The 57671-nt window shown below is 48.3% G+C and carries 48 protein-coding genes, 1 tRNA gene and 5 pseudogenes (2 of these 54 running past the window's edge); 25 read left to right on the forward strand and 29 right to left on the reverse strand.

Annotated features, from left to right (window positions below; genetic code table 11):
- From rplV to JCM12259_RS01390, 11 genes and pseudogenes are all read right to left on the reverse strand, one after another.
- Window positions 1-137: the beginning of a 50S ribosomal protein L22 gene (gene rplV / locus JCM12259_RS01335; protein ID WP_025065136.1), read on the reverse strand. It extends 271 nt beyond the left edge of the window; only the first 137 of its 408 coding nucleotides appear in the window; its start codon is at window positions 135-137; its stop codon lies beyond the left edge, outside the window.
- A 33-nt stretch (window positions 138-170) separates the two neighbouring features.
- Complete coding sequence (gene rpsS, locus JCM12259_RS01340) at window positions 171-437, reverse strand: 30S ribosomal protein S19 (protein ID WP_021582854.1); 267 nt, start codon at window positions 435-437, stop codon at window positions 171-173.
- An 18-nt stretch (window positions 438-455) separates the two neighbouring features.
- A pseudogene (gene rplB, locus JCM12259_RS13105) lies at window positions 456-1278 on the reverse strand (50S ribosomal protein L2).
- An 8-nt stretch (window positions 1279-1286) separates the two neighbouring features.
- Window positions 1287-1727: a 50S ribosomal protein L23 gene (gene rplW / locus JCM12259_RS01350; protein ID WP_025065137.1), complete on the reverse strand. Its 441-nt coding sequence runs from the start codon at window positions 1725-1727 to the stop codon at window positions 1287-1289.
- A gap of 19 nt (window positions 1728-1746) precedes the next feature.
- The gene (gene rplD, locus JCM12259_RS01355) at window positions 1747-2376 is read right to left on the reverse strand and encodes a 50S ribosomal protein L4 (RefSeq protein WP_025065138.1); all 630 of its coding nucleotides are present in this window, start codon (window positions 2374-2376) and stop codon (window positions 1747-1749) included.
- Entirely contained in the window at window positions 2376-2990 is a 615-nt protein-coding gene (rplC, locus tag JCM12259_RS01360) for a 50S ribosomal protein L3 (protein WP_025065139.1), read from the reverse strand. The genes rplD and rplC overlap by 1 nt, the downstream gene beginning before the upstream one ends.
- 178 nt (window positions 2991-3168) lie before the next feature.
- Window positions 3169-3474 (reverse strand): 30S ribosomal protein S10, encoded by a 306-nt coding sequence (gene rpsJ / locus JCM12259_RS01365; protein WP_021582852.1) that lies wholly within the window; start codon window positions 3472-3474, stop codon window positions 3169-3171.
- A 94-nt stretch (window positions 3475-3568) separates the two neighbouring features.
- Window positions 3569-5683, reverse strand: coding sequence for an elongation factor G (fusA, locus tag JCM12259_RS01370; protein ID WP_025065140.1), 2115 nt, complete (start codon window positions 5681-5683; stop codon window positions 3569-3571).
- A 24-nt stretch (window positions 5684-5707) separates the two neighbouring features.
- The gene (gene rpsG, locus JCM12259_RS01375; protein ID WP_025065141.1) at window positions 5708-6184 is read right to left on the reverse strand and encodes a 30S ribosomal protein S7; all 477 of its coding nucleotides are present in this window, start codon (window positions 6182-6184) and stop codon (window positions 5708-5710) included.
- A 299-nt stretch (window positions 6185-6483) separates the two neighbouring features.
- Entirely contained in the window at window positions 6484-6867 is a 384-nt protein-coding gene (rpsL, locus tag JCM12259_RS01380) for a 30S ribosomal protein S12 (protein ID WP_021582876.1), read from the reverse strand.
- A 1163-nt stretch (window positions 6868-8030) separates the two neighbouring features.
- Window positions 8031-8354, reverse strand: coding sequence for a DUF3467 domain-containing protein (locus JCM12259_RS01390; protein ID WP_025065143.1), 324 nt, complete (start codon window positions 8352-8354; stop codon window positions 8031-8033).
- Between the two features lie 189 nt (window positions 8355-8543).
- Between JCM12259_RS01390 and JCM12259_RS01395 the strand changes: the two genes are divergently transcribed.
- Window positions 8544-9773: a BaiN/RdsA family NAD(P)/FAD-dependent oxidoreductase gene (locus JCM12259_RS01395; RefSeq protein ID WP_025065144.1), complete on the forward strand. Its 1230-nt coding sequence runs from the start codon at window positions 8544-8546 to the stop codon at window positions 9771-9773.
- 74 nt (window positions 9774-9847) lie between these two features.
- On the opposite strand, the gene JCM12259_RS13110 is transcribed toward JCM12259_RS01395, so the two are convergent.
- The 4 genes from JCM12259_RS13110 to JCM12259_RS17580 all read right to left on the reverse strand — a co-directional run bounded on the left by JCM12259_RS13110 (window position 9848) and on the right by JCM12259_RS17580 (window position 14528).
- The gene (locus JCM12259_RS13110) at window positions 9848-11068 is read right to left on the reverse strand and encodes an anaerobic sulfatase-maturation protein (protein WP_036888348.1); all 1221 of its coding nucleotides are present in this window, start codon (window positions 11066-11068) and stop codon (window positions 9848-9850) included.
- 15 nt (window positions 11069-11083) lie between these two features.
- Window positions 11084-11551, reverse strand: coding sequence for a nucleoside deaminase (locus JCM12259_RS01405; protein ID WP_025065145.1), 468 nt, complete (start codon window positions 11549-11551; stop codon window positions 11084-11086).
- A 152-nt stretch (window positions 11552-11703) separates the two neighbouring features.
- Window positions 11704-13056 carry a hybrid sensor histidine kinase/response regulator transcription factor gene (locus JCM12259_RS17575; protein ID WP_309546390.1) on the reverse strand — a complete coding sequence of 451 codons (1353 nt, stop codon included), beginning with the start codon at window positions 13054-13056 and terminating at the stop codon, window positions 11704-11706.
- An 8-nt stretch (window positions 13057-13064) separates the two neighbouring features.
- Entirely contained in the window at window positions 13065-14528 is a 1464-nt protein-coding gene (locus tag JCM12259_RS17580; protein WP_309546391.1) for a tetratricopeptide repeat protein, read from the reverse strand.
- Window positions 14529-14878: 350 nt separating this feature from the next.
- Here JCM12259_RS17580 and JCM12259_RS13120 point away from each other — a divergent pair, with 350 nt between their 5' ends.
- The 5 genes from JCM12259_RS13120 to JCM12259_RS01445 all read left to right on the forward strand — a co-directional run bounded on the left by JCM12259_RS13120 (window position 14879) and on the right by JCM12259_RS01445 (window position 20858).
- Window positions 14879-15124, forward strand: coding sequence for a hypothetical protein (locus JCM12259_RS13120; RefSeq protein ID WP_025065146.1), 246 nt, complete (start codon window positions 14879-14881; stop codon window positions 15122-15124).
- Between the two features lie 366 nt (window positions 15125-15490).
- Entirely contained in the window at window positions 15491-16834 is a 1344-nt protein-coding gene (locus JCM12259_RS01425) for an OmpA family protein (protein ID WP_025065147.1), read from the forward strand.
- Window positions 16835-16947: 113 nt separating this feature from the next.
- Window positions 16948-18297 carry a coiled-coil domain-containing protein gene (locus JCM12259_RS16870; protein WP_025065148.1) on the forward strand — a complete coding sequence of 450 codons (1350 nt, stop codon included), beginning with the start codon at window positions 16948-16950 and terminating at the stop codon, window positions 18295-18297.
- Window positions 18298-18695: 398 nt separating this feature from the next.
- Window positions 18696-20195 (forward strand): hypothetical protein, encoded by a 1500-nt coding sequence (locus JCM12259_RS17005; protein WP_234396502.1) that lies wholly within the window; start codon window positions 18696-18698, stop codon window positions 20193-20195.
- Between the two features lie 156 nt (window positions 20196-20351).
- Entirely contained in the window at window positions 20352-20858 is a 507-nt protein-coding gene (locus tag JCM12259_RS01445; protein WP_234396503.1) for a hypothetical protein, read from the forward strand.
- Window positions 20859-21898: 1040 nt separating this feature from the next.
- Here JCM12259_RS01445 and rsmD read toward each other — a convergent pair.
- Genes rsmD through JCM12259_RS01460 form a run of 3 tightly spaced genes read right to left on the reverse strand, consistent with a single transcriptional unit; the run spans window position 21899 to window position 23710 of the window.
- Window positions 21899-22432, reverse strand: coding sequence for a 16S rRNA (guanine(966)-N(2))-methyltransferase RsmD (gene rsmD / locus JCM12259_RS01450; RefSeq protein WP_025065150.1), 534 nt, complete (start codon window positions 22430-22432; stop codon window positions 21899-21901).
- Entirely contained in the window at window positions 22429-23247 is an 819-nt protein-coding gene (locus JCM12259_RS01455; RefSeq protein WP_025065151.1) for a DUF3822 family protein, read from the reverse strand. Before JCM12259_RS01455 ends, rsmD begins: the two co-directional genes overlap by 4 nt.
- Window positions 23228-23710: a hypothetical protein gene (locus tag JCM12259_RS01460; RefSeq protein WP_025065152.1), complete on the reverse strand. Its 483-nt coding sequence runs from the start codon at window positions 23708-23710 to the stop codon at window positions 23228-23230. The genes JCM12259_RS01455 and JCM12259_RS01460 overlap by 20 nt, the downstream gene beginning before the upstream one ends.
- Before the next feature lie 99 nt (window positions 23711-23809).
- Here JCM12259_RS01460 and JCM12259_RS13135 point away from each other — a divergent pair, with 99 nt between their 5' ends.
- The 7 genes from JCM12259_RS13135 to JCM12259_RS13150 all read left to right on the forward strand — a co-directional run bounded on the left by JCM12259_RS13135 (window position 23810) and on the right by JCM12259_RS13150 (window position 30420).
- Complete coding sequence (locus tag JCM12259_RS13135) at window positions 23810-25090, forward strand: ATP-dependent DNA helicase (protein ID WP_441294687.1); 1281 nt, start codon at window positions 23810-23812, stop codon at window positions 25088-25090.
- Window positions 25087-25287, forward strand: a complete 201-nt coding sequence (locus tag JCM12259_RS17805; RefSeq protein ID WP_441294688.1) for an ATP-binding domain-containing protein — start codon at window positions 25087-25089, stop codon at window positions 25285-25287. The genes JCM12259_RS13135 and JCM12259_RS17805 overlap by 4 nt, the downstream gene beginning before the upstream one ends.
- A gap of 158 nt (window positions 25288-25445) precedes the next feature.
- Window positions 25446-27536 carry a glycoside hydrolase family 97 protein gene (locus tag JCM12259_RS01470; protein WP_025065153.1) on the forward strand — a complete coding sequence of 697 codons (2091 nt, stop codon included), beginning with the start codon at window positions 25446-25448 and terminating at the stop codon, window positions 27534-27536.
- Between the two features lie 314 nt (window positions 27537-27850).
- Window positions 27851-28639: an alpha-amylase family glycosyl hydrolase gene (locus tag JCM12259_RS17010; RefSeq protein ID WP_234396504.1), complete on the forward strand. Its 789-nt coding sequence runs from the start codon at window positions 27851-27853 to the stop codon at window positions 28637-28639.
- A gap of 439 nt (window positions 28640-29078) precedes the next feature.
- Window positions 29079-29648 (forward strand): starch-binding protein, encoded by a 570-nt coding sequence (locus tag JCM12259_RS17015; protein ID WP_234396507.1) that lies wholly within the window; start codon window positions 29079-29081, stop codon window positions 29646-29648.
- An 86-nt stretch (window positions 29649-29734) separates the two neighbouring features.
- Entirely contained in the window at window positions 29735-30010 is a 276-nt protein-coding gene (locus JCM12259_RS01480) for a hypothetical protein (RefSeq protein ID WP_025065154.1), read from the forward strand.
- A gap of 110 nt (window positions 30011-30120) precedes the next feature.
- Window positions 30121-30420, forward strand: coding sequence for a PIN domain-containing protein (locus tag JCM12259_RS13150; RefSeq protein ID WP_234396505.1), 300 nt, complete (start codon window positions 30121-30123; stop codon window positions 30418-30420).
- A gap of 238 nt (window positions 30421-30658) precedes the next feature.
- Here JCM12259_RS13150 and JCM12259_RS01490 read toward each other — a convergent pair whose 3' ends face one another.
- From JCM12259_RS01490 to JCM12259_RS01505, 4 genes and pseudogenes are all read right to left on the reverse strand, one after another.
- Entirely contained in the window at window positions 30659-31777 is a 1119-nt protein-coding gene (locus JCM12259_RS01490) for an efflux RND transporter periplasmic adaptor subunit (protein WP_025065155.1), read from the reverse strand.
- A gap of 23 nt (window positions 31778-31800) precedes the next feature.
- Window positions 31801-33041: pseudogene (locus JCM12259_RS13155) on the reverse strand (ABC transporter permease).
- Window positions 33042-33067: 26 nt separating this feature from the next.
- Window positions 33068-34326 (reverse strand): annotated as a pseudogene (locus JCM12259_RS13160) (ABC transporter permease).
- Between the two features lie 74 nt (window positions 34327-34400).
- Entirely contained in the window at window positions 34401-35120 is a 720-nt protein-coding gene (locus tag JCM12259_RS01505; protein ID WP_025065156.1) for an ABC transporter ATP-binding protein, read from the reverse strand.
- Between the two features lie 380 nt (window positions 35121-35500).
- Between JCM12259_RS01505 and JCM12259_RS01510 the strand changes: the two genes are divergently transcribed.
- The 12 genes and pseudogenes from JCM12259_RS01510 to JCM12259_RS01570 all read left to right on the forward strand — a co-directional run bounded on the left by JCM12259_RS01510 (window position 35501) and on the right by JCM12259_RS01570 (window position 52948).
- Window positions 35501-36496, forward strand: a complete 996-nt coding sequence (locus JCM12259_RS01510) for an NAD-dependent epimerase/dehydratase family protein (protein WP_025065157.1) — start codon at window positions 35501-35503, stop codon at window positions 36494-36496.
- 1 nt (window position 36497) lies between these two features.
- On the forward strand, window positions 36498-37445 hold the full coding sequence (locus JCM12259_RS01515; RefSeq protein ID WP_025065158.1) for a phosphatase PAP2 family protein: 948 nt from the start codon (window positions 36498-36500) through the stop codon (window positions 37443-37445).
- A gap of 197 nt (window positions 37446-37642) precedes the next feature.
- Window positions 37643-40798, forward strand: a complete 3156-nt coding sequence (locus tag JCM12259_RS01520; RefSeq protein WP_025065159.1) for a SusC/RagA family TonB-linked outer membrane protein — start codon at window positions 37643-37645, stop codon at window positions 40796-40798.
- Window positions 40799-40821: 23 nt separating this feature from the next.
- Entirely contained in the window at window positions 40822-42537 is a 1716-nt protein-coding gene (locus tag JCM12259_RS01525) for a RagB/SusD family nutrient uptake outer membrane protein (RefSeq protein WP_025065160.1), read from the forward strand.
- 27 nt (window positions 42538-42564) lie between these two features.
- On the forward strand, window positions 42565-43476 hold the full coding sequence (locus JCM12259_RS01530) for a hypothetical protein (protein ID WP_025065161.1): 912 nt from the start codon (window positions 42565-42567) through the stop codon (window positions 43474-43476).
- Between the two features lie 62 nt (window positions 43477-43538).
- On the forward strand, window positions 43539-44552 hold the full coding sequence (locus tag JCM12259_RS01535) for a M64 family metallopeptidase (protein WP_036888350.1): 1014 nt from the start codon (window positions 43539-43541) through the stop codon (window positions 44550-44552).
- A 794-nt stretch (window positions 44553-45346) separates the two neighbouring features.
- Window positions 45347-46798, forward strand: a complete 1452-nt coding sequence (locus tag JCM12259_RS13165) for a hypothetical protein (protein ID WP_148299537.1) — start codon at window positions 45347-45349, stop codon at window positions 46796-46798.
- Between the two features lie 20 nt (window positions 46799-46818).
- Window positions 46819-48242 (forward strand): annotated as a pseudogene (cls, locus tag JCM12259_RS13170) (cardiolipin synthase).
- A gap of 314 nt (window positions 48243-48556) precedes the next feature.
- On the forward strand, window positions 48557-49141 hold the full coding sequence (locus JCM12259_RS01550; protein WP_025065163.1) for an isochorismatase family protein: 585 nt from the start codon (window positions 48557-48559) through the stop codon (window positions 49139-49141).
- Between the two features lie 591 nt (window positions 49142-49732).
- A complete protein-coding gene (locus JCM12259_RS01555) occupies window positions 49733-49939 on the forward strand; it encodes a hypothetical protein (RefSeq protein ID WP_025065164.1) in 207 nt (68 codons plus the stop codon).
- 38 nt (window positions 49940-49977) lie between these two features.
- On the forward strand, window positions 49978-51510 hold the full coding sequence (locus JCM12259_RS01560) for a hypothetical protein (RefSeq protein WP_025065165.1): 1533 nt from the start codon (window positions 49978-49980) through the stop codon (window positions 51508-51510).
- Window positions 51511-52027: 517 nt separating this feature from the next.
- Window positions 52028-52948, forward strand: coding sequence for a DUF6261 family protein (locus JCM12259_RS01570; RefSeq protein WP_025065167.1), 921 nt, complete (start codon window positions 52028-52030; stop codon window positions 52946-52948).
- Between the two features lie 114 nt (window positions 52949-53062).
- On the opposite strand, the gene JCM12259_RS16390 is transcribed toward JCM12259_RS01570, so the two are convergent.
- The 7 genes and pseudogenes from JCM12259_RS16390 to JCM12259_RS15975 all read right to left on the reverse strand — a co-directional run.
- Complete coding sequence (locus JCM12259_RS16390) at window positions 53063-53260, reverse strand: hypothetical protein (protein WP_148299539.1); 198 nt, start codon at window positions 53258-53260, stop codon at window positions 53063-53065.
- Between the two features lie 13 nt (window positions 53261-53273).
- A complete protein-coding gene (locus JCM12259_RS15690; protein WP_025065168.1) occupies window positions 53274-54386 on the reverse strand; it encodes a hypothetical protein in 1113 nt (370 codons plus the stop codon).
- 258 nt (window positions 54387-54644) lie between these two features.
- Window positions 54645-54905, reverse strand: coding sequence for a hypothetical protein (locus JCM12259_RS13180; protein WP_234396506.1), 261 nt, complete (start codon window positions 54903-54905; stop codon window positions 54645-54647).
- A 141-nt stretch (window positions 54906-55046) separates the two neighbouring features.
- The gene (locus tag JCM12259_RS01585) at window positions 55047-55823 is read right to left on the reverse strand and encodes a hypothetical protein (protein WP_025065170.1); all 777 of its coding nucleotides are present in this window, start codon (window positions 55821-55823) and stop codon (window positions 55047-55049) included.
- Window positions 55824-56021: 198 nt separating this feature from the next.
- Window positions 56022-56103 (reverse strand) — tRNA-Leu (locus JCM12259_RS01590).
- Window positions 56104-56243: 140 nt separating this feature from the next.
- Window positions 56244-57182, reverse strand: a complete 939-nt coding sequence (locus tag JCM12259_RS01595) for an IS1595 family transposase (protein WP_025065171.1) — start codon at window positions 57180-57182, stop codon at window positions 56244-56246.
- 110 nt (window positions 57183-57292) lie between these two features.
- Window positions 57293-57671, reverse strand: a pseudogene (locus tag JCM12259_RS15975) (IS30 family transposase) (its annotated part continues 99 nt past the right edge of the window); the annotation flags it as partial.

Consider the following 57671-nt stretch of genomic DNA (forward strand, 5'->3'; position numbering starts at 1 on the left):
ACTTCCAAGCCACGAATCATATCTACAACGTAGCGCATTTTGCGTGGAGAAGAAGGAACACCATTGAGCTTTGCAAAATACAAACTCTTTAATGCCTCTTTTCTCTTTTCAGCTGATATATGTTTTCTTGCTCCCATTATTACTCTTTACATTTAAATGGTTACTCCCGATTATTTCTTATTACCGGAGTGTCCGCCAAACCTGCGAGTAAGAGAGAACTCACCCAACTTGTGACCGACCATATTCTCGGTAATGTAAACAGGGATAAATTTGTTTCCGTTATGAACAGCAACGGTATGTCCCACAAAATCCGGGGAAATCATTGATGCTCGAGCCCACGTCTTAACGACACTCTTCTTGCCACTTTCATTCATTGCAAGAATTTTCTTTTCGAGTGAAACGTTGATATATGGACCTTTTTTTAATGAACGACTCATAATTTACTCTTCTTAATGTTATTTACTTGCTCTTTCAATGATATACTTGCTTGAAAGTTTCTTAGGTGCACGTGTTTTGAGACCCTTAGCATACAAGCCCTTACGTGAGCGTGGATGGCCACCGCTCTGACGGCCTTCACCACCACCCATTGGGTGATCAACAGGGTTCATAACAACACCACGGTTGTGAGGACGACGTCCCAACCAACGCGAGCGACCAGCCTTACCCGACTGTTCCAATGCGTGATCAGAGTTACCCACACTCCCAACAGTAGCCTTACAAGCAGAGAGAATCTTACGAGTCTCACCAGAAGGAAGTTTAATTACACAATAACTACTCACGGGAAGTCAACTGAGCAAAGTTACCAGCCGAACGAACGAGCAGAGCACCTTGTCCCGGGCGCAATTCAATGTTGTGAATTACTGTACCCACAGGAATGTTTGCCAAGGGGAGAGCATTGCCGATTTCCGGCGCAGCTTCTGCACCCGACATCAATTTTGTGCCGACTTGCAGTCCATTAGGAGCAATAATGTAGCGTTTCTCACCATCAGCGTAATACAACAAAGCGATACGAGCCGAGCGATTCGGATCGTATTCGATTGTTTTTACCACTGCTGGGACACCATCTTTCTCTCGCTTAAAGTCGATCAGACGGAATTTTCTTTTATGACCACCGCCCATGTAGCGAACAGTCATTTTACCGGTGTTGTTTCGACCGCCGGTAGAGCGCTTCCCGTAAACGAGAGATTTCTCTGGTACGGATGCAGTAATATCCTCGAACGTACCAATAACTTTGTGTCTTTGTCCCGGTGTAACCGGTTTCAATTTACGTACTGCCATTTTTTATTTTAAATATTGCTGTAAAAATCTATTTGATCACCAGCCTTCAACGTAACGATCGCCTTCTTGAATGCAGCCTTTTGTCCCTTCACAAGACCGGCTTTTGTGTAACGGCTCGAACGCTTTCCTGCATAACGCATCGTATTCACATCCACAACCGTAACATTATATAGGCTCTCGATTTCTGCTTTGATTTCAAGCTTGTTTGCCTCCGGTCTAACGATAAAGCCATACTTAGGCAAAGCAGGCTTTTCATAAGTATAAACCGTCTTTTCCTTCGTTACGTCAGGCTTTCCTTTCTTTTTGACAACATAGCTGATCTTTTCCTCTGCTGCATTCTTAGCCTTTGCAGCTTTTTCATTAGCAGCTTTCAGCTTCTTGCTTTCAGAAGACTTGTCTGTAATTTTGGTCATCTTCTCAGTGACCAATGGTTTAATGATAAATGCCATATTTCTACTGTCTCCTTAATTATTTAGCCAAGATCTCATCAATGGTCTTCAACGAATTTTCAGTCACAACAAGCACATCCGCATTCAAAACTTTATAAGTATTGAGTGAAGATGCGGTCATAACCTCAGAACGCTGTAAGTTACGAGCTGACAAATATACATTTTTATTTACTTCCGGCAAAACAAGAAGTGTTTTTTTACCATCAACTTTCAGATTTTTAGCTATATTTACAAAATATTTTGTCTTTGGGGCATCCATTGAGAAGTCTTCGACCACAACGATTGCATTTTCCTGTGCCTTATATGACAAAGCTGAGCGACGAGCCAAGCTCTTCACTTTCTTGTTCAACTTGAAACCATAATCGCGCGGTTTCGGACCAAACACGCGACCACCACCGACAAGCACGGGCGAATTGATATCGCCGCGACGTGCACCGCCGCCGCCTTTCTGACGACCTAATTTTCGAGTGGAACCGCTTACTTCGCTTCTCTCCTTTGTTTTAGCTGTACCCTGACGCTGATTAGCGAGATACTGCTTGACATCCAGATAGATAACGTGATCGTTAGGCTCAATTCCGAAGATCGATTCGTTTAACGTAACCTTTCTTCCGGTCTCCTGACCATTGATATTTAAAACGCTAACTTCCATTATTTCTCAATTAATACGGTTGAACCATTACATCCGGCAAACGAACCCTTAACGATCAAGACATTCTGTTCCGGAATCACTTTTAACACTTTGAGGTTCTGAGTCGTCACGCGGTCGCCGCCCATTTGTCCGGCCATACGCATTCCCTTGAACACCTTGGCGGGATAAGAACAAGCACCGATAGATCCCGGTTTGCGGGCGCGGTCGTCCTGACCGTGTGTGCTCTGACCAACACCACCGAAACCGTGGCGCTTCACTACTCCCTGGAAACCTTTACCCTTAGACGTTCCAACAACATCGACAAACTCTGCGTCGTTGAACAGTTCAACAGTGATTGTATCACCGAGGTTATACTCCTCATCGAATTTGAACTCGGCCAAGTGCTTCTTCGGTGTTGTACCTGCTTTCTTGAAGATTCCCAGCATCGGCTTCGTCGTTCGTTTCTCCTTAGCCTCTGCGAAACCTAATTGAACTGCTTTGTAGCCGTCTTTTTCAACGGTCTTTACTTGGGTAACAACACAAGGACCAGCTTCGATAACAGTGCACGGTATGTTTTTACCGTCGGCACTGAAAACGGATGTCATTCCGATTTTTCTTCCAATTAATCCTGGCATTTCAATTAAATATTTAAATGATTTTCAATTTACCGTCTTTCAGCTTCTAAGTAGATGTTTTTCGTAAGCTCATTAAGCATCAATGAGCACCTAAAAAAGCACATATTGCTATCCTTTGAGGATCAAACACTTGTCCGCTTACAGACAGAATAACCGATAAAAATTTTCTATTGACGAACTACACTTTGATTTCCACCTCGACACCGCTGGGCAATTCGAGTTTCATCAGTGCGTCAACCGTCTTTGCTGTTGAGCTGTAAATGTCGATCAGACGTTTAAAATCCGAGAGCTGGAATTGCTCACGAGCTTTCTTGTTGACGAACGTACTGCGGTTTACAGTGTAAATACGCTTATGTGTTGGCAATGGAATAGGACCGCTCACGATAGCGCCCGTAGCCTTAACTGCCTTCACAATCTTCTCTGCTGACTTGTCAACCAACTTGTGGTCATAAGATTTCAGCTTAATTCTAATTTTCTGACTCATTGTCAATGAAGTTGTTTTATTGTTATTCTTAAATGAAGAACGAGGTGCACCGGATAAGAGTCATTCGCTATCCGGTGCCTCTATTCACCTTATCTTATACTAAGTCTGTACGGCCTTTCACTTCTTCGAGTACAGTCTTGGCAATCGAACTTGAAAGCGGAGCGTGGTGATCATACTCCATCGAGCTTGTTGCACGACCCGAAGTGATGGTACGCAGAGCTGTTACATAGCCGAACATCTCGGCCAACGGAACCATAGCTTTGACGATACGGGCACCGCTGCGAGCCTCATCCATACCTTCGACCTGACCGCGACGCTTGTTCAAGTCACCGATAACATCACCCATATTCTCCTCAGGAGTAACGACTTCCACCTTCATGATCGGCTCCATCAAAACCGGACCGGCTTTCGGGCAAGCGTTTCTGAATGCGTTATGCGCTGCGAGTTCGAATGAGAGCTGATCTGAATCGACTGGATGGAAACTACCATCGGTCAATGTCACCTTCATTCCTGTCATCGGGAAGCCACCAAGCACTCCACTCTTCAAAGAGTCTTGGAATCCTTTTTGCACCGCAGGAATAAATTCCTTGGGCACATTACCACCCTTCACTTCGTTGATAAATTGCAAATCGCCCTCGGTATAGTCATCATCTTTCGGGCCAACTGTAACGATAATATCTGCGAATTTACCGCGACCACCGCTCTGTTTCTTGTAAACTTCACGCAGTGTGACGGGCTGAGTGATAGCCTCTTTATAGTTAACCTGTGGCTTACCTTGATTACATTCCACCTTGAATTCACGCTTCAGACGATCGATAATGATATCGAGGTGAAGCTCACCCATACCTGAAATGATCGTCTGCCCACTCTGCTCGTCTGTGCGAACGGTGAAAGTAGGATCCTCCTCAGCAAGTTTGGCAAGTCCATTATCCAGTTTTGTAATATCGGCTTGGCTCTTCGGCTCAACAGCAATAGAGATCACTGTGTCGGGGAAAGTCATCGACTCCAACACGATTGGATGTCCCTCATCGCAGAGCGTATCACCAGTACGAATATCTTTGAAACCTACTCCGGCTCCGATATCGCCTGCATCGATACTCTCCATAGGGATTTCCTTATTCGAGTTCATTTGGAACAAGCGGCTGATACGTTCTTTCTTGCCCGAACGGGGATTATAAACATAAGAACCAGCAACCACTTTACCCGAGTAAACACGGAAGAAAACCAAGCGTCCCATGAATGGATCTGTAGCTATCTTGAATGCAAGAGCAGCCGTAGGTTCAGCTTCAGACGGTTTACGATCTTCCTCTTCATCAGTCTCAGGATTCGTACCCACGATATTGTCGGTATCGAGTGGCGAAGGCAGGAATGCACAAACATAGTCCAACAGTGGCTGAACACCTTTATTCTTATACGAAGAACCCAACAGCATCGGCGTCAAATCCATTGAGAGTGTACCTTTGCGGATCGCAGCAATCAGTTCTTCTTCGCTGATCTCTTGACCTTCGAGATACTTCTCCATCAATGCATCGTCGAAGTTAGCAGCGCTTTCGATCATTTTCTCGCGCCATTCGTTGGCTTCGTCAACGAGGTCTGCGGGGATTTCTTCAACGTCGTATTCAGCACCCATTGTCTCATCGTGCCAAAGGATTGCCTTCATTTTGATCAGGTCGACAAGTCCTTTGAAATTCTCTTCTGCACCGATAGGAATCTGAACCGGACACGGATTAGCACCCAAAATGTCTTTCATCTGCTGAACAGTCTCGAAGAAATCAGCACCCGAACGGTCCATTTTGTTCACATATCCGATACGGGGAACATTGTATTTATCAGCCTGACGCCACACCGTTTCAGACTGAGGCTGAACGCCATCAGCTGCAGAATACGTTGCAACAGCACCATCGAGCACACGCAGTGAACGCTCAACCTCGGCCGTAAAATCAACGTGTCCCGGAGTATCAATCAAATTGATCTTGTAAGAAGCACCTTTATAATTCCAGTTACAAGTTGTTGCGGCAGACGTAATCGTGATGCCTCGTTCCTGCTCCTGTGCCATCCAGTCCATCGTGGCAGCACCATCGTGCACCTCACCTATCTTGTGAGTCTTACCCGTATAGAACAAAATGCGCTCCGATGTGGTTGTTTTACCAGCATCGATGTGTGCCATAATACCGATGTTACGCGTCAAATGTAAATCGCGATTTGCCATTTTCTTTTTACCTTTCCTATTGATTTAGAATCTGAAATGAGCAAAAGCACGGTTAGCTTCAGCCATTCGGTGCATATCCTCTTTACGTTTGAAGGCGCCACCTTGATTATTATAGGCGTCCATAATCTCTGCTGCAAGCTTCTCAGCCATGCTCTTTCCGCCGCGTTTACGAGCAAAAGCGATCAAATTTTTCATTGAAACGCTTTCCTTACGATCCGGACGAATCTCGGTCGGAACCTGAAACGTTGCACCTCCAATACGTCGACTCTTTACTTCCACTTGCGGAGTGATGTTGTCAAGAGCCTGTTTCCAGATTTCGAGAGGTGTTTTTTCTTCTTTCGACATCTTCTCTTTTACGGTGTCGAGAGCCTTATAAAAAATCTCATAAGATGTATTTTTCTTACCGTCATACATCAAATGATTGACAAACTTGGAGACCTTCTGGTCACCGAAAACGGGATCTGGCAGGATCACACGCTTCTTAGGTTTTGCTTTTCTCATTTTGTTTTGAAAATAAATAAATTCTGCATGGGGCTGTCTCTACTGTTCTTCAACGCCCGCCCTCGGGCATTTACTCAACCTGTTATTAACAAATCTCCAGCAAAACGGGTTATTTGAGTTTGTGAATCTGCGAGTTCTCTTAGCCTGTAAGCTCACATTCACAGTTCTTTTAAAGTTTAAGTTTCTAAGTTTCAGAGTCTTCGCCGTCTTTATAGCCCAGCGTAAAAGTTCCGAAGTTTTGCATCACCTGCAATCTTACCAACTTGCAAACTCATCCGTTTAAAAACTTAACGGCAGTATTATTTCTTAGCTGCCTTAGGACGTTTAGCGCCATACTTCGAACGACGTTGCGTGCGATTAGCCACTCCGGCCGTATCAAGCGTACCGCGAACGATGTGATAACGCACACCAGGAAGGTCTTTCACACGGCCACCACGCACCAAAACGATGCTGTGCTCTTGCAAATTGTGACCCTCTCCCGGGATGTAAGAGTTCACTTCTTTTTGGTTCGTCAAACGAACACGGGCAACTTTACGCATTGCCGAATTAGGCTTTTTAGGAGTCGTTGTATAAACGCGGACACACACACCGCGACGTTGCGGACAGTTGTCCAACGCTGGTGACTTGCTCTTGTCGGCAACGACCGTTCTGCCTTTTCTTACCAATTGTTGAATTGTAGGCATAATGTCAATTTTTAATTTATATATTATTTTGTTTAATATCAACCTTTTATGAAACACCTCGATTGAGACATTTCGGCGTGCAAAGGTACAAACAATTATTGGAAACACCTAATATATAGCATTCCCAAACCAATTATATTATAATCATTTAACATTAAACAACCCTGAAAGAATCGTTTACTACGATTCTTTCAGGGCTGTTCAGTTGGTCTGCCGATCATTTTTGGCACGATCAGCAGCTAAAAACAGCACCCCGGAATGGCTTTCCTACCTAAATCCCCAATCCACTATCACATTCCGAAAAACGACATAGGCCATCAGAATAAAGGCTATCCCTTTATAAATTCGTCCCCAATAGGATCGCCTATTTTCATCGAACAGATAACGAACTCCGCCCCAAGAAAGGAATAAAAACAGACATATCCAAGGTGCAAAAAGCTCATACGTTCGGTTGTTCCACATTAGAACAAAGACGCAGAAGACTGCAATCCACTCTGAACGATCAAGATCATGAAACTCGACGACCCTCTTAAACATCTCTTTCATACGCTTTGATTCTTTCATCTTCCATATAAAATGTACACGATAACATATTAAAAGCAAAGTCTCTCACTCTCAAAATAATCTTCATCAACTCCATAACCCCATTACCTAATTATTATTAAGCGCAACAAACATACATATTTTTTATCAAATCCTCGCCAAAAAACTCGCAAAGTTAACATGATTTAAACATTTGATTATCATAAAAGAATTATTGTTCTATAAACTATCAGACTCAAACTCACATCAAGATGCATGAAAAAATCACGACAAAAGAGTGTTCAGGAAAGCGTGTGATTCAGAGCGGGAAAGTTGTGTTTTGAGAGTGAAAAAGAGTGAGTTGGAAGACAATCGCGCCACTTTCAGAAGCGATTAACAGTGAGTTGAAAGCTGAAAAACGGTTAATGGGCCTGCAAAAGATGATCTTTCACAGGCCCATTAGCAGTCCGTTTACGTGCATTTTGAGTCAAGAATGTTTGTCAAACAAATACAGTCGTCTGGTAATCAACAACTTGCAAATCGTGCATAACTCGCGTATTTCCGCCCGGCAATGACTTCGTTGGAAAATATCGAAGTATTGTCAGGGGTTTTTAATCAAATATCTTGACAAATGGCTATGCCTAATTCGCCTCTCCGTTACCGCTTCCGAAAGGTGCAATCGTGCGTGGCTCCTGAGCTGGGAATTCGATTTTTCCGAACTCACTTTCATATTTATATAAGTTCTCTTGCAACGCTTGGAGGAGCCGTTTGGCATGTTCGGGTGCGAGAATCACCCTGCTGCACACCTCAGGTTTGTCCATTCCGGGGAGGATTCGAGCGAAATCCAGGACGAAATCGCTATGCGAATGCGAGATAAGTGCGAGATTCGAGTACACGCCAGAAGCGATTTCGGGTTTCAGATCGAGTTGAAACTGCATCTGTTCTTGTTGATTGTCGTTTGCCATTATTTATTAGTTTTTAAAAGAATAAACAAATATTTTTATACAAATCAACCCTTAAACGGCAAATCCGAAAGCGTTATTACCGTTAATAGTCAATCACTTTGCAAAGATACAGAAAATACGATGAGATTCAAGTAGATTATTGTTGAAAATGCCGTATCTTCGCAATCGCAAACCATTTCACGACAGAATATGCCCGAAATTGCGATCATCGGTGGCGGCGCAGCCGGCTTTTTCGCTGCCATCAGTGCTAAAAATATACAACCGCAAGCCACGGTCACGATCTTTGAAAAGTCGGATCGGGTGCTCGCCAAAGTACTGATTTCGGGTGGCGGACGCTGCAATCTGACCAACTCTTTTGCTCGGGTGCATGACTTGAAGCAGGCTTATCCGCGCGGAAATCAACTCCTCAAACGTTTGTTCAATATCTTCGATCATCACGACACCTATCGTTGGTTTGAACAACGGGGCGTGCCGCTCACGACGCAAGACGACGAATGCATATTTCCCCGGTCGCAAAACGCGGCGAGCATAACCGATTGTCTGGTGCGAACAGCTGTGCAATCGAGCGTTGAAATACGCACGAGACAAGCCTTGAAACGCCTTAACCCCTTATCCGACGGGCGTATCGAGACGGTGTTCAAAGGTGGGAAAGCAACTGCTTTCGATCGAGTGATCATTGCAACGGGCGGTTCGCCGCGCGCAGAAAGATTTCGTTATTTGGCCGATTTAGGTCATGAAATCATCGATCCGGTGCCTGCGCTGTTCACGTTCGATGTCAGCGAGCCTGAGTTTCGAGCTTTGATGGGCACCGTTATCAATCCTGTTGCCTTGTCGATACCGGCAACCAAACATCGCAGCACTGGTGCGTTGCTTATCACGCATTGGGGAATGAGCGGACCGGCTACACTGAAACTGTCTTCGTATGCTGCCCGATTTGTCAGCCAACAAGACTACCACTTCGATGTTTCCATCAATTGGCTCAACGAGCGCAATGCCGAAACGGTTCGTCAACAGTTGTCGACGATTGCCGAAACACATCCCAAGAAGCAACTTGGTAGTAGCTCGCCCGGCAACCTTTCGGCCCGAGTTTGGCATTATTTACTGCAAAGAGCGTCGATCGAAGCAGACAAACAATGGAACGAATTAGGCCAGAAGGCGTTTCATAAGCTCATCGAAACGCTCACCAACGACATTCATTCAGTGACAGGAAAAGGTAGTTTTCGTGACGAATTTGTCACTTGCGGCGGAGTGAGTATCGGCAGCATTCATCTTCAAACACTTGAAAGCAAAGTTTGTCCGAATCTCTTTTTCGCCGGTGAAGTGCTTGACATTGATGCGATTACGGGTGGTTTCAATTTGCAAGCAGCATGGACTACGGGATTCGTTGCTGGTCAATCAGCCGGCCAATTGAGCAATTGACAAGCTGTCTTAACCCCAACTCTCACCTTGTGGGGAGCTGTTTCGAAGAAGAATCAAGGACTGAGGATTGAGAACTAATGCTTGAACTGACGCATAACATTAGCAGGCGGGCGACCGTTGAGCAGTTCACGCTTCATAAAATCCATGTAAGGAGCTACATGTTTAAAGAATTTGAAATAGCCTTTACATAGATAATTCAAACCTGGTTGACCGTCGGCCGTCATCGCAAAACGATTTTTAGGGCATTCGCCATTGCATGCAAAGAGATACTCACAAGCCTTACACTGATGGGGCAAGGCATCTCGTTTCATTCGTCCGAATGCTTTCTGCTTCTCCCCATACAGCATCTCGACCAGCGTTTGCTGCCGAATATTACCGAGTTTGTATTCCGGAAAGACAAAATGATCGCATGAATAAACATCACCATTGAATTCCATCACCGAGGCATGACCGCATTCCCGCGCATAGACACACACACCGGGCGACTCTCCCACCCAGTTAGCGAGTGTGCTGTCGAATAACTGTATGTAATAATTCCCTACATCGTGGCGCACCCACTCATCGAAAATCGCACAAAGAAAATTGCCCCATTGCTCGGGCGTTACGGAGAAATCTGCCACCAGACAATCGATGCTGTCTTGCCAATGAGCTAAATGTCGACCATCACTATGCGGCATCATACGCTCTACGACGGGCGTAAACTGAATGTAATGACAACCGATTTCTTTAAAGAAATGATAGAAATCGAGCGGATAATCAGCATTGAAATCGCTGACAACAGCCATCGCATTCCATGCCACATCATATCTATTCAAGAGTCGAATACCCTGCATCACTTTCATAAACGAAGGCTTTCCCGACGGCGTTCGTCGATACTCGTCATGAAACTCTTGCGGCCCGTCGATGGAAACGCCCACAAGCCAGTTGTTCTCTTTTAGGAAACGGCACCACTCTTCGGTGAGCAACGTACCGTTAGTTTGTATCGCATTGTCGATCTGCCGACCTCGGGCATATTTCCGTTGCAGTTCCACCGCCCGCCGATAAAACGACAAGGGGCGCATGAATGTCTCTCCCCCGTGCCAGGTGAAGAGCACTTGATTCATTGTTTGAGCCTCGATATATTCGCGGGTGAAACGTTCCAGCATCTCATCCGTCATCACATGACGAGGCGTCTGATCATAGAGCTTGACCTTTTCAAGGTAATAACAATAGGTGCAAGCCATATTGCAATGCGCCCCAATGGGTTTCAACATCACGTAGAGAGGACGAGAAAAGGGAGCGATCGTATTCGTCATAACCGGTGCATACGATCAATAAGCGGTCTTGTCAACTCGCTCTTCCCACATCCGAAAGGCCCGGGCTGCTGCTTCGGGCAGCAGAATCGTCATCTTTTTCTGTCGGTCTTCGGGTTTCAGCGGTATCTCCTGATAGATAAAGTCATCATCAAATCCTATGCGGGCAGCATCTTTACGATCATTGGCATAATAAATTCTGTCAAGTCTCGCCCAGTAAATCGCCCCGAGACACATAGGACACGGCTCACAGGAAGTATAGATCTCACAACCCGAAAGATCGAAAGTATCTAAACGAGCAGCAGCCAACCGGATACAATTCACCTCTGCATGGGCCGTCGGATCGTTGTCGATCGTTACGCGGTTAGAGGCCTCGGCCACGATCTCTCCATCTTTGGCGATAACCGCTCCGAAAGGTCCGCCGCCGCGGTCGACACTCTCTTCCGACAAAGCAATAGCCCTGCGCATCAATTGTTCTTTATTCATCATATTCTCTTTTTCATGTTTTTGGCTTTCAGACCGATCCTCGTTCATACATGTTCCATACACGAACAGAAATCGACCTTCTTGTTATTCCATTGCAAATTTAGACAAAATAATTAGAACAACGGCAGTTTTCGCAGTTAAAGAGGCTACTGTTATTTCACATACTGCGAGGGAGTAACACCGCAAATAGCTTTGAAAGCGCGAATAAATGTAGAATAATCAGAGAATCCGCACAACTCAGACACTTCCTTAAAACTCATCCGTGGGTTCTTATCAAGCAACAACTTGGCTTTCTTAATCTTGATTCGTTGGATGTAGGCAGCAGGAGATTGGCCTGTCAATGCTGTCATCTTGCGATAAAACTGACTGTTGCTCATGCACATCCTCGATGCGAGCTGTGTCACGTCTACGTTTTGTCCGTCGTTTATCAGCAGATAAATATGATCTGTCACGGTCAATAAAAAGCGACGGTTGACATGGTCTTGGGATGTGGTATCCTCTTCATCCCCCGGCTCTTGCGAATATTTCTCACGCAACAGACAACGCTGTTCCATTAACTTCGCTACACGCGTGCGCAGCTCCTCGCTGTTAAACGGCTTGGTGAGATAAGCATCCGCCCCTGCCTTCAACCCCTCCACGCGGTCGACTTCGCTGATCTTCGCCGTGACAATAATGATGGGTACATGATTGATCACGGCATCGCCACGCACTTGTCGGCACACATCCAATCCGCTCATGCCAGGCATCATCAGGTCGGTAATAATCAGGTCGGGCACAAGTTGCTTGGCCTTTTCCAATCCCCCCAGGCCATCCGAAGCATAATAGATAGCATAGCGGTCGGCCAGTTGCGAACCGATATAGGCTGCAACATCACCATTGTCCTCGATAATGAGCAACCGGCGGCTGTCGTTGTCGCTTGCAGCGCTGTCATCCGGCACTGCGGAGTGTTCGGGAAGCAGCGGTGTATTCACGGTCTCGTTCGGTCCGACGTCGGCATACTGCTTTTTGCCATGGCTAACCGGAATGGAGAGTCGGAATGTTGTGCCCTTATCCAATACGCTTTCCACCGTAATAGTTCCGCCCACGGCATCAACGATTTGCTTCACCAAGGCCAAACCCACTCCCGTACCGAGATGAGCTGCTTCGCTCTCAGCCTGGTAAAAGGGTTCGAAGATATGGGCAACACTTTCTGGCAAAATCCCTTTGCCCGTGTCGGCTACATCGAGCAACAGACATCTCCCGTCGCGCCATAGACTGACACTCACCCTACCATACTGAGGTGTAAACTTCAAGGCGTTAGAGAGCAGGTTGTTCAGTATCTTATTGACATAATCGGGCACGAAATCCACCTTCGTGTCGCCTTTTGCTATGAACTGTAAATCAATACCGCGACTGCGGGCATAGTCGCGATAGCTCTCTACGATCATTCCCACCTGCACGGCTATATCGCCATGACACCAATCAGGATCGCCCACGGCCGACTTCACCTTAGAAATATCCAGCAACTGATTGATCAGTTGGAGCAGACTATTGCCTTGGCGCTCAATGGTGCAGGCCCGTTCGCGTATCGGCCTGATGCCTCCTTGTCTTGCGCCATATCGCGACTCAAACCGAGTATCACGCTGAGTGGCGTGCGAAACTCATGGGTAATATTGGTAAAAAAGTTCTCGCGCAGCTGACTCATCTTTTTCAACAAGCGGTGGTTACGTCTTTTCATCCGACCCGAATAATACAAGAAAGCCACGATGAGCAACAACAACACAATCAAGAGTATGCCGGCATAGAGAATACCCAGTTTCGCCGTGCGTTCCGATTCCAGCTCCTGTCGTGCGCGCCCCATTTGCTCCAGCTGTTGCCTACGCTCCACATTCAGACTCACATTCTGTATTCTATTCATCTTCTCCATGCCCACCATGCTATCTCGCAGCGCCGATGCCGCCACATGGTTCTCCAAAGCCTTACGGTAATCGCCTTGTCGCTCATAGAGTCGGTAATACATGTCATGGATACCGGCCAGATGCTCCTTCGACTTGATCTTTCGTGCTGTCATTTCTGCCTGATGCAGATTGTCGAGCGCCCGCACACTGTTGCCCGTAGCATAATCAATATGGGCCAGTGCCATCTGCGACTCCAAGGCGTGCCACTCGTCTTTCGACTCTTTCATCATCGCATAAGCCGTTTGATATTCGGCATAAGCTCTGTCATACTGCCGTGCATCTTCATAGAGCGAACCATAGAAAGTGTGGCAGAGCGCGATGCCGACAACATTACCGGCCTCTGTGTTGAGTGCCATCGAATGACGATAATACACCCATGCCGAGTCGTTCTGCTTGCGATACTTGAAGATAGAACCCAGATTGGCGAAGTCGATGGCCTGCCCCACCACACTGCCCAATGCCTTCTCGCCGGCAAGGGCTAAACGCAATGCGCTGTCGGCCCGCTCATAGTTGCCCAGCGTCAGATAGATATTGCCCAATCCGTTGAGTGATCGCAAACGATTCTTCTTCGCTGTGAAAGAAGTATCCGTACATGCCTCGCTGAGCCTTAGCGCACGATAATGATATTCTTGGGCGGCATCGAGCACTCCCAGCCTACGATACACGGTACCTATATTATTGAGTGCCTGCACCCATTCAAGGGTATCACAGAGTGTTTCAGCCAGTTTCAGTCCTTCACCATGCACCCGCAGTGCCTCATCGAAACGACTTTCATTGCGCAATGCCTTTCCCCATTCCCGCAGAACAACTATGCTACCGAGCTGATTGCCCGTAGCCTCCATCCGCTTGTGCAACAGAGCAAGCGAGTCTACCGAGTGCACGGTTTTCACGATGCTATCGACCACATGCCGTTCATCGGATGTGAAGCCGGATGGTCGATCCGTGCAAGACACGAGCAGCAGCACGATCGGTGTGCATCTTCTGAATACGCTCCATTTCATACAATACCACTTACCCTCCATTTTTAAAGATGAGGACATCAAATGTTATTTCCATAACCTTGTTCTTGATTCTTTTGCTGCAAATATAACAGAATTTCAAGGAATTTCCAACCGTTTCGCTTGCTTTTTTGGAAGCAATGAGCAAATAGTCTCTCACTTTATTATTGCAAATCTCACACCCGTTCCTGCCCTATACAAAGGCTTTCCGAAACATTCATGCACGATTTTGCAAGATCGGCAGAAGTGAAGATTGCATGATTTTGCAAGAATTTTGACCGATTGTGCAAAGCCTCATCCATGGATCGGTCTCTATATTTGCAACAAAATTAAATCAATAGCCAGACATCGGGACAAGAATCGAGACAACGCCCCCAATCGAAATACGCATCATGAAACAAGGACAGACTGATATAACTTCGCAACAGGACAAAAATCTGGATATGGTGGACGAGCACATGCAACTCCTCGACACCATCCAAGAGATGGTAAAGACGGAAGTGAACAAGCGTATCGGAGAATTGATCCGGACCGAAGAAAAAAAAGATCCGCACCCCGAGAATCCACCGCCGCGGAAGCAGCGAGCGCGCCACACGTTCTGGCAATATGCCCGAAACTTCATTCTCGAATTGTTCTGATTCCTCGGAAAACAAAAGCGGTGTCTACCGCACGCGGAGACCGAAGTCTCATCGGTTCGGGAATCCTGACAGACAAGTCTCATCAACAAATTTCATAGGCGTCATTGACAAGTCGTATACCTGTGGGGCACAAGTCGCATACCTGTCATCGACAAGTCGTATATCTCTCAACAACCCATCCGCAGACATAAAATATTCGATCACTCTATTCACCGACAAAGCCGAGCAAGGACGGCAAGGATAAGACGACTGTGCATTCATTCCATCAACAAGCATATTCAAATCCTTAATCATCATCCAAACGCCCGAGCCTCCGACACGGCGTTGCTCCGAAAGGAGTTGCAATAGGGAGGTACCTTAAATAACATGAACAAAAGACGAACGAAACCGCTCATTCCGCCACTCAGCGGCAGATGGGCACGAGTGGGTCTCTGCGTCCTGTTCTCTGCAACCATAGCCGCCGGCGCACAGGCGCAGAACACAGAGGAGGGCAGAACACAGCCACCGCAAGATCAAAACAGCGAGCTACGCACCCGCACTTGGAGTATTTATGCCGAGGGCGGACTGTCGTGGGCTACTGATGTATGGTATCAGAACCTCAATGCCAAACGCAGTTATAAGCAGTCGCCTGCCGTGGGTGGTGGCATTGACTTCACCATCCGCCCATGGGTGCGTGTGGGCGCTGAGTATCTCTGGTCACGCTATCGTCGTGAGCAACGCTTCTCTACGCTTGACACCAAGACGATGCCTGTCAAGGTCTATGGCAACTACCTAATGAACTACCACAACGCCAAACTGGGCTTGGGCTTCAACTTTATGGAGTTGTGGCCGCGACGCTGCACTCTGTGGCTGAACATCTGGTTGAGTACGGGCATAGGCTACACTTTCGCAAGAGACAACGAGTACGCCATCACTTTCAGCAATACCAAGACGCAAGGCGGCAAGACAACGCCCATCGGCGAAGGCGAGAATATTGGCAACGAGTCAAGCGTTACTGTCGTAGGCAATGTGCGCACGACAAATCACCACGAGCACTTCAACAAGCTCTACATTCCTGCCTCACTACACATCGAGGCCGACATAAGCCGACGCTTCACGATCGGTCTGAAAGGCGAGATGGACTGGGTGCTCAACCGCAAGACAACAATGCCCGAGAGTCTCCTCTTCGGTCTGGCCACGCTGCGTTACAACTTTGTGGCGAGCCGCGCCAAGGTGCTGACAAAGTATTACACCGGCGAGATTGACGCGCTGAACGACCGCATCAACACATTGCAGCGGGAGACTGAAACCGAGCAGGCACGAGCTAATCGAGCTGAAGCCGACAAGACAAAACTCCGGCAGAAGTCCGAAGAGCTGCAACGCCGCTTAAATGACTGCCAAAACAGCAAGACCACAAGAGCACAAAGGCCCTCATTCGTTGTGCGGTTCAACAACGACAGCCATGTACTGACGCCCAAGGAAGCGAAGCGCTTGAAACTCTTTGCACAGGTGATGATGGGCCATAAGTTTTCCATCGTAGCCGAAGCCAGCACGCCTGGCACCGAAGAGCACAACCAGCGACTCAGCGAGCGCCGTCTGCAAAGCGTGGTCAACGTGCTACGGGCAGAAGGTATTGTCCCGGCCGACATTGAGCCGCAGACAGCCATTGGCGCACGGAACGGCATTGCAACTGCCGAGGGACGAAAAGTAACCATCAATATAAAAGATTAACAAACGTGAGTAAAGAAAGAGTTGAGTAAAAAGGAAAAAGCAGGGTAGACCATTGCCTTAACTCCTTCAATTCCTTAACTCCATCAATTAAACTCCTAAAAATTTAAATCATCATGAAACGAATTCAATCTATCCTGCTTGCCATCGCTATGCTGTTGGCAGCACCTGCGCTCTTCACCTCCTGTCAGGAAGACGCACCCGAGATTAATTACACAATGAATGTGTCAGTCATCAACGACTTCACCAAGGTGGTGGAAGCCATCAACAACGGTACACTCAAAAATGAGGAAGCTATCAAAAAGCTCACCGAGGCCATCGACAAGATGAACGCCGATCAGGCTGCCAAGTTGCAGACCATCATCGACGTGCTCAACTCCGTCAATGCCACTATCGAGACCAAGCTCGCAGCCATCGAGGCAGCGATGCAGGCGCAGACGCTCATGCTCGAAGCAAAGCTCGACCTCTTGGAGAAGGCCGTGAACAACCAGACCATCAAGATTGACGAGATGGGCACACTAATCGCCACGGCCATCGACAAATCACGTGACGAACTCGCCAAGAAACTTGCGGCTATTTACGACATCATCGAGAGCACAGCCAAGACGCAGGCCGAGAAGCTCGCGGCCATCCAGGGAGCCATCGAGGCCCAGACCCTCTCGCTCGCAGCAAAGCTCGATCTCTTGGAGACAGCTATCAGCAACCAGACTGTTAAGATAGAGGAGATGGGCAAGCTTATCGCCCAAGCCATTGATAATTCGCGCGACGAACTCTCTAATAAACTCGAAGCTATCCGCGACATCATCGAGAGCACAGCCAAGACACAAGCCGAGAAACTCGAAGCTATCAAGGGTGCCATCGAAGCACAGACCCTCTCGCTCGCAACAAAGCTCGATCTCTTGGAGACAGCTATCAGCAACCAGACTGTTAAGATAGAGGAGATGGGCAAGCTTATCGCCCAAGCCATTGATAATTCGCGCGACGAACTCTCTAAGAAGCTCAATGCTATTCGCGTCATCATCAAGAAAACAGCTAAGACACAAGCCGAGAAACTCGAAGCCATCAAGGGCGCCATCGAAGCACAGACCCTTTCGCTCGAAGCGAAGTTGGATCTCTTGGAGACCGCCATCAAGGCTCTTCCCGATTACACCGCGCAGCTCACAGCCATCACGACAGCCATCGAGAACCTACCCAACTACAGCGACAAACTTTCTGCCATCGAGACAGCCATCAACGCACTGCCTAACTACAATGACAAATTCGACGCCGTGGTTGCTGCCTTGGATGCGATGAAGACGCAGATTGAGGCACTCGGCACAGGACAAGGCAATCTCGTTACGGCAATTGATAACACTACTGCTGCCATCAACACTCTGATTGCATCCGTGAACAGTGGCAACACCGCTGCTGCCGCTGCCCTTGCCGATATCGTCAATAAACTCGAAGAGTTGAAAAATAAATTTTAGGTAACAGCGGAGAAGATTCCGGCGATGGCTATAGTGGCGGAAATAAAAAGAATGGCAATCCCTTCAAATCTAACCCTCTCTGCTGCAACGGAGTTACGAGCTATCCAAGCTTTCATCTCGCTCGGTGCCAGCGTTCACCACGCGATACAACCAAGGCCGAGTTGGCCGTGGACAACCCCAAGCACAGGAAGAAAGAAATGGGAAGCCCAAGCCATGAGAAGATGAAGGGATAAAAAAGCCTTTTGTCACTCATCACTCTTCTGAGCGAGATTCCCTCCCCACTGAGAAAGATCAGAGGAGGGGACTCGCTCCTAACTTATATTACACACAAACCCAGACGCCCATGCCCCCGACACGGCGTTCCCTCCTCGGGGGAGGGTCATCAGGGGGGCACCTTTATGATGAACAAACCATTACTCAGAAACATCTACGCCACGATAGCCGCACTCTTCATCACTATGTTTGCACTGCCGCAGCAGGTGCAGGCGCAGAAGTCGGAAATGTCAATGAGGCTTTGCGGAAAGGTGTACTACGCTGACGCCACCATCCCCCTCGGCGGCGGTACGGCAAAGTGGAACCAAGCCACTACCACGCTCACCCTCAACAACGTCAAGGTGAAAAACCAGGACGACAGTTTCCTCCATTGCAACAATATTCCCAAACTCAAGATCGTACTCGTGGGCAAAAACACCGTGAGCACGAAGTGGCAGACACTCTATTGGGAGAATGGCAACGTAGAGATTTCGGGCACAGGCTCGCTCACGGCACGCAGCGAAGCCAATGCTGCCATAACAAATGGAAGCAAGCCCTGCACGCTAACCATCAAAGACTGCACGCTCGATGTGCAGGGAAAGGATTATAGTATCATCGGATATCACAATGGAGAAAATACGGAGATCCTGACCCTTGTGGTGGACAACGCCACGGTCAAGGTGAAAGGCGCCACCGGCGGCTGGGGCTGGAAGTGCTCAGGCATAGGCTATCTCAAACACTACTATCTGAAAAACTGCTATGTCAGCACGCCCGGTGTGAAGTTCGGCAAGACATACGAACACAACTACTACGAGTTCGTCGGCACAGACGGCGACACCTACTATGGCGAAGTAACCATCAAACCCGCAACCACTTACAACCTCTGGATTGCCGGCACGCAGGTAAGCTCGGGCAACTGCGCCGACCTCAGCACCATCCCCGGCATATCGGGTAAGGCAAGATACGACCCCGAGACCAAAACGCTTACGCTTGACAATGCCACCATCAACACGACCGCAGGGGGCAATGGCGGTATCGGGATTGAGAACGGTATCTCCGGCCTGACGCTCCGCCTCATCGGCAAGAACACCATCACGGCCGAAAACAGCGGGGGAATACGAAATGGCCAGGCTGCGGCACTCAACATCACAGGCGAGGGCAAACTCACAGTGAATGGATCAACGACGGCAAGCAATGAATACTACCGTTTCGGCTTTATCAACTATGGCACAGTTACCGTGAGCAATTGCGCCCTGGAAGTCGTCGGAGGAACGGACGGACTCTCGGAAGGCCATTGGAAGTTCGACCACTGCAACATCCGCGCCAAGGGCAGCGGTGCCGGCAGCCTCTGCAATATGTATGATACCCCCGAGTTCACCGGCTGCACAATCACAAGTCCCGCGGGAACATACTGGAAAAAGTACGATACCAATGTAGCCTACTCCCTCTTCGGCACAGACGATAAGATAGTAACTGACTGGGTGGTGATCACCAAGGATGCTACCGGCATCGAAGGCGTGAAAGTCGACGTGCCGCAGAAGAAGCGCGGCATCTATACCCTCGGCGGTGTGCGCCTGTCGGGTGAACTGAAAGATCTGCCCAAGGGCGTGTACATTGTCGATGGTAAAAAAGTGGTGAAAAAGTAAGAACATTTCATAACCCCAAACGCCCACAGCCCCCGACACGGCGTTCTCGCACAAACACAAATCACGCGGGTCATCAGGGGGGCACAAGAATTTATGAGAACAAAAAAGTTTTTTGCAAGCGCAGCGAAAGCAGTTTTCGCCCTTGCAGCAGTGTTAATGATGAGCACCGCATTTACCGCCTGCTCGAGTGACAAATCCGATGACCCAACTCCCGAACCCAAGTTCACTAACACCGTGACCCTCGACGACGTTGGCAAACCCATTATTAGGGCCGAATACGACAACGAGGGCGACGGTAATTACCGTATCTACCTTTCCCTCTCGGATGACGGAAATGAACGAGTGGTGTTACATATTAACGAAGACGTGTTCGGCATCCCCATCAAGCTGACCGAAAAAACAAAGAAAAACGCCGACAACTTTTATTTTAATTGGACGGTAGACTACTATAAGTCCAACGGCGAAGGTGGCTACACCAGGTTCATCGAAGCTTCAGGCAACCCCGAACAGTCCGTACCTGTCTTCAACACCGGTACCCTCGAATTTACAGGTTCGATCAAAGGCATCCTCAACATTCGGCTGAAAAACGGTCGCGTAAAAGACAGAGACGGTAAAGAGCACACCCTAGTTCTGAGCTATAGCGGCAAGATGACACAGGCATAGGTGTCCATGTGCAGGGAAAATGGAAAGATTAGAAAGATAGAATATTATTGAATCAGCAAAGACATTTTTACACTCTCTCGTCGGAGGGCAGCACCAAAAGCAAACCAAGTGTCTGCCCTCCTTTTCTGTTTTTATCCTACCTGCCACTCCTTCTTATCCTCCCCCTTTTCATCTCTTTCTTTTTCACCTTTCCACAAAAAAGGACCCCGTACAGTTTCGCAACTCACGAGGTCCAACCAACCTTTTTACCTATAGGAAACTTACTACCTACGGTTGGCCGAGACATCCGCCCTAAGGCTTCAGTCCCAATCCTTGTTATCCTATTTCATTGATATGAGACGTCCTCTTGGTTCCGCCGAACCGGACATTGTCCATATCTATTCTCTTAATGTCAAAGATTTTACATACAACGGTTATCCCGTCCGAGAGAATCTAATTTAACACCATTTTATTTATTTATATTGGAACAAAACTTATGATCATACTTACGGTTTGCAGTGACAACTCTGTCTGTGCCTGCAAACGTAGATGTGGGGATGTTTACCGTTCTTTGTCATCGGTTAAAGAGGTTAGTATCCAAAATCCTTAGGCTCGTCAATTCAACTCTACGTGCTTATTTGCACCAATCCAAAGCTTTTAATTCGATCACCGTTCTGCTTCGTTTCGTTCAAAAGGTAGCCTCTTCTAATATTTTTAGCAAATATATATAAAAGAAACAAGACCGCCTGATTAATAACATACATTAACTTTACAGGGCGATAGGGCGGCTTTCATAAGCAAGTGCGAAGTGAAGCTATCCTTTCTTGAATCATGTTTTTTGTTCGGAGGTTAATTGATGATATTTCACAATACAATGAATTAATCTTGGGAAGGAGGACGAAAGTCTTTCTCCTTTTTTATATTGCTCAAGCTTTCCGCTAATGTTCTTTGGGACTTCGCGCCTCAGCCGCAAGGCAAACCTCCGCAATGTTTTTCATTCTTGTTTCACCATAGCGATTTTGCACTTCTACTTGAAAAGGGCACCGTATCTTTTGGCTTCTTCACCTTTGAAAGACGCTGAAATTCACGCTGCCATAACTGCGATGCTCAACAAAATGGGGGTGAGCAGAGAAATCATTGTGCTTGCCGTGTTCGAAAACCAGCACACCCGAGGGCTTCAACAGATCGTGTTGGAAAATGAGATCGGGCACTGTCGGCAATTCAGGGAGATCGTATGGCGGATCGGCAAAGATGAAATCGAATTGGGCGCGACATGTTTTCAGGAAACGGAAAACATCACCTCGGATAAGGATATGCCCTTCGGTGCCCACTTTTTTCATACACTGACGGATGAAGTTGGCATGATCACGGTCGGCTTCCACACTGATCACCGAGGCACATCCGCGCGAAAGGAGTTCTAAGGAGATGCTACCCGTACCGGCAAAGAGATCGAGGGCTGCTGCATCTTCAAAATCGATGTAGCGCGTAAGCACATTAAAGATATTCTCCTTAGCAAAATCCGTGGTGGGTCGCGCTTTGAAATTGCGTGGAATATCAAAGTGTCTGCCCTTGTAAATTCCGGTTATAACTCTCATCGTCCTTTGATAAATAGCGTCATAATATCCAATGCCATCCCTTTGATTTGCGTCACGGGAGCACGGTTGAAGTCTGCCGTCGGATTGATGACATAAGCATTTTGCAAGTAATGTCGCAGTGCTTCGGTGAGCCATTCTCGGTCGGGAATGTCGCCGGCAATATGCAGTTCGTCGCGTTTGGGGTCTAAGGCGAGTTGCTTCCAGACATAGAGCAGGAAGTAAACGGCATCGCGCGAATGCGGCGCCGAGAAACTGTTGCTGAACCGAAAACGATTCTTATCGAAGCTGCAAATATCCAACTTACCATTGTGAAAGTATCCGAAGAGTTTCCGCCGCATCCCCGTGAAGCTACGCCGATGCAGATAGGACCACACGGGTTGCATCAAGGCAATAAACCGCACATCACTGAAATGATCGTCGATGACGAGTTTCAAATCTTTATTGATGCTGAAAATAGTCACGGCATTGAGGTTTGCGAGAACGTTATGAAGAATGACATCGCCTTCAAAACCATGGAAAGTGTGATGATAGAGTTGTGCACTTGTTGTCTCGTCAAACTCTTCCAAAGGGATGAGCAACACCGGCGTGTCAAGCAAGACTTGTGCTCTGGACGTGTCGTAGGACAACAATTCGGATGTCTTGAAAGCCTCGCGCAGATTAGCTGCCATCGATATGCCGCTCTTGATGATATATGGTTCGAACACCACTTGTGCATCGACCGACGTATCGACAACGGCAAATGACAAAGCATTCTCCGTGATTCGCAGCGTGATTCGCGGCTGTTTGACGATTCGATTATTCCCAGTTTCCTGCATTGTTGTTGGTTGTTGTGACGTCGCCTATCTTCAAACCGGGGTATCGGCCGGCTGCAATAGCTTCCTGAACAAGTGCATCGACAGAACGTTGATCAAGTCCGTTGAGATAAGATGTGTATTCGGCAGCACATTCCATCAGCGGTATTTGTTTACCCGATTTCATGATTTGGGAAGATGCGGCGAGGTTAAAGCGCTTGCCGCCGGCATAAGGAATGAAAGCGAGCGAGTCTGCCATGCATCCCGAGCGCACGAGAGTAGCAAAATCGCCGGCATAAGTTCCCGTTGCTTTCCGATAGCGTTCTTCGGCCGCCCTGATCTTGATCAGTCGTCGTTTGACGACAGTTTCGCGCTTATCTCGCTCGCGTTTGAATCGGATCGGTGCATAGACGCTGAGAAAGCAGACCGCAACCAGGGCCAACACACACATGACAAGGAGATAATTATGCTTGATTTCAAAACTCATTACGGGATTTATTGCTACTTTTGTACTGCCTATTTGCTGCAAAAGTACAAAATAGTTTTGAATTAATGGAACATTCTTTGAAAACTCTGACGACATCCGATGATTAATGACGAACTGCTTTTCCGAATCCGAGAGCAACTCGGTTTCGAACCCACCGACGACCAATCGAATGCGCTGCATATTCTTGCCGCATTCCTGACAGACCCGAATCCGCAAGCGGCAATGATCCTTCGAGGGAGCGCCGGAACAGGAAAGACCTCTCTGGCAAGTGCCATCGTGCGCACGATGACGATGCTCCGACAAAAGGTTTTGCTCTTAGCACCCACGGGAAGAGCGGCCAAAGTCTTTGCCGTCAACAGCGGACAGGCGGCTTACACCATTCATCACAGGATTTATCGGCAGCGCATTTACACGGGCACTGACAGTCAATTCAATCTGAATGATAATCTTTTCACAGACACCTTATTTATTATAGACGAGGCATCGATGATTGCCAACGAAGGCGTTGGCCATTCGTCATTCGGCAGCGGACGACTGTTGGACGATCTGGTGCAGTTTGTTTACAGCGGGCGCAACTGTCGGATGCTGCTCATCGGCGATCGATCGCAGCTCCCCCCGATAGGAGAGAGCGAGAGTCCGGCTCTCAGCAACGACGTGATCAACGGTTACGGACTGAGCGTTTATGCTGCGGATCTCAACCAAGTGATGCGGCAAGGCGAGACAAGCGGCATCCTGCGGAATGCCGAACACATTCGGAGCACTTTGCTTTCAAGCCTTTTTCACGTTGCAAAAAAGCATGAGTTATCTTCCGATTTACCGTTATTCAGCGTGCAAACAAGCATCAATGGGAAACCGTTTCAGGATATATCCATCGTCCCCGGCGATGAACTCATCGAACAGCTTCATTCGAGTTATGCCGAAGTGGGGCTTGATGAGACCATGATTATCACACGAAGCAATAAGCGCGCAAACATTTACAATCTCGGCATTCGCAATTCCGTGTTGGGCCGCGAAGAAGAACTCACCACGGGAGACATGCTCATGGTGGTGAAAAACAATTATTATTGGACCGAGAAAGAGAAGTCGCCCATCGCCTTTATAGCCAACGGCGATCGAGCCATCGTGCAACGTGTGCGCAATATCCGGGATGTTTACGGATTCCGGTTTGCCGACGTTCTGTTGCTGTTTCCCGATTACAACCGTTATGAAATGCAGGCCACCGTGCTCTTGGACACGCTCCACTCCGAGGCACCTGCATTGACACAGCAACAGAGCGAACGCCTGTTTGATGAAGTGATGGCCGATTATGCGATATTCCCAACAAACAAGAGCGACTCAAAAAACTGCGGCAGGATGACCTTTTCAATGCCATTCAGGTGAAATATGCTTATGCCGTGACTTGTCACAAGGCGCAAGGCGGACAATGGGCACATGTCTATCTCGACCAGGGTTACATCACATCCGAGATGATGACAGCTGATTATGCGCACTGGCTTTACACGGCTTTCACCCGTGCCACAGATCATTTGTATCTCGTCAATTGGCCGAAGGCACAGACAGAACAACCCGACGAGTAGGCCACAAGAACATAAACTTATTGCCAAGCCACACAATATATTTTCAAACCCGCCGTTACATATAAAATATTCACATTGCTACGTGACACTTCCCGACTGACAATCGACAAGCAAACGATTGGCAACGACAAGACAATAAAAACCAAATGACAATAACAATGAAACGATTCCTTTTAACGGCCAGCCTCTTCTTAGGATTGGCTTTCACCTTGAATGCAGCCGAAATGGCCTCCCCAAACGGAGCGATAAAGGTGAATTTTGAACTCAATAACGGTGTGCCGACTTACAGCGTGACCTTTCGTGGCAAGATGATGATTAAGCCCAGCCGACTGGGTTACGAGCTTTCGGGAGCTGAAAACTTGCTCGATGGCTTTACACTTTTGGGTCAGGAGACAGCCCGACAAGATGAAACCTGGAAGCCGGTATGGGGTGAAAACAGCGAGATTCGCAATCATTACACCGAACTCTTGGTGAAACTCGTTCAGCCATCTACCGATCGTTATATGAACATTCGGTTCCGGGTGTACGATGAAGGAGTAGGTTTGCGCTACGAATTCCCGCAAAAAGGCAAGCTCAATCACTTCGTCGTGAAAGACGAACGCACCGAGTTTGCAATGACAGGAGACCATATTGCGTGGTGGATACCGGGCGACTATGACACGCAAGAGTATGAATACACCCGCTCGAAACTGAGTGAGATACGCAGTTTGTTGACTAAAGCCGTGACGGATAACCTCTCACAGACCACCTTTTCAACCACAGGCGTACAGACATCGTTGATGTTGAAGACCGCCGACGGTATCTATATGAATCTGCACGAGGCTGCATTGGTCAATTATCCGGCTATGCATCTCAATCTCGACGATAAGCAGATGGTCTTCACTTCGTGGTTGACGCCCGACGCCCAAGGCAAGAAAGGTTACTTACAGACACCTCTCAACAGTCCGTGGCGTACCATTATGATCACCGATGACGCCCGAAAGGTGTTGGCTTCCAACCTCATTCTCAATCTTAACGATCCCTGTGCACTCAGCGATACGTCGTGGATTCACCCTGTAAAGTATGTCGGTGTGTGGTGGGAAATGATTTCCGGAAAGAGCGAATGGGCTTATACCCATCAATATCCGACGGTGAAACTCGGTGAAACTGACTACATTCACGCCACTCCTTCGGGCAAACATGGAGCCAATAATGCCAATGTTCGCCGTTACATCGACTTCGCTTCGGCCAACGGTTTCGATGCAGTCTTAGTCGAAGGATGGAACATCGGCTGGGAGGATTGGGCCGGAAACTCCAAGGAACACGTGTTCGATTTCCTCACACCATATCCAGATTTCGATATCAAAGCACTCAACGACTATGCCCATTCCAAAGGAGTTAAATTGATCATGCACCACGAAACCTCGTCATCCATTATGAATTACGAGAAGTATATGGACCGAGCTTATCAGCTGATGAATACTTATGGTTACGACGCTGTTAAGAGTGGATATGTCGGAAACATTATTCCGAGAGGCGAACACCATTACAGTCAGATAGAGATTAATCACTATTTGCACGCTATTAAGCGTGCAGCCGACTATCATATTATGGTCAACGCACATGAAGCTGTGCGACCCACCGGGCTGTGTCGCACTTATCCAAACCTGATCGGCAATGAGAGCGCACGCGGAACCGAGTACCAAGCCTTCGGGGGAACTAAACCCGGGCACACTGCCATCTTGCCGTTCACGCGCTTGCAAGGCGGACCGATGGATTACACGCCGGGTATCTTCGAGATGGATTGTGCCAATGGATCGCATTGCAATTCGACGATCTGCGGCCAACTTGCCCTTTATGTCACGATGTACAGCCCGTTGCAGATGGCTGCCGACTTCCCTGAGAACTACGAGAAGCATCCGGATGCTTTCCAATTCATCAAGGACGTGGCCATAGATTGGGACAAATCGATTTACCTCGAAGCCGAGCCCATGGAGTATATCTCCGTTGCCCGCAAGGCCAAAGGCACAGACAACTGGTTCGTTGGCGGTGTAACGGGAAAGCAAGCCCATCGCTCTGACATCACGTTCCACTTCTTGGATAAAAGTCGGAAGTATGAAGCCACCATTTATCGAGACGGTACCGACGCCGATTACAAGACTCGGCCGCAGTCTTACAAGATTGAGAAGCTTACGGTGACAGCCAAGACCAAGCTCTCCATCAACAGTGTTCCCGGTGGCGGTTATGCTATTTCGCTGATTGCGAAATAAAGAGGATGAAAAGAAGCGGGAACGAGGAAACAAATGGACGAGTAGAGAAGTAATTGAACAGGAGTTTGATATCAACGATAAAGCGGTTTGGTTTTCACGCGCAACTGCTTTAACTTTCAAACATATCTGCGTAAACTCCAAAGCGTATCAACACTTACTTCTCTACCCGCCCATTTGTTTACTTGTTCGCTTGTCGACGCATTCTCCCTCGTGCAATCGTTTACACGCCTTTCCCGCAACATTGATCTGCATCAAGTCATAACATACGGAGAAGGATCGTTAACTTAGCGCCATAACTTAAACACTATTGATGTATGAAACAATTCTTTACACTGCTAATCGCAATGCTCACCCTACCGGTATGGGCAGTTGCACAAGGATGGCCTGCCAATTATAGTGGCGTGATGCTGCAAGGGTTCTATTGGGATAGTTATACCGACACGCAATGGACGAAACTCGAAGCGCAAGCCGACGATCTCTCGCCTTATTTCAGTCTGATTTGGGTACCGCAGAGCGGTTATTGCAACACGCTGACCAACCAAATGGGGTATGCACCGATCTGGTGGTTTGACCATAAGAGCGCTTTCGGAACCGAGACACAACTACGCTCGATGATACAGACTTTCAAGGCAAAGGGCACCGGCATCATCGAAGATGTGGTGATCAATCACCGCAACGGAAATACCAACTGGTGTGATTTCCCCACCGAGACGTGGAAAGGTAAAACCTCGACATGGACCTTGGCCGATATTTGCAAAGGCGATGACGGTGGGAAGACCGAGGCACAAGGTTACCATTTGACTGGCGCCACAGATACGGGTGATGACTTCGATGGGGCCAGAGACATCGATCACACCAGCCTGAATGCACAAAAGAATATCAAGACATATCTCGATTTCCTCCTCAACGACTTGGGTTACACTGGCTTCCGATACGACATGGTGAAAGGTTACGCCGCTAAATTCATCGGTATATATAATGGTAGCGCCAAGCCGCAGTTCTCCGTAGGCGAATATTGGGACAACGCCGCTTCGATCAAGTCGTGGATCAATGGCACGCAGGTGATGGCACACCCACTTCTGCGGCTTTCGATTTCCCCATGAAGTATGCCATCAACGAAGCGTTGGGCAACGGACAATGGAACCGATTGGCCGAGACAGCTTTGGCAAACGATGCGGCATACAGTCGCTATGCCGTCACATTTGTGGATAATCATGACACAGGGCGCTCCTCGTCCGACGGCGGAGCACCGCTCTATGCCAACATTGCGGCTGCCAATGCCTATATCCTGGCCATGCCGGGCACGCCATGTATCTTCCTGAGCCATTGGAAGGCCCACAAGACAATAATCAAGAAACTTATCACTGCGCGTCGGGCAGTCGGAGTGACCAATCAGAGTAGCATCCTCGGTGCCACAGCCCAAGCCGGCGGATTTGTCCTCACCACGCAAGGCACAGTGGGCAAAGTGCTGTTGCTGCTCGGTACGACGACAGGCGTAAACACTTCCGGCTATCAACTGGCTGTGGAGGGCGAGAACTTCAAATATTATGTGAGCGACCATGTGGACATCTCGGCCATCGGCAAGATCAAAGACGACACGCGACATTTGCTGCTCCCGACTTCTGTCAGGTTGACAAAGGCGAGACCTGCGCTTTCTTTGAAGCCCCCACTGGATGGACTCAAACCGTCTATTGCTGGCGCTGGGACAACACCCATAACTATACGGGCAATCACTGGCCGGGGGTGGCCTGCACCCGTGTAGGCACGACGGCCACCGGAAAGGCTGTGTGGAAATGGAGCTGGAATAAGACTTCGATTGCATCCCCTGCCTCGAATGCGGGTATCATTTTCAGTAACAACGGCAGCCCGCAGACGGCCAATTTGGCCTTTACCAACGGAGGATATTATGATCTCGACGGACTAAAAGGAACGGTCAAGCCGACAACGACAGGGATTGCCGCCGACATCACAACCGATCACCAAGGTCAGACCACGAATGTATATACCGTCGACGGTCGCCTTGTGCGCCGTAACGCTTCTGCCACGACTCCTCTGCAAGGCCTGGCCAAGGGCATTTATATTGTCGATGGCAAGAAGTATGTTGTGGAGTAGAGAACGTTTAAGTTATTGATTCTTGGAAAGTTCACAAGAATCTATTATCTTTGCAATCACAGTAACCATCAAATGGAGGACTATTTATGACCACAACAACCGCACGTCACAACGACAATATTGTCGATCGTTATTGGCACACCTTGCGATCCATGAGCAAGAGCGACCGCCTGAGCCTTGTCGTCAAGTTGACCAACTCGATTCTTGAAGATGAGAAAAAGGAGGAGAAGGGCACAGATGACGATTATACGGAGAAGATGCTTGATCGGTTTTATGGTAAGTGGGCAGGCAACGAGACTGCCGATGAGATCATGAAGACAATCAAGGAATTTTCTACTTCGCGCCAACCATTAAAGTTCTGATGATGAAGACGCAAAAGATATTACTTGACAGCAATATCCTGATCCATCTCCTACACAAGCAGGAAAGTGTGCGCAGTCATATTAGATAGGTGAAATGGGGCAACTGCTGTGTGTCTGAAATTTCAATCGTAGAGTTGCTCTATGGTGCAGAATGCAGCGATCGTCCTGCGGTCAACCGTAAATTGGTGAACGATCTTCTCAGTCATCTTGAAATCATTCCTTTCAAAACCGGCATCGAGGAGTTTTGCAGACAGAAAGCGCTTCTCAAACGAGCAGGAAGAATGATCGAAGACAATGATCTCTACATCGCAGCCACAGCCTTGGCGCTGGATATTCCCGTGGCTTCGGAAAACATCAAGCACTTATCGCGCATCACGGGCTTAGAGATTCAGAATTGGGTGGAAAGGTAGGAGCATTGATCGCTGCTCCTATGAGCGCACACAAGAAGTCGTATATTTGTCAATGAGAGCTATGGGAGTAGATCCGCACTACTCCCATAGCTTTCATTTGTTACAAACAGTGCGTTGATAGCGTCGAAATAACAAACTCAGAAAGAGAAACGAGTCATCTTGTTGTATTTTAAGCGGTTTCTCTTTCAGTTTTCTACCGAGATTTACAGCCAACCCACCAGCTCATTCATGAGTCGCCTCACTGGGCTTCATGATCAGTGTCTTTCATCTGCTTCGGTCCGCGCACTCGGTCTTTGGAGGAGATGCCGGATTTGATCTCGATGTAAATACCGTCGCTCAATCCGGTGATCACTTTGCGTCGCTGGTAGGTCTTGTTCTCACCGCTACCCTTCACCAGGTAGACATAACTCTGGTTGCCCTCGAACACAATGGCGCTTTCGGGGACAGTGAGCACATGAACTGCCGAGGCAAGAACAATTTCGGCGTTGGCACTGTAACCGCTGCGGAGCTGACGACCGTGAGGCACAGAGACGGCCGCTTTGAGTTCGAACTGATTAGCACCGTTGCTCTCGACTGCCTTAGGACTGATATACTCTAAGAAAGCATCGAAGTGCAGATCTTGGAGTGCACCGACGGTGATCTTCATCGGCATACCCGTAACCAAACGCCCCACTTCAGTCTCATCGATGTTGCCACGGAAGATAAGGTCGTTCATATTGGCCACGGTGGCAATAGTGGTACCGTCGTTGAAAGTGTTTGACAGAATAACGCTGTTACCTACTTTGACAGGGATGTCGAGAATAAGACCTGTAATCGTACTGCGGACGAGCGTCGAACTGGCTTTGGCATTGTGCCTGGACACACCGTCGCGAACCACTTCGAGATTATCCTCGGCAGCTGAGACTTCTTCACGGGCTTGGTTATAGGTCTGCCGAACTTTGTCGTATTCATCGGCCGAGACAAGTCCTTTATCAAACAATTCTTTTTCACGGACGTAATCGATCTGAGCCTGGCGGGCATTGATATGGGCCAGGCGGAGTCGGGCCTGTGCACTGCTGAGCTGCCCCATATCGGGTATGACTTTGACCTTGGCGATCACTTCGCCAGCCTGTACCCTATCGCCGGCCTGCTTCATCAGCTGGGTAATGATGCCTGAGATTTGCGGTTTGACGCTTACTTCATTGCGCGGCTCTATCTTTCCGGTGATGATGGAAGTCCTTTTCAGGTTCATTATGCGTGGCGTAAACTCCTCATAAGCCACGGGGTGGGGTTGCGACTGAATCCAAAGAAAAACGAATGTGCCGACAAAGATCACTGCAATGATTCCGGCAACGATGAATTTAGTGTAACGTTTCATATAGCTTTGTCTTTTGTTCTTAGTTATTCTTCTCTCATAGCATCCACGGGCTTAATGCTCATAGCCCGTAATGCGGGAGCCAATCCGGCCAGGACGCCGAGTAAACTCAGCAAAACGACTGCACCGACAGCCGTCCAGAAGCTCACCTGGAAGTGCGTATTGACAATGCCATCGGATGTGTTGGCCATCTCTGCAAGCTGCAAGACAACAACGGCAAACAGTATTCCGCTCATCCCTGCCACAGCAGTAAGCGTGATACTCTCCGTTATGATCTGGCTCAGAATATTGCGCGGCGTAGCTCCGATAGCCTTCGGATACCGATTTCCGTCGTCCGTTCACGCACCGTTACCATCATTATGTTCGACACGCCGATAGCTCCGGCCAACAGTGTACCGATTCCCACTAACCAGATTAGGAAGTCTACACCGGTGAAAAGACTGTCCACCATTCCGAACATCACCTCTGCATTGAGAATTGCAATACCTTTCTCGTCGGTCGGGTCGATGTGATGAGGGCGGGCTATCACCTCGCGCATCTTGTCGGTAACAGAACTGATCGTGACACCGGGACGTACGGTAGCACACATCAGATGCACGCTGTCACCCAGATTATAGGCCTGTTGCATCAGCGTCAACGGAATAACGACGCTCTCTTCATTACGCCCATTAATGTTCATATTGCTTGTTCCATAGTCGACTCCCACAATACTGTAATAGATCGAATCGATACATACTACCCGTCCACACGGATCTCCGCCGCGGGGAAACAGCGTCTTATAAACTTTCTTACCTAATACGCACACTTTGCGATGCTGTTGCATATCCATATCATTGAGATAACGCCCATAGAACATTGACGGAGTCTCCACCTGCTGATAATTAGTCTCCAAACCTTTCACCGAGCATTGACTTTTCTTATCACTGAAAGTGACCTTGCTACCCCAGTGAGTCAGCATCGGAGAAACCACATCCAGGCCGGGAACTTGGCTTTTGAGTCGCTCCACATCATTGTAAACCAAACACCAGTTACGCCCTTTCGGCAATCCGTGATAAGGTTTCGTGGTGGCTTGGGGGAAGATAATGGCCGAATTGGTAGCAAATCCTTGGAGTTCATTTGACAAACTTTCCTTCATCGCCTTACCGCCGCCGATCAATGCCACAAGCATAAAGACGCCCCAAAAAACACCAAACCCCGTAAGGAAACTTCGTGTCTTGTTTCTCGAAAGCGTATCAAGAATCTCTTTATATCTATCTAAATCGATCATTCTCTGTTCCTTTCCATCCGTTGACTCTATTCTGTCCGCAATGCCTCAATCGGTCGGATGCGGGCGGCCTTACGTGCGGGAATCAATCCGGCAACGGTTCCTGCCAATATCATTACAAGTGTTGCTTCGATACAGACATCAAAGCCCACTGTGGGATTTACGAACATCGTAACTTGGAACACACCCGTATCCAACTTCGTGTGACCGATCGTAGCATCCATATAAAGATTGGCTCCGATGCCGCAAAGCATTCCGATGTAACCGAAAAACGTGGTGATGATAATACTCTCGATAATGATAAGCCGAAGAATAGACCACGGTTTGGCTCCGATAGCCTTACGAATCCCGAATTCGCGGGTACGTTCCCTCACCGTGATCAGCATTATATTACTCACACCGACGATGCCGCTCAATAACGTAAACAGACCGACGACCCACAGAAATGTACGAATAATGCCCACAGCTTGATTCATTTGCATATTCTGCGTGAAGCGATTCCATATCCAAATGGCCCCGTTATCATCTGGCGCTGCACGATGATTGCTATTAATGGAAGCCCGATATGCCTTCTCAAAATCTTCATTCTGCTGCTGGGTTGACAGTCCGTGAAACTCGAATATGATATTATCAGCCTTGTTTCCTTCGTTATACATCATCCGAATTGTAGTGAACGCCGTATAAGCATCGCTGTTCATCCGGCTCCCATCATTCTTGTAAATGCCCACAACACGGAAAGCGAAGCTCCCCACTTTGACATACCGCCCCACCAAATCAGCATAATGGCCTGGCAAGAGTTCTTTGGCCTGCTCCTCACTCAACACGATCGATTTGCGCCGAGTGTCCATATCGATCTCGTTGACATATCGCCCATAAAGCATTTCCTTCTTATTGATGACGCTTCATTGGGATATACGCCCGTGAGCGAGGCTTGCACGCTGTTGTCGTTGAAACTGATCATCACGCTATTTTCCGAAATCATCGCTCCCACTCCATCGATATGGGCCTGAAAATCACGCCCCGTCTCAGCAATATCCGCATCATCAAGCGTAATATTTCGTCCCTCTTTCAGTCCGTCATAAGCCTTAGACGTATAGCCCGAACCTACCATCATCGAGTTGGCCAAGAACTGTCCCATATGCGAAAGCTGTGCATTGATCAGTCCGTTGCCCGCCCCCAACAGGAAGATCAGCATAAAGATGCCCCACGCCACGGCAAATCCCGTGAGTGCAGTACGCAACTTATTGCGCTTGACCGTCGACCAGATTTCTCCTAATATATCGTGCATTGGCTTTTCGTTTTAGCTCCCTAAGTCAAGGGTTGGGGGTATGTACCTGTCTGTTTGTATCAGAAACACACAACTCATTTCATCATTCCGTTCACTCCGAAGGGGCCGGCCTGATGATCAAAATTATCTTCTATCTGCCCGATCAGCCCGTCTTTAATGTGTATAATCTTATTCGTTTCGCTGGCGACACCGCTTTCGTGCGTCACCACGACAATAGTCATACCCTCTTCTTGATTAAGACTCTTCAATAGTTCCATCACTTCCACACTCGTTTTTGAGTCCAAAGCGCCCGTCGGTTCATCTGCAAGGATAATGCGGGGATGCGTGATCAAGGCTCTCGCAATGGCCACTCGCTGCTTCTGTCCGCCCGACATCTCATTGGGATAATGCCCTGCCCACTCTGCAAGACCAAGTTTTTCGAGATACTCCATTGCCATCCGATGACGCTTCCGACGACTCACACCCTGGTAAAACAGCGGCAACTCCACGTTCTCCACAGCAGTTTTGAATCCGATCAGATTAAAACTCTGGAAGATAAAACCGATCATTCGATTGCGATATTCAGCCGCGCGACGTTCTGAGAGGTCTTTAATGAGCGTGCCCGCAAGCGTATATTCGCCGCTGTCATAGTTGTCGAGAATGCCCAATATATTTAATAAGGTAGACTTCCCCGACCCTGATGCGCCCATAATCGAGACAAATTCGCCCTCTGCGATGTCAAGACTGATACCCTTCAACACGTGCAATGGCTGTGCACCGAAATAGGTCTTATTGATGTCTTTGAGATGTATCATATAGCGCTTAGACGCAGGTCAGAACGGAAAAGTTGCAAAAAATAGAACGAAGTGACAATTCTTAAATAGATCGTCAGCTACGAATCATCTTTCAACTAACGGTTGATTGCCCTGCAACTAACGATTAGTTGCAGGGCAATAAAGCATTGGTTGCGATGCGATTAACAGTTAATCAAAACGCGAACTCTCTCCGGTTCTTCTCCCAAGAGGGAAAGGTGGAAAGTGTATATACGACAGAACAGCATGTGTCAAGCACACAAATAGACAGCTTCCACTCTCCTTTTGAGAGCGTGAGCAGGTGAATCTGGTGAATTATGAATGGTCAATGATCACATATCAATTATTTTTTTGCTATCTTTGTAGCCGATTTGACAAAGATAATGAAAGTATTAGTAACCGGCGCCAGCGGATTTATCGGCAGCTTTGTTGTGGCCGAAGCTCTGCGCAGAGACATGGAGGTATGGGCCGCCGTGCGACCAAGCAGTTCGCGGGAATACCTCACCGACAGTCGCATTCATTTCATCGAGCTTGATCTCTCGTCAGAAGATACACTCAAAAAACAGCTCGCCGGACACACATTCGACTACATTGTGCATGCTGCTGGCGTGACCAAATGCCTACACGCAGACGATTTCTATCGCGTGAATACCGACGGCACAAAACATCTTGTCGATGCTATTCTCACGCTGCAAATGCCCATCCGCCGGTTTGTTTATCTGAGTTCGCTGAGCGTTTTCGGTGCCATTCGCGAACAAAAACCCTATCAAGAGATTTCAGAAAACGACCAGCCCAAACCCAACACGGCTTACGGCCGGAGCAAACTCGAAGCCGAACGTTATCTTGACAGTATCGGAAACAACTTTCCTTACATCGTTCTCCGTCCCACAGGCGTGTATGGTCCGCGCGAGAAAGACTATTTTCTGATGTTCAAAAGCATACGCGACCACGTGGATTTCTCGGTGGGTTTCAAGCGCCAAGACATCACTTTCGTTTATGTAGAAGACGTGGTACAGGCCGTATTCCTGGCTTTCGACCACGGGATGAGCGGTCGGAAATATTTCCTGAGCGATGGAAACGTCTATCAATCGCGCACGTTCAGCGATTACATTCACAAAGCCTTGGGACGCCCTTGGTGGATTCGTATCAAAGCACCAGTGTGGGTGCTGCGCGTGGTTACGTTCTTCGGCGAACGCATCGCACGGCAAACGGGGAAAGTGTCGGCCCTCAACAACGATAAATACAACATTCTGAAACAACGCAACTGGCGTTGCAACATCGAACCGGCCATGGACGAGCTGGGCTATCATGCACGTTATGATCTGGCCCGCGGCGTGCAGATCACAACCCGATGGTATCAGGATCATAAGTGGTTATAGAATGTTCAGATTCTTCAAAGAGCTGCTGACGATTGATCGTTCGCCGCGTCGCGGACTATTGGCATTGGAATGGGCGATGCTCATCTATATGCTCTTCACGTTTGTAGTGATCTTTTTTACCTACACCAAACTGCACAATCCCGACGCAATGATATGGGGACGAGTGCGCATCGCAGCCATGACGGCGATGCTTTGGGGTGCTTATCGTCTGCTACCTTGTCGTCTGACGCTCATCGCGCGGGTAGCGGCACAGTTGGCATTGCTCACTTGGTGGTATCCCGATACCTATGAGTTGAATCGCATCCTGCCCAATCAAGATCACCTGTTTGCTGCTTGGGAACAACAGCTATTTAGTTCCCAGCCCGCTTATGAGTTCTGTAAAGCCGTTCCGAGTCGAGTTTTCAGCGAACTGATGGCAATGAGTTACGCTTCTTATTATCCACTCATCGCCCTCACGGCAGGTTATTATGCAGTACGCAGATACGATGAGTTCGAGCGCGCCTCATTCGTGATCATGGGATCATTTTTCCTTTATTACGTCATCTTTGTGCTTATTCCGGTCACCGGTCCGCAATATTATTATGGTGCAATCGGTCTTGATCGCGTGGCGCACGGCATCTTTCCCAACGTGCACGATTATTTCAATACGCATCAAGCTCGACTCTCCTGCCCCGGATATAGTGACGGATTCTTTTACCATTTGGTGGAAAGCGCTCATCAAGCAGGCGAACGTCCCACAGCCGCTTTCCCCAGTAGTCACGTTGGAATCACACTGATCCTGCTGCTGTTGGCATGGCATAGCCGGAGTAAAGGACTCTTCTTCACCGTGCTTCCGTTATTTATCCTAATGTGTTTCGCCACGGTCTACATTCGCGCTCACTATGTCATCGACGTCGTTGCAGGTCTGATCACCGGCACGGCATTCTATTTCGCCCTTCAAAAAAGATAAGATTTCATCATTCTTTTCAATCCTTTCGATACCTTATTTTTACCTTACCACTATTATTTTATCAGTAAATGGTAGTTTTTTCTTGAAAAACTTGTTTCATTACTGAATTTTGATTACATTTGCTCCCGATTAATGAGGTGAATGCCTCATAACTTATCAGACACTAAAACATTTCTATTAACAAACAACTTGAATCTATGAGTAGAAGAACTGCAACACTATTGGCTCTATTCTTCGTGGCTATTTTCGCCACAGCTCAGGTGACAAAAGTCAGCGGAATCGTTGTAGACGAATCCGGCGAACCGGTTATCGGAGCCTCAGTAATGATCAAAGGCACTAACAAAGGTGTCGCCACAGACTTAGACGGTAAGTTCACGCTGAACGAATTACCACGAACGGCACGGGAACTGACCGTCTCTTACATTGGAATGTTAACCGTAAACGTGCCGATCAAACCCAACATGAAGATCGTGTTAAAAGCCGATTCCAAACAGATTGACGATGTGATTGTCGTCGCTTTCGGTAAACAGAAACGCGAAGCATTTACAGGTTCGGCCGGCGTTTTGAATGCCGATAAAATCGCCGAACGACAAGTCAGCAACCCATTGGCAGCCCTGAACGGTAAGGTTTCGGGTGTGCAGATTATCGAAGGTAATGGCCCCTCTGCCTCTCCGGCGCTGCAAATCCGTGGCATCAGTTCTCTGAACGCCGGTAACGGGCCACTCATCGTTGTGGACGGATTGCCTTATAACGGTTATTACAGCGACATCAATCCGGCCGATGTAGAAAGTATCAGCGTGTTGAAAGACGCAGCCTCTAACTCACTCTATGGTGCACGCGGCGCCAATGGCGTTATTCTCATCACCACCAAGACAGCCAAACGCGGTACGGCAGCCATTTCTTTCGATGCCAAATGGGGCTTTAATCACGATGCAAAAGTGGATTATGATTATGTGAATGACCCAGGACAATATTATGAAATGTTTCATAAAGCCCTTTACAACAAATTCCATTACAGTGATGGTTTAGATGCTTATGCTGCTTATTTGAAAGCTAACGAGTCGATATATAGGAACGGTAACGATGGTGGATTGGGTTATATCGTTTATAAAGTGCCGCAAGGTGAGTATCTGATCGGGCAAAACGGTAAGTTGAATCCGCATGCGACGTTGGGCAATGTTGTCACTCGCAACGGTCGACAGTATATGCTTTATCCTGACGATTGGAAGAAAGAAGGACTTCGCAATGGCTTCCGGCATGAGTATAATCTAAGCATCAACGGCGGAACCGACGTCTTCAAGTCTTACGCCAGCGTAGGATATATGAAAAACGAAGGCATCTGTTACGGATCAGATTATACCCGTTACTCGGCTCGTTTGAAGTCAGACTATCAAGCCCGCACATGGTTGACAATCGGAGGCAATGTCAGTTATGCGCACACAGAGTCTAATTCAGAATCCTATGCTTTCAGTGCCGCTCACCAAATACCGCCGATCTATCCGCTCTATCTACGCGACGGACAAGGCTATATCATGACCGACAAGCACGGGAAGATGTATGACTATGGTTCGGGAGAACAGCACGGCATAACCAGAGAAATCTTTCTGAGCGAAGCACCGTTGCAAGATGACCGGTTAAATTTGGAAGACAATAACAGCAATGCATTCGGTTTGCAAGGATATGCAGATATTTCATTCCTTAACGACTTCAAATTGACTCTGAACGCCAGCATATATGACACCGAGAACAGAATCACTTCGGCAACGAATCCTTACTATGGCTTTGCCAAGGCAACGGGTGGATCGATAGGAGTTTATCATTATCGCACGTATGATTTCAACACACAGCAATTGTTAAACTATAACAAATCATTCGGCAAACACACCATCTCAGCACTTCTGGGCCATGAGTATAACCGTAACAACAGGACAACCACAGGCGGATTAAAGAAGAACATCTTTGCTTATGAGATGAATAAAGAACTTTCCGGAGCATTGAGTTTAGTCTCGACAACCAGCTATAAGAGTGTGTATAATATCGAAGGATATCTATTCCGCGGTCAATACGACTATGACAATAAATATTTCGGCTCTATTTCTTTCCGTCGTGACGGATCATCTAAATTCCATCCGAGTCATCGTTGGGGTAACTTCTGGTCATTCGGAGGTGCTTGGATCATCAGCAAGGAGAAATGGTTCACACCCAAGTGGATCGACATGCTGAAACTGAAAGCCAGCTTCGGACAACAAGGCAACGACGATATCGGCAACTTCTATTACACAGACTTCTATTCATTGAAAGCCGTTAACGGTAAAGCTTCGCTCGATTTCGCCAATAAAGGGAAGCGCGACATTTCCTGGGAAACCAATACCAACATCAATACAGGCGTCGAATTCGAATTATTCAAACGCCGCCTAACCGGTAGTGTGGAATACTATCAGCGTAAGACCACGGATATGTTGCTGTGGTTCTCAGTACCTATTTCCCTCGGTTATCTCGGCTATTACGATAACGTAGGCGACATGATGAACCGCGGAGTGGAGTTGAATTTAGACGGAGACATCATCCGATCAAAACACATCACGTGGTCGATGAATTTCAACATCACCCATAATCATAACGAAATCAGTTATCTTCCCGAAGCCAACAAGACTGTTGTGAAAGAGGGACACGGCGGATATGCCAGCAGTAATCGATATATCGGAGAAGGATTGCCCATCAACACGTGGTACCTCAAACGCTATGCCGGCGTCAATGAGCAAGGTCTATCGACATGGTATTACACCGACAGCAAGACCGGCGAATTGAAAACGACATCCGATTACAGTGCTGGTGATTATTATTTATGCGGCAGCCCTCACCCCGATGTTTACGGCGGATTCGGTACTTCGCTTCGGGCTTACGGCTTCGATCTGAATGCCAGCTTCATCTATTCGATCGGCGGAAAGGCTTATGATTACGGCTACCAATATATGATGCGCAATCCCGAACAAGCGATTGCACCCCAGGCTTATCATAAAGATCTGCTCAATGCCTGGTCTGTGGAGAATCCGCATTCGAATGTTCCACGTTGGCAGTACAATGATATCAACACATCGGCAGACTCTAATCGCTTCCTGACCGATGCCAGCACACTCTCTTTCAAATCCATTACTTTGGGTTACACCTTCCCGTCGCAGCTTGTCAAGCGGATGCAACTAAGCAGTTTGCGCCTATTTGTGGCATGCGATAACATTTATTATTGGAGCAAACGTAAAGGATTTGACCCTCGCACAGCCTTCGACGGAGAAGTGGGTGACGCTTCTTATTCGGCTATGCGGACCATATCGGCCGGTATTTCCGTCAAATTCTAATTACAAATCAAGAAACGACAGCTATGAAACGAATCATTAAGAATATTATTTTCCTTAGTCTGATCACCCCAGTGCTGACCGGCTGTTTGGAGGAAGTCTATCCCGGACAGGGCCTGACCCAAGAGCAAGTCCGTCAAACAGACAATAGTGTGGGTGCATTAAACAGCGCCATTGCCGGACAATTCATCAACATGGGGAATGGGAACTGCGCCTATGGCTACGCGGGCATTTGTGTGAATCGTGACGGGATGTGTGCCGAGATCCCGGTGGTAGACAATCTGTACGACACCAACCAAGATGTGGGTTTCGACAGAAACCTGGGTAATAACATGTATATAGCTACCGATTGGTGGCAACTCTATTTCGATATTGTCAAGAAGACCAATCTCACGCTCGGTGCCGTGCCAACTTCGGGAGACATACCGCAGGAGAACTTGGCCTATATCGGCAATGCGCTGGGTTATCGAGCATTTGCTTATTACGATATGGCCTTTACGTATGAATTTAAGAAGACAGGATTTGCTCAGCTCGACGATGCCGCCCAAAGCAGTCAGATCTATGGGCTGACGGTGCCAATTCGCACGGAGAATACCACCGAGAAAGAAGGCACAACCGACAAACGCGCTCCTTTCTATAAGATGTATCGCTTCATCATGACCGATCTGAATCGGGCCGAAATCTACTTGCAAGGATATAAAAGATCGGGTGCCAACGAGATGGATCAGGCCACGATCTTCGGTATCAAGGCGCGCTTGTGGTTGCAGTTAGGATCCCGGTTCGAGAAGCATCCGGAAGACTTGCAGACCCAAGTAAACCATGAGAGTGACGACGAACTGGCCATGTATGACAAGCTGGGTATCACCACTGCCAACGACTGCTTCAAGAAAGCTGCCGAGTACGCGCGCCTCGCCATCTCGCAAGGATATTATCCACTGGATAAGAGCGAGTGGTTCAACGCCACGACGGGTTTCAACACTGCCAATCATGCGTGGCTTTTAGCCGTACAAATCAACAGCAACGACATGACGGCAAGTAATTGGAACTGGAAGAATTTCGTAGGCTACATGTCTCCTGAGAACGTCTTCGGTGTAAATAATTCCACATACAAAGCCATTCGGATGATTGATATCCGCCTTTACAAGACCATCGAAGACGGCGACTGGCGCAAGACAACCTGGATTGCGCCCTCTGATGCCGGCCAAGTATCAGCCTATACCAAATATTGCACAGGGTATAGTTCGGATGATTGGGCGAAATTCCCGGCTTACACCAGCTTCAAGTTCCATCCCAGAAACGGAGAGAGAATCAATTATAAAGTGGGCGCGGCTGTTGACATACCCTTAATGCGCATCGAAGAGATGTTTCTCATCGAGGCCGAAGCTAAGGCCCATTATCTGGGATTAGCTGCCGGCAAGAGCGCGTTGGAATCGTTCCTCAACACGTATCGTTTCAGCGACAATTCTTATCAATGCAAGGCCACGACCATCGACGAGTTCAACGACGAGATCCTGCGTCAGAAACGCATTGAGTTCTGGGGCGAAGGCATTGTCTATTTCGACTACAAACGATTAGACAAGGCTGTCATCCGCAAATACGACGGATCTAATCACACCGAAGGCTATCAAGTCAACTCCAAGGAAGGCTATGTGGCACCACGGCTAAACGTGTGCATCAGCTATTATGAAATGATGCAAAACCCCAACATCGTGGACAATCCCAACCCCACAGGTGTACGTTGACGAATAACAACATAAAAAAGATCGAAAATGAAAATCATGAATTATATCAATCTTTTCGGAATCGCAGGCCTGCTGACCATATTCGCAGCCTGCTCCGACAATAATGATTACACGCCGGGCCCCGAGGTCTCTGCCAATTGCCAGCAAGTGCGTTTCGTCGATACCAATAACCCCATCAGCGTACGCGATGCTGCCAATACCACCGATCGAACAGTGACGCTGACCGTCAAACGCAACAATACCGGAGCGTCGCTCACGGTTCCCGTGAAAGTGATCGCCAAGTCCGAGGGCTTAGAGATGCCAACGGAAGTGACGTTTTCCGCAGGCGATTCCTTGGCATCTTACGTGATCAAGGCCCCCCAGTCGGCAAAGTTCGGCGAGATATATCAATACGAGATTCGGCTGGAAGGCGACAACATCGATCCTTACAAGCAGCTCGACGGCGGCGCGCTCTTTTCCGGCCAGGTGACATTCCCCAAATCAAAGGCGGCCACTTTCTGGTTCGCCAATGGCAGCAAAGGGGCCACTCTCTTCGACACATGGACCGAGACACTGATGGATTTGGGCAACAACAATTTCTACATCAAAGACTTCATGCACTCCGGCGAAAACCTCTGGATAACCACCAGTTCGACAGGCACCATGAGTTTCAAGAGCGATGCGTGGACTCCGGCATGTATCAGAGCAGACTCCGGCGACGCGGGATGCTATTACTATTATTTCCAAAAGTTGCACGGCGGCAGCCTGTCATCTTATGCCCTCTACCCGAAAGGCAACGACAGCACCACTCCTTACATCACGGAAATGATGTTATATGGCGGTCCCACCTATTCTACCTATCACACCAACGGCACTTGGGGTCAGACCTATGTAGGCAGCATCACTTACAGCACAGGTGACTCCGAAAGCTGGGTCTATCTTTATTTCCAATTATCATAAAAGCTGCGGGGAGATGGCCGTAGCTTTCTTCCCGGGTTTTTCATACAGACACAATACGCATCATGATGAAAAAGAAATATTTTCTTTATCTGTTCCTCGCACTCTTCGTGGCATCGTGCAACGAATCAGACAATGAGGACGACGTCGACATCCGACAAGAACAGCGAGACGACATAACCTCTCTCGACGGCAAAGTCACGACACTCCAAACGGCCACCGTCGGCAGTGGCTACAACCTTATATTGATGGGCGACGGCTTCACCGCAGATCAGATCAAGGACGGCACCTATGCACGGGTGATGGAAAAGGCCCGGGACAACTTCTTCTCCCTGGAGCCGGTGAAATCCCTACGGGCTTACTTCAACGTATATGCTGTGCAGAAAGTGTCGCTCAGCCGCAATCTCAACGGCTCGACTGCCTTGGCCAGCGCGCTCAACTCGTCTAACACCGTGTGCGGGTATTTCAGCGACGACAACCTCGATTATAAGACGCTCATCTACGCTTCGGCCGTTCCCGGTTTCAAAGAAGAGAACTCCGTGATCAGCGTCGTGATGAACACTGAGAGATCGGGGGGCATCACCTTTTACCATGGATGGAACTCGCAGCTCGCATGCGCTTATACCACGCTGTATGGTGGTCTCGATAGCAATTACTTCCGTTACACCCTCGTTCATGAAACAGCCGGGCATGGCATCGGAAAACTGGACGATGAATACGACACCCGCCATCTCACGATCGACGACTACGGACGGAGTTACTTCGAGTATGGTCACTCCCTGGGTTGGGTCATGAATGTCTCGCTGACCGACGACAAGACCAAGGCTCCCTGGGCAGAGTTTCTCGCCGATACCCGCTATGCCTCCGAGGGTTTAGGCCTCTACGAAGGCGGTGGTGCCCGCTATGCAACAGGTGTGTGGCGCCCCACGGAAACCAGCATCATGCGCGTGACAGACACCGAGTCCACCTCATTCAATGCGCCGTCTCGCCGTGCCATCTACAATCAGATCATGAAAGTGACCACTGGCAAGACACCCACCTATGAGGAGTTTGTCACTTTCGATTTGGCACATCGGTAGGAAGCGCTCCCCTTTCCCTTTCTTGCTTACTGGGCGTCACACTCTGAAAACAGACAGAGAAAGACGCTCCTAAATATCAATCTCTCGGATTCTCACATCCGAGAGATTGATTCTTTTATCATTCCCTGCCTCATGCTATCGAATGAGAAGTCCCATACTTGTGGGGCAGAGGTATAGGACTTGTAAGGCAGAACTCCCATATCCTTATGCCACTTGTATAAGGGTTGTTGTTATCCGTCCACCATAATGAATCAATGGCAGCCTATCCGCAATAAGCATTCGCATGGCGGATAGGCTCTTGATATAGCCAGGTGGAAGAAAGTGAACATGCAAGCCACCCCTGATCAATCAATTGCCCGCAACAAACAGCCGGGAGCATGGCAGCAACCTTCGTGCGATCTGTTTTGAATAATTATCCTTGATTCTGCCGGTTTTTCTCGTTTTTAATCGTTATCTTTGCATAGAATCCTCCATGAGGAATCGCGTATGAATATGATATTGACAGATATAAGCTTTCTGACCTTCTATCAAGTGTTGGGATGGGCGGTGGTGATTATTGCCATTGCCATCGTTACGCAGATACCTGCACTACGCAAGAAGATGGGATGGAGCAAGGACAAAAAAGACAACGACGATCTGTCGCAAAGTAACAGCAAAGCCATTGTGACAGAGGCGTTGAAGAATCTCAATTGCACCGTGGCTTGGGAAAAAGATGAGACCGACCTGATCGGAAAATACGACTATCAGAGCGGGCATTTCCGCCTCCGTATTAAGAGCGAGAGTGCTATATACAGGTGTCTTATCTCTTCTTCTTCGAAACCGCAGTCGAGCATATTGCGCTGGTGCGCAGCCTCTGCAACCAATGCAATCTCAATGCCGGAGGACTGCGAATGGTCTATACGATCAATGCGGAACAGGGCGTGACCGACGTGCACTTGATCGTCGGCCTGATGCTCTCGGAGCGTCAGGCCACAAAAGCACTTCAGCACGCCATGGCAGAGATCTTCTCCTGGCAAAATACGTTTATCAAGCATTTTGGTGAGGAGGTCAAAGACAATGAGAAAAGTCCCTTGATGGACGTGGAGTCGGATCATGCTCTTTACCGTCGCGAACTCTATTTGCTTCGCGAACAGGAGATACTGCACCAGATGGGGCAGGAAGATTGGCGACAGGATGTGGAACGCCCGATGACACTCGGCCGACTGTTGCACACCTTGTTAGAACCCAACAGCATTTCGCCTGCCTGTCTGACGCTGGAAGCACGCGACGGCGTAACGGAAATCGACAAATCCCAAAGCATGGACTATGATTTGGCCAACGCGCTGATTGCCGACGGCCATTTCGTTCGCGACGAAGCCACATTGAGGTTGGCTTTTTATGAAACCCGGCGGCCCGAGCACCGACGGCATCTCCTCATCGATGCCCGCCGAGAGGGCGTCGTGAGCCATTCGCTCTATTATCGGCTGACGGTTACGCTGATTCCGCTTTCGCTGGGAAAGACAGTCGAAGCGGCTTCGATAGAGCATCGGCCCGAAGTGTGGAGCGTGCTCGTGGCCTATGATCTCACCGCGCCCGAACAACGGTTGAGCGAATTCCGGTACATGTGGAAAGAAGCGTTGGAAAAGGAGAAACAGGGCTATGGCGATGACCTCACCGACGAACAGCGTCTGATCAGCGAGTGCATGGATCCACAGACGGGTTATAACCTCTATCGGGGGCGGATGTTATTCAGTCAGAAGCGCTATCTGGAAGCCCTGCAATACTTGGAAAACGCCTTTGTGGTCCTCCATCGGCAATATCACAAGATGAAGCCGTCGGCTCGCGAGAAGTTTTTCAGCGTGTGTTATTTTACGGGCTTCTGTTACAGTGAGTTGCACCTTTACAAACAGGCACATTACTACTTGGAAATGACGCTTCCTCTGCGCCGGGTCACTTACACGGAGGAATACATCAACACTCTGGTCAACAGTCGTGATTTTAGAGCTATTGACGTGATAGACAATCTGCTGATAGAGATGCAGAATGCGCAGGCCGCAGTCGATGATGAGGAGGAGGCGCAAGGACATGTGATGGGCTTTATCAATTTCCTGAAACGTCGCAAAGCCTATGTCTACATCGAGTTTGAGCGTTACGACGAGGCCGAGAAACTGCTGCGAAAGATGCTCGACGAACCCGAGAACAGCGACTTTGCCATCAGCGAGCTGGCCTATATCCAGAAACTCAGAGATCGCAACACGCCTTCTTAAAGCAACCGAGCATGCAGTCGCTGGTTTACATACATTGGACTTTCGTCTTCGCTTACACAGCCGTGGTGATCGGAACGATGATCGCAGTGCTGATGGACAACCGTCAACCCGTCAAGACGATGGCATGGCTCTTGGTGCTGACCTTCATCCCGGTGGCAGGCGTATTACTCTACTTCTTCTTCGGACAAAACACGCGAAAGGAGCGCCTCATCAGTCAACGCAGTCTCGACATGCTCTCCAAACGCTCAATGTTGGAGTTCGCCGAACAACAGAATTTGCATATCCCCGAACAACATCGCAGCCTGATCCAACTCTTCACCAACCAAAGCTTGGCACTCCCTTTCAAGAATAATGAAGCCGAGATCTACACCGACGGCTATGCCTTCTTCTTCGCTCTGCTGTGTGCCATCGGTCAAGCCCGGCACCACATCCATCTCGACACCTACATCATCGAAGACGACCCGCTGGGCAATCTCATCGCCGACGCCTGATCGACCGGGCACGACAGGGTGTGGAAGTGCGCTTCATCTATGACGATGTGGGATGTTGGCGCGTGAACAATGCCCTATTCGAGCGAATGCGCGACGGCGGCATAGACGTCCACGCCTTTATGCCCGTGCGCTTCCCCGCCTTCACCAGCAAAATGAACTATCGCAACCATCGCAAACTCTGCATCGTAGATGGCCGCATTGGCTTCATCGGAGGCATGAACATCGCCATGAGATACGTCAAAGGCACACATAAAAGGCCATGGCGCGACACCCACATGCGCATCATCGGCGGAGCCGTCTACGCCATTCAGCGAGCCTTTCTCATCGACTGGTATTTCGTAGACCGCACCCTGGTGTCGGGGCGGACCTATTATCCAGAGCCCACAGGCCACATCGACAACAACTGCATCGCACAAGTCGTGACAAGCAGTCCCATCTCGCCATGGCCCGACATCATGCAAGGTTACGTCCGCATCCTACTCTCGGCCCGCCGTTATGTCTATATGGAATCACCCTACTTCCTCCCCACCGAACCCGTCTTGTTTGCCATGCGCACCGCAGCGCTGGCCGGCGTAGACGTCCGACTGATGATCCCCCATCACACCGACGCCCGCATCGTGGAGTGGGCCGGGCGTTCCTATGTCCTCGAAACAGTCAGCTCGGGCGTCAAGATCTATCTATACCAAGCAGGCTTCAACCACTCCAAAATCCTCGTGAGCGACGACAGTCTCTCCACCTGTGGCTCCACCAATGTAGACTTCCGCAGCTTCGAAAACAACTTCGAGTCCAACATCTTCTTCTATGACACTGCCATGGCCCTCCGTATGAAAGACATCTTCCTCACCGACCAACAGTCTTGTCTCCCCATCGAAGCCATCCCTTCCCTCATCCGCCGCCCCTTCCTCCACCGCCTCTGGGAATCCTTCATCCGCCTGCTCTCTCCCCTGCTTTAACGCCCTATCCCGCCCAATCGTCCGATGCCCTCTCCCGATCGTTTCCCTCATATCCCTTGTCACGACCTCCCCTTCCATCACCCCAAGACTCTCAATCTTCTCATCCAGATTCTTAGGTGATTCCTTGGACCATTCCGCAATTATCATTATCTTTGTACCGAGATAAGGAGGGTATATCATTCGGATTCGGCACTTTATAAATAGATTCAAGGAGCGTGTTGAAGGTGACCGTAGACGTTGTCAAGCAAATGCTTTAAGCGGTTTCACGGTCAGTAGCAATACCCATCAAAGAAGATAGACAAAACAGATCAGAAATGGAAAAACAAACGACACTGGTGGTGGTAGACTGCCAATATGATTTTTGCGATCCCGCGGGGACGCTTTACGTGGCGGGTGCAGAGACGGCCGTGAGCCACATCCTGGATTTTATCAACACGCACGATGACCTTTCCGAAGTGATCTTCACCGTGGATTGGCATCATGCCAAGGACGCCTCGTTTAAGTCGCAAGGCGGTCCGTGGCCTCCGCATTGCATCCGTTTCTCGAAAGGGTCGCAGATCGACGAGCGACTCATTCAAGCGTGCTTGGACAAGGATATTCCTTACCAAGTGATTCGAAAAGGCGAGGTGATCGAAACCGAAGAGTATGGGGCTTTTCAACGTATCGGGAAACTCGCGGACGGTCGATACACGTTGGGTACGCTGACCGACGAGGTGACGTGGGCTGGCAACCGTATGGTGATTTGCGGTGTGGCAGGCGATTATTGCGTGTTGGAGACGTTGAGGAATCTGCTCAACGGTGGACTTTCTGTCGATGTCTTCGCTCGTGGCATCGCCTCGATAGACGGCGGCAGTAAACTCAACGATTTCATTCGCCAGAAGGGCTTAACTTGTTGTTGAAATGGAGGGAGAAACCTTTAAAAAACACATATTCAATCACACGCCCAGCACTATTATCTGTGCTATATCAAAGAGCATTTGACTAACTATTTCCCCTGTGCTGTGTCCTACACGCGCTTTGTGAACTCATGTCCCGCATATTCCTCAACCTAAAAAATTTACCATTTCCTTGTCTGTTTAAGATTAATTACCTACCTTTGCCCCCAGTTTTGACAGTTCCTGTCGCCTCCTTAGCCCCCTAAGTTAGGGGATGGGAGTCTGAACAAGCGAGAGGCCGATTAAAAAGAGCAAACGAGAATATGATTAAACAAGCAAATATAACCAACAGCACGGCGATGCAAAAGAACTCCAATTCTCTTGCATCTTTTAACGCTTTATATTTGCATATCTCGGAAAAAGTCTTAACACACACACACATCGCACCTGGCGTAGACACCTTCACGGCTTTATCTTACGCGCGCGCGTAAGGCGTGAGCTAAACCCCAATAAACAAAGGGCTTCTCGGAGTTCCCTTTGTTCTCTTTTTATGCCCTTTTGCCAACCGAGCAAGAGGGAAATAAGCACGATTTATTCATTCAAAACATAGCGATTATGAAACAAAAACAATTAGAGAGAATGGGCTACAGCAAGCCCGAGGTTGAGGCCATCCGTTTGGAGGCTCACAGCGAATTAATGGACACCTCATTTCCCAACAGCGGCGGACACAACAAGGCTGGCGACGACGGCGACGATCTGAGCGCCAAGCAAGGTTGGTTTGACGAGGACGAAGAAGACACCCCGCAGCAGTGGGGCATTTAACAAACAAAAGCGTTTAAAATTAAAACAGAACAAACAAGATGAAGACAAACATTTTATCACTGCTCGCCCTCGCCGGCCTAATCACTTTTGCCGGCTGTGCAAGCGACGACACAGCGAATAAACAAACAGAGCAGGAGCCGGGAACCGAGGGCTTGACCAGTTTCGTTGAAGAAGACCAGGCAACCCGTACTACGGGCGAATATGACGGCAGCGGCCTAAACTTCTTTTGGACCGCGGGTGACCGCCTGTGGGTCAACACCGGAACCGCAATATCTCCCATATTGACACAGGACAGCAAGAACAACATCAGCGACCTACTTTTGCCTAATCCAGCTATACCGACCGGCGTTAAGCGAGCCGCCAAAGCCAAGTTCTATTTCAGCGGGACTTTCACAGCCAGCTCTTACCCCGTACGCTACACCGGTAAGAACGGAACAGCAGATAAAGTGACGATCAAGGCCGCGCAAAGCCAAAGCATTCCCAACGACGCCAGTCATATCGGCGAAGATGGCGACTGCGGCGTGGCCACAGCAACCAAGCCCGTAGGAGGCGATAAATACCACTTTACCCTCGACCACAAGGCCGCTTACGCCACATTTTTGCCTTTTAATTCACCGGGAGAAATCAAAGGAGCCCAAATCACCAAGATCAAAGTGAGCGCTAACGAAGCCATGGCTGGAACATATACAATCAACGATGCCGGCACCCTCACTTCGCCCTCAAGCACATCCACAAGTATCGCACTTACCTTGTTGAATAACTTCTCGATCCCCAAAGCATCCACTGCTGCCATCAACGCCGCTACGATGGTGATTGCTCCGGGGACTTACACCAACTTCACCGTGGAATACACACTCCACGACCCCGCAACCTACGTCACCGGCACCATCACCAAGACTTACCCCAGCGTGACTTTCACCGCCGGCAAGAACAAAAAGGTAAAAACAGACTTGCAAGTAACAGTTTATGGTCAAGATAGCTATTACATGTGGGATGCCGCCGAAGGCCAGCACTATTGGTACGGCCACCTTGATTCCGACGGGAAACCTGATGGGAATTATGCTCAAAACAACACCGACTCTCGCTGGCATAGAGAAGATGCTTCTGTGCCAGCTCCCGCCGCCAACCGTAGCGCCAAGGATTGCCCCAACGCCAACGAATTGATTTGGTATTGCATGCAAGGCGATCCTCACAGGGACGATCAAACGCTTTGGGCCACGATGGGGCACCTCTACCAGGGTGGCATATGGTTTAAAAAGAAGGATAAGATTTCGGGCTTTACCGACGCCAATTATAACGGCACCGATTACCGCATCATATATCAAAACTTCTCCAACATCAGCATCACCCCTGGTAAGCCCAGCAACTTAAACGATTACTTCTACCTCCCCAAGCTTGGTCTCTACGGATTCGGTACGTTGAACGATGTTGGCTTCACCGGCTACTACTGGTCGAGTACGCCTTTCCCGTGGAATGTGCACAACGCGTACATCCTGTACTTATTCAATGGCAACATAGACGTGGGCAGCAACACTCGCTTCAACGGCTGCCAGCTGTGGACCGCCCAGTAATCCCCGAGATTGATGAAGTAATCCGTCGGGATCCCCCGAAAGGCTCAAAATCAGAAAAACAGCGCGTCGGGGGTCCCCGACAAGCCGCCTGGAAGAAAAATGGGCTGTCGGGGCATCCCGAAACCCGAAAAATTGAAAAAATGACGCGTCGGGACCCCCCGACGAGCAAAAAATCGAAAAAATGACGTTTCGGGGACCCCCGAAGCCCAAAAAATTTGAAAAACAACGTTTCGGCACCCACCGACGGAGCAAAAATCGGAAAAATAGCTCTTCGGCAGGTGCCGAAAACGAGAAAATCCAAAAAACAGAGCTTCGGCACCTGCCGACGGAGTGAAAATCGGGAAAACACGTTTTCGGCAGGTGCCGAAAGCCGGAAAAACTCAAAAAGGACGCTTCGGCACCCACCGAAGAGCAAAAAATTAAAAAAACATGCCGTCGGCAGGTGCCGAAAGACCAAAAACCAGAAAGATAATCTTTAATCAATCGCAGAGCAATCTGCAAATAATCATTTATCAGTATGGAAATCAAGACAATCCGAAAAGACCGGCTCCAAAACATGGAGCACTTTCAGTTCGCCGGCCACGTGCTGGCCATGTGTAAAACGGCTAACATCGAAAAGCTCAATCCGCTGCTTGATTCCCTCGCGACGGCCATCGGCAAGGAGGACGAAGCGCTCAATCTGCCGCAGAAAATGGAGGGTACGCGCGAGCTTCGCGAACTCGACAGCGCCCGCGACAAAGCCTATCGCGTGCTCACGCTGCTGCTCGACGCCTGTCTGCTCGACACCAACAAAAACATCGCGGGTCCGGCACAAATGCTGCGCGACATCCTCGATCGCTACCCCGACACGGCCGCACAAAACTATGCCAAGGAGACGGCCATGATTCAGAATTTGCTCACCGATCTGAACACGCCAGAAGCCAAATTAAGCGTCGGCCGCACGAATCTGCAAGCCGCCGTAGCCCGCCTCACAGCCGCCAACGCCGCCTTTGACAAATGCTTCCAGGCGCGATTTAAGAAAACGATCCCCACCGGCACGTTCGACATCAAAGCCCTGCGCGCCAACACCGACGCTGCCCTCAACGCCGTGCTGCGCCGCATCGATTCGCTCGATGACCTCGAACCGAGCGCGAAAATTACGGCCCTCATCAACGAGTACAACGCCGTGATCGACAATCGTCACACGTTGTTGGCCAATCGTGCGGCCACGAACAAAGCCCGCGCCGAGCGCCAGCTCGAGGCGCTTCGCAAAGAACTCGCCCCGCTGATCCGGAAGTTCGAAGAAGCAAACGGCATCGCCCCCAACGTCCTCACCTTCACCGGCAAAACGCAAGGCACGGGTAAAAAGAAGCTCTATGAATTGGCTTACACCACCGACCCGAAGCGAACACTGTGGGTTGTGCGCGAGAAGGATGAGCTGAAAGAAGTGAAAGAGTGATCAATATTCATGAAGATGAGAGGGAATGCCAAACCAAATGAGGGGTGGCATTCCCTTTTTGTTTTATGGTTGGTGCGTTACCAAAATCACTTCTTATGTCGATTTCGGTTGCGATTACCAAATCACTTCTCCCCATGCGGGGGCGGGCGGGAGTTCGTCTTCGTCTTCCGTGTCGTAAGTGGTTTCTTTTGACAGTTGAGGACTGGAACTGGGGGTCTCGTGGATGCTAAGACCGGTTGGCGAACCGGCTAAGAGTTGAGACGAGGTTAAGACGACGAGTGTGAATGTCGGTGTTTCGTAAGGTCGTTTCATGGTTGTTTCGGTTTTAGGGGATGATTACTTTCTTTCCATTCACGATATAGATGCCGCGATGGGGTGAGGTGACGCGCTGTCCTTGCAGATTGAAGATGGCCGCAGGGGCGGCGTCTTGGATGGTGGGACGAATGTGGGTCGAGATGTTTAAGTCGATGGAATGGTAGGGCTTGGCATCGGCGCTGCCGGGGAGGACGAGGTAGGCCTTGTGCGCGCCGCTGACGAATGAGGCACCGCCGGCCGAGCCGTAATAAAAGCCGAGACTATGGGGGGATTGCATGTCGTCGAGCGAGAGTTTATAGAATCGACTGCCGGCAGGACCGATCGTTGGGGCATCGATGTCGCTTCCTCTGAGCAGATTGTTGGGATCGGGCGTGCCTTGCTGCGCCGAAATCTCAAACGGATGATGGCCCGGTGTGCCTCGGACGATTACGGCAGTGCCGGCAGGAATCGTTTCGCCCGACAGATAGGTGTGGCTTGGCTGGATCTTGGAGTCTCTCATTCGGCAGGTAAAGGCTGTGACTCCTATTGGCACGATGAGTGCGTGGGTGCTGTAAAAGAGGGTGGCATAGCCTATCGAACTGATTTGGATTGGGACAGGCGGGCGGTGGAGGCGATAGAGTTTGATGGGTTTATAATTATCGTAGGAGCTGAATAGTCCGGCGCTGCTGTTATACCCGATATATCGGTTATTGGTCTTCGTTTTAGGAAGGAAATCGATTTGCGCTTGTCCGTTGGGCAGAATCGTGATACTGAGTTTTCCATCGCGCCTGTTCGTCGTTGTTGTCAGTTGATTATATCTCTTACTTTTGGGCCAGAGGAATCCTTTGCCGTCGTGCAAGGTCCAATATTTGCCCAAGCTTCCCAACGTCAGGATAGACACCTCGGCGGGTGGAATGAGTTTGCCGTCGGTAAGGGTTATGGCAACGGCTTCTCGATTGAGGTTTGTGCTCCGAGGACCACCCATCGCTTTGCTGCCGTCGAAACTGGCAATGATGAGTTGATCGCCTTCGCGCAGCGTGGTGTGGTCAGTGACTAATTCGAATACTTTCGCCTCGTCAGCACGACCGATTAAGACGGAGAATAGACAGAGGCATGTGGTGATACAAGATTTCAAAGTTTTCATCTTTTTACTGTTTGATGGTTTAGATGACAGCAAATCTAATGAAAACCTTTTAAAGAAGCAATAGAAATGGCCTTTTTTTTCGTTTTTAAGCGTGAAAAAGGATGATTTTGAGGGGTGGAGGTGCTTCGTGGGGTAGAGAGAGAGGAAATTTACAATTTTTTTGTGCAGACGTTTATCGCAAAAACCTGTACGTTTTCAAACAAAAGTGCACAGTTACAAACTGTAGTTATTTATTTTGAGAGTTACTCATTTTATTCTCTAAAATTCTATTATTGATTGATTTTGTTTTCTGATTTCTCTTATTTTCTTAATCTTCTCTCCATATCCCATATACACATCCCTTGGCGTGAGATAACGTTCAATTTTTCCCTGCGTCTGCGGATGCAATGGTTTTCCGTGAATATGCTTGATATTATATTCGCTACTGAGATATTTTTTTAGCCAAGAGGCTATATAGCATGGACCATTGTCAGAGAGAAGCTTAGGTGGATTCTGATACGTCAGCCTTGTATTCTTCATAGCCTTGTCTTTCGTTCTTAAAACATCCTTACTGGTCATGCTTGAACATAGCTCCCAATGGAAATATACCGACTATAATCATCTATCACAGTGGAAAAGTAGTACCATCCCCAGCCATTGATCTTAACAGTCCACCACATTTCATTGGCAAACTAATTCAATAGTTTGAGATGTTGCTTCAGGTGCGTCATGGATAGAGTCATATATATACCCTGCTAATTTATTTGATAGTTCATAATCATAGATACACTCAACCAAATCATACCCTTGGTTAACAATCGCTTTTGCATCAAATCCAATGGATAAGCCATGCCCATTATGCCCATAATTATTCCACATAGGTAGCGAGTCTGAGACTTTAGAGAAAGAAACAGAGAATAAGTGTTGTCTAGCCTGATGAGCGATACGTTCAATAAGATTCTTCCTGAGTGCACTTATTGTAGCTGGAACTTTTATCTTCTCACCTTCGTTTGTTTCTATTATTTGATAGTATTTTTCTGCCACTTTCCTTTCTTCGAAATCTGATGCTCCTCTTGGAATTATTAAACCTTCAGAAATATCATTCATATAATTTACACTATAAGCACGTAGGATCGCTCTTCTGTTATTTAAATTCTCAGAAGAGAGAATATCTTTAAATAGTGTACCCCAAGTTATATAATGATACACAAGACCTTCATTAATTAATTTTACTATGTTTTTACTATCTGGATATTTTTCAAATAAGTGTTTAAGTCTAATATCTTCATGAATTGGGTCATTTTTATCATACAATGATGGTGGAGGCGGAACAAATTTTATCCAACCTTCTTTATTCAGCATTTCCTCTGTTGGGTTTATTATTTGTTGTTTTCCAACCTTAATAACTCCTGAGTAAAAAACTCTACCTTGATGAGTATCTTTATAATAGTGATTCATAGTAATATATCATGTTGAGTGAATAATTATGTGTACTGCTTGTCTTTTTGAGATATTGTATCTTAGTTTTTGAATTAATACTCTACATCCTGTTAATATATCATCTTCTATATTAAGAATGGCTAGGAACAAAATGGAAACAATAAAAAAAGAAAAAGAGTTAAATGCTTAAAAATAAACAAGCTAACTCTTTTTTAGTACCCAGAGCCGGGGTCGAACCGGCACGGATTGCTCCACTGGTGTTTGAGACCAGCGCGTCTACCGATTCCGCCATCTGGGCTTATTGCGGATGCAAAGGTAAGTGTTTTTTCTGATATAACAAACTTTTTAACTGAAAAGTTTAATTCCATCGCAGATCGTAGAGTCAACCAGCAAGTGCAAAATTACTTTATTCTTAATGAATATCCGCAATCATCCAAATCAGTAGATTCTATGCTTGAAACTCGTCCTATAAGTGCATGCGCAAAGTTCAAGCCTGTCGAACAGGTTAAATCCGAAATATCTTCGGTTGAACTTATAGCAGAACTCATTGAGATAGAGCTGCAGGAAATCTGCTTTGACATCGTGATACGTGTCAAGGATACTCCTCTTTGCATTGCTTATGGATATGTGTACCCATGGAAGCACCTTGCCGACCATGGTCTTGTCCTTCATCTCATATGCTTTATGCTTAGCGACAATTTTGTTCGCTGTAAGTGCCGCGTAAGACTTCGTGGCATCTGTGGTGGCATCTATGGAATTCTTTATTCTGTCTTCCTCCGTAGCCGCCTTCAAGTCCGGTATGACTTCCATCTTGATATGACCGACCCGTTTCCCGGTGCTGTACTTCTTCATTGGTGTGTTTGTAGGAACAGAACTTTCCGCCATGACAAGCACGGCCGTCTTCCGTTGGCTCCCATGTCCACGCTTGAGAGGATGCCATTTTTCACTGTCAGGCGTCTCCGTGGAGAAGAATCCTTCATCAAGTTCCACCTGGTCAAACAGCCTGTAGAGACTGTCACGCTTGCCCATCACGTCACGCAGCTTATGCATCATTTCCCAGACGGGTTGGTAGCGTTTCCTTCCAAGCTGGCGCTGTACCTCCAAGGTGGATATGGCCCGCTTCGTACTTACTATCAGAAACATTGCCACGAACCAATCGAAAATTGGCAGATTACTGCCTTGCATCACTGTGCCGGAACGGAGGGTAACCTCATGACCGCAATCCATACATGTCCAAGACTTATGGCTCGGATTCCAACTGAGGTGCAAACCGCCACATTCCGGACAATAAAGAGTATGGCATTCACGAAATTCCCTGAGAGCGTGCTCACAGGCTTCCTCGTCAGGATAAACTTCATAGAAATCAGTCAAATTCATAATCATTTTCATAATCATTTCTTTCCAATAGTCAAATATAAGCCCACAATTTTTATACCAAGGATTGTCCAGGCAGTGTAAACTTTGCTAATTTGGATGATTGCGGATATTCATATTATTCTTTTGTAGAACTCGCATTTTGGTGTTTGGAAATTGAGTTTTTGTCTTGCCCTTCTGTTTATTTTCTTCTGTATCATTGCTATCTTTTTGTCTGTGAAATCATCGAAATTTGCTTGCTTATGGATATACTGCCTGATGAGCTTGTTTGTATTTTCAACCGCTCCTTTCTGCCATGAGGCATAGGAGTCAGCAAAGTACACGACGACGCCCAAGCACTTGGTGATCTACTTATGCGCAGCAAACTCAGGCCCATTATCCGTGGTAATGGTCTTGATGTGTTTCTTGTAGGGGGAGCAGCAACCTGCAAACCTCGTTGGCTAACGGCTCGGACTTTTTGCCGTACCGCAGCCTCGTCATAAAGAGCATGTT

Source organism: Hoylesella enoeca JCM 12259, assembly GCF_000613405.1.
Taxonomy (GTDB): domain Bacteria; phylum Bacteroidota; class Bacteroidia; order Bacteroidales; family Bacteroidaceae; genus Prevotella; species Prevotella enoeca.

What these genes read in the sequence shown, in the direction of transcription:
- JCM12259_RS16870 (WP_025065148.1), top strand. Translation starts at nt 16,948, where the DNA reads ATGAAACGAATTCAATCTATCCTGCTTGCCATCGCTATGCTGTTGGCA.
- rpsL (WP_021582876.1), bottom strand. Translation starts at nt 6,867, where the DNA reads ATGCCTACAATTCAACAATTGGTAAGAAAAGGCAGAACGGTCGTTGCC.
- rplC (WP_025065139.1), bottom strand. Translation starts at nt 2,990, where the DNA reads ATGCCAGGATTAATTGGAAGAAAAATCGGAATGACATCCGTTTTCAGT.
- JCM12259_RS01470 (WP_025065153.1), top strand. Translation starts at nt 25,446, where the DNA reads ATGAAACGATTCCTTTTAACGGCCAGCCTCTTCTTAGGATTGGCTTTC.
- JCM12259_RS13135 (WP_441294687.1), top strand. Translation starts at nt 23,810, where the DNA reads ATGATTAATGACGAACTGCTTTTCCGAATCCGAGAGCAACTCGGTTTC.
- rpsG (WP_025065141.1), bottom strand. Translation starts at nt 6,184, where the DNA reads ATGAGAAAAGCAAAACCTAAGAAGCGTGTGATCCTGCCAGATCCCGTT.
- JCM12259_RS17580 (WP_309546391.1), bottom strand. Translation starts at nt 14,528, where the DNA reads ATGTCCTCATCTTTAAAAATGGAGGGTAAGTGGTATTGTATGAAATGG.
- JCM12259_RS01550 (WP_025065163.1), top strand. Translation starts at nt 48,557, where the DNA reads ATGGAAAAACAAACGACACTGGTGGTGGTAGACTGCCAATATGATTTT.
- JCM12259_RS13180 (WP_234396506.1), bottom strand. Translation starts at nt 54,905, where the DNA reads ATGAAGAATACAAGGCTGACGTATCAGAATCCACCTAAGCTTCTCTCT.
- fusA (WP_025065140.1), bottom strand. Translation starts at nt 5,683, where the DNA reads ATGGCAAATCGCGATTTACATTTGACGCGTAACATCGGTATTATGGCA.
- JCM12259_RS01555 (WP_025065164.1), top strand. Translation starts at nt 49,733, where the DNA reads ATGAAACAAAAACAATTAGAGAGAATGGGCTACAGCAAGCCCGAGGTT.
- JCM12259_RS01510 (WP_025065157.1), top strand. Translation starts at nt 35,501, where the DNA reads ATGAAAGTATTAGTAACCGGCGCCAGCGGATTTATCGGCAGCTTTGTT.
- JCM12259_RS01445 (WP_234396503.1), top strand. Translation starts at nt 20,352, where the DNA reads ATGATGAGCACCGCATTTACCGCCTGCTCGAGTGACAAATCCGATGAC.
- rsmD (WP_025065150.1), bottom strand. Translation starts at nt 22,432, where the DNA reads ATGAGAGTTATAACCGGAATTTACAAGGGCAGACACTTTGATATTCCA.
- JCM12259_RS01425 (WP_025065147.1), top strand. Translation starts at nt 15,491, where the DNA reads ATGAACAAAAGACGAACGAAACCGCTCATTCCGCCACTCAGCGGCAGA.
- JCM12259_RS15690 (WP_025065168.1), bottom strand. Translation starts at nt 54,386, where the DNA reads ATGAAAACTTTGAAATCTTGTATCACCACATGCCTCTGTCTATTCTCC.
- JCM12259_RS16390 (WP_148299539.1), bottom strand. Translation starts at nt 53,260, where the DNA reads ATGAAACGACCTTACGAAACACCGACATTCACACTCGTCGTCTTAACC.
- JCM12259_RS13120 (WP_025065146.1), top strand. Translation starts at nt 14,879, where the DNA reads ATGAAACAAGGACAGACTGATATAACTTCGCAACAGGACAAAAATCTG.
- JCM12259_RS01460 (WP_025065152.1), bottom strand. Translation starts at nt 23,710, where the DNA reads ATGAGTTTTGAAATCAAGCATAATTATCTCCTTGTCATGTGTGTGTTG.
- JCM12259_RS01490 (WP_025065155.1), bottom strand. Translation starts at nt 31,777, where the DNA reads ATGAAACGTTACACTAAATTCATCGTTGCCGGAATCATTGCAGTGATC.
- JCM12259_RS01535 (WP_036888350.1), top strand. Translation starts at nt 43,539, where the DNA reads ATGATGAAAAAGAAATATTTTCTTTATCTGTTCCTCGCACTCTTCGTG.
- JCM12259_RS17010 (WP_234396504.1), top strand. Translation starts at nt 27,851, where the DNA reads ATGAAACAATTCTTTACACTGCTAATCGCAATGCTCACCCTACCGGTA.
- JCM12259_RS01390 (WP_025065143.1), bottom strand. Translation starts at nt 8,354, where the DNA reads ATGGCAAACGACAATCAACAAGAACAGATGCAGTTTCAACTCGATCTG.
- JCM12259_RS01515 (WP_025065158.1), top strand. Translation starts at nt 36,498, where the DNA reads ATGTTCAGATTCTTCAAAGAGCTGCTGACGATTGATCGTTCGCCGCGT.
- JCM12259_RS01505 (WP_025065156.1), bottom strand. Translation starts at nt 35,120, where the DNA reads ATGATACATCTCAAAGACATCAATAAGACCTATTTCGGTGCACAGCCA.
- rplW (WP_025065137.1), bottom strand. Translation starts at nt 1,727, where the DNA reads ATGGCATTTATCATTAAACCATTGGTCACTGAGAAGATGACCAAAATT.
- JCM12259_RS01570 (WP_025065167.1), top strand. Translation starts at nt 52,028, where the DNA reads ATGGAAATCAAGACAATCCGAAAAGACCGGCTCCAAAACATGGAGCAC.
- JCM12259_RS13110 (WP_036888348.1), bottom strand. Translation starts at nt 11,068, where the DNA reads ATGACGAATACGATCGCTCCCTTTTCTCGTCCTCTCTACGTGATGTTG.
- JCM12259_RS01520 (WP_025065159.1), top strand. Translation starts at nt 37,643, where the DNA reads ATGAGTAGAAGAACTGCAACACTATTGGCTCTATTCTTCGTGGCTATT.
- JCM12259_RS17005 (WP_234396502.1), top strand. Translation starts at nt 18,696, where the DNA reads ATGATGAACAAACCATTACTCAGAAACATCTACGCCACGATAGCCGCA.
- JCM12259_RS01530 (WP_025065161.1), top strand. Translation starts at nt 42,565, where the DNA reads ATGAAAATCATGAATTATATCAATCTTTTCGGAATCGCAGGCCTGCTG.
- JCM12259_RS01525 (WP_025065160.1), top strand. Translation starts at nt 40,822, where the DNA reads ATGAAACGAATCATTAAGAATATTATTTTCCTTAGTCTGATCACCCCA.
- rpsS (WP_021582854.1), bottom strand. Translation starts at nt 437, where the DNA reads ATGAGTCGTTCATTAAAAAAAGGTCCATATATCAACGTTTCACTCGAA.
- JCM12259_RS01480 (WP_025065154.1), top strand. Translation starts at nt 29,735, where the DNA reads ATGACCACAACAACCGCACGTCACAACGACAATATTGTCGATCGTTAT.
- JCM12259_RS01455 (WP_025065151.1), bottom strand. Translation starts at nt 23,247, where the DNA reads ATGCAGGAAACTGGGAATAATCGAATCGTCAAACAGCCGCGAATCACG.
- rplD (WP_025065138.1), bottom strand. Translation starts at nt 2,376, where the DNA reads ATGGAAGTTAGCGTTTTAAATATCAATGGTCAGGAGACCGGAAGAAAG.
- JCM12259_RS01585 (WP_025065170.1), bottom strand. Translation starts at nt 55,823, where the DNA reads ATGAATCACTATTATAAAGATACTCATCAAGGTAGAGTTTTTTACTCA.
- JCM12259_RS01405 (WP_025065145.1), bottom strand. Translation starts at nt 11,551, where the DNA reads ATGAATAAAGAACAATTGATGCGCAGGGCTATTGCTTTGTCGGAAGAG.
- JCM12259_RS01595 (WP_025065171.1), bottom strand. Translation starts at nt 57,182, where the DNA reads ATGAATTTGACTGATTTCTATGAAGTTTATCCTGACGAGGAAGCCTGT.
- rpsJ (WP_021582852.1), bottom strand. Translation starts at nt 3,474, where the DNA reads ATGAGTCAGAAAATTAGAATTAAGCTGAAATCTTATGACCACAAGTTG.
- JCM12259_RS01560 (WP_025065165.1), top strand. Translation starts at nt 49,978, where the DNA reads ATGAAGACAAACATTTTATCACTGCTCGCCCTCGCCGGCCTAATCACT.
- JCM12259_RS01395 (WP_025065144.1), top strand. Translation starts at nt 8,544, where the DNA reads ATGCCCGAAATTGCGATCATCGGTGGCGGCGCAGCCGGCTTTTTCGCT.